General features: G+C 60.5%; 53 protein-coding genes (1 of these 53 running past the window's edge). 16 read left to right on the plus strand and 37 right to left on the minus strand.

The annotated features are described in order from the left end of the window. Positions 1-559: 559 nt before the first annotated feature. The 8 genes from ACIPL2_RS02790 to ACIPL2_RS02825 all read right to left on the minus strand — a co-directional run bounded on the left by ACIPL2_RS02790 (position 560) and on the right by ACIPL2_RS02825 (position 8,694). Complete coding sequence (locus tag ACIPL2_RS02790) at positions 560-1,702, minus strand: acyl-CoA dehydrogenase family protein (RefSeq protein WP_401352785.1); 1,143 nt, start codon at positions 1,700-1,702, stop codon at positions 560-562. Next, positions 1,699-2,904 (minus strand): acyl-CoA dehydrogenase family protein, encoded by a 1,206-nt coding sequence (locus ACIPL2_RS02795; protein WP_401352787.1) that lies wholly within the window; start codon positions 2,902-2,904, stop codon positions 1,699-1,701. The genes ACIPL2_RS02790 and ACIPL2_RS02795 overlap by 4 nt, the downstream gene beginning before the upstream one ends. 66 nt (positions 2,905-2,970) lie before the next feature. Then, complete coding sequence (locus tag ACIPL2_RS02800; RefSeq protein ID WP_401352789.1) at positions 2,971-4,140, minus strand: acyl-CoA dehydrogenase family protein; 1,170 nt, start codon at positions 4,138-4,140, stop codon at positions 2,971-2,973. Positions 4,141-4,150: 10 nt separating this feature from the next. Further along, positions 4,151-5,329, minus strand: a complete 1,179-nt coding sequence (locus ACIPL2_RS02805; protein ID WP_401352791.1) for a lipid-transfer protein — start codon at positions 5,327-5,329, stop codon at positions 4,151-4,153. Positions 5,330-5,346: 17 nt separating this feature from the next. Beyond that, complete coding sequence (locus ACIPL2_RS02810; RefSeq protein WP_401352792.1) at positions 5,347-5,766, minus strand: MaoC family dehydratase; 420 nt, start codon at positions 5,764-5,766, stop codon at positions 5,347-5,349. Beyond that, positions 5,738-6,871, minus strand: coding sequence for an acyl-CoA dehydrogenase family protein (locus ACIPL2_RS02815; RefSeq protein WP_401352794.1), 1,134 nt, complete (start codon positions 6,869-6,871; stop codon positions 5,738-5,740). Before ACIPL2_RS02815 ends, ACIPL2_RS02810 begins: the two co-directional genes overlap by 29 nt. 12 nt (positions 6,872-6,883) lie before the next feature. Further along, positions 6,884-7,852, minus strand: a complete 969-nt coding sequence (locus ACIPL2_RS02820) for a bifunctional MaoC family dehydratase N-terminal/OB-fold nucleic acid binding domain-containing protein (protein ID WP_401352795.1) — start codon at positions 7,850-7,852, stop codon at positions 6,884-6,886. A gap of 56 nt (positions 7,853-7,908) precedes the next feature. Beyond that, entirely contained in the window at positions 7,909-8,694 is a 786-nt protein-coding gene (locus tag ACIPL2_RS02825; protein WP_401352797.1) for an SDR family oxidoreductase, read from the minus strand. A gap of 141 nt (positions 8,695-8,835) precedes the next feature. On the opposite strand from ACIPL2_RS02825, the gene ACIPL2_RS02830 reads away from it, so the two are divergent. Further along, positions 8,836-9,621 carry an enoyl-CoA hydratase gene (locus ACIPL2_RS02830; RefSeq protein WP_401352799.1) on the plus strand — a complete coding sequence of 262 codons (786 nt, stop codon included), beginning with the start codon at positions 8,836-8,838 and terminating at the stop codon, positions 9,619-9,621. Between the two features lie 112 nt (positions 9,622-9,733). Here ACIPL2_RS02830 and ACIPL2_RS02835 read toward each other — a convergent pair whose 3' ends face one another. The 5 genes from ACIPL2_RS02835 to ACIPL2_RS02855 form a co-directional block, all read right to left on the minus strand. Then, a complete protein-coding gene (locus ACIPL2_RS02835; protein ID WP_401352800.1) occupies positions 9,734-10,516 on the minus strand; it encodes an SDR family oxidoreductase in 783 nt (260 codons plus the stop codon). Beyond that, complete coding sequence (locus tag ACIPL2_RS02840) at positions 10,513-12,210, minus strand: FAD-binding protein (RefSeq protein ID WP_401352802.1); 1,698 nt, start codon at positions 12,208-12,210, stop codon at positions 10,513-10,515. Before ACIPL2_RS02840 ends, ACIPL2_RS02835 begins: the two co-directional genes overlap by 4 nt. Before the next feature lie 8 nt (positions 12,211-12,218). Next, complete coding sequence (locus ACIPL2_RS02845) at positions 12,219-13,928, minus strand: FAD-dependent oxidoreductase (protein WP_401352803.1); 1,710 nt, start codon at positions 13,926-13,928, stop codon at positions 12,219-12,221. A 232-nt stretch (positions 13,929-14,160) separates the two neighbouring features. Continuing rightward, positions 14,161-15,729, minus strand: a complete 1,569-nt coding sequence (locus tag ACIPL2_RS02850; RefSeq protein WP_401352805.1) for an amidase — start codon at positions 15,727-15,729, stop codon at positions 14,161-14,163. Between the two features lie 132 nt (positions 15,730-15,861). Continuing rightward, entirely contained in the window at positions 15,862-17,325 is a 1,464-nt protein-coding gene (locus ACIPL2_RS02855; protein ID WP_401353350.1) for a coniferyl aldehyde dehydrogenase, read from the minus strand. Positions 17,326-17,495: 170 nt separating this feature from the next. Between ACIPL2_RS02855 and ACIPL2_RS02860 the strand changes: the two genes are divergently transcribed. The 6 genes from ACIPL2_RS02860 to alaE all read left to right on the plus strand — a co-directional run bounded on the left by ACIPL2_RS02860 (position 17,496) and on the right by alaE (position 25,197). Further along, positions 17,496-18,479, plus strand: a complete 984-nt coding sequence (locus tag ACIPL2_RS02860) for a flavin reductase (protein WP_401352807.1) — start codon at positions 17,496-17,498, stop codon at positions 18,477-18,479. Positions 18,480-18,496: 17 nt separating this feature from the next. Continuing rightward, complete coding sequence (locus ACIPL2_RS02865) at positions 18,497-19,804, plus strand: spinster family MFS transporter (RefSeq protein WP_401353352.1); 1,308 nt, start codon at positions 18,497-18,499, stop codon at positions 19,802-19,804. Positions 19,805-19,945: 141 nt separating this feature from the next. Further along, positions 19,946-20,548 (plus strand): TetR/AcrR family transcriptional regulator, encoded by a 603-nt coding sequence (locus tag ACIPL2_RS02870; protein WP_401352809.1) that lies wholly within the window; start codon positions 19,946-19,948, stop codon positions 20,546-20,548. Positions 20,549-20,679: 131 nt separating this feature from the next. Beyond that, positions 20,680-21,129 (plus strand): hypothetical protein, encoded by a 450-nt coding sequence (locus tag ACIPL2_RS02875; RefSeq protein WP_401352811.1) that lies wholly within the window; start codon positions 20,680-20,682, stop codon positions 21,127-21,129. A 328-nt stretch (positions 21,130-21,457) separates the two neighbouring features. Next, positions 21,458-24,658, plus strand: a complete 3,201-nt coding sequence (locus tag ACIPL2_RS02880; protein ID WP_401352813.1) for a glycogen debranching N-terminal domain-containing protein — start codon at positions 21,458-21,460, stop codon at positions 24,656-24,658. Positions 24,659-24,735: 77 nt separating this feature from the next. Further along, entirely contained in the window at positions 24,736-25,197 is a 462-nt protein-coding gene (alaE, locus tag ACIPL2_RS02885) for an L-alanine exporter AlaE (protein WP_401352814.1), read from the plus strand. 35 nt (positions 25,198-25,232) lie between these two features. Here the strand turns inward: alaE and ACIPL2_RS02890 are convergent, their stop codons facing one another. From ACIPL2_RS02890 to ACIPL2_RS02900, 3 genes are all read right to left on the minus strand, one after another. Continuing rightward, the gene (locus tag ACIPL2_RS02890; protein ID WP_401352816.1) at positions 25,233-25,631 is read right to left on the minus strand and encodes a DUF5329 domain-containing protein; all 399 of its coding nucleotides are present in this window, start codon (positions 25,629-25,631) and stop codon (positions 25,233-25,235) included. A 51-nt stretch (positions 25,632-25,682) separates the two neighbouring features. After that, entirely contained in the window at positions 25,683-27,251 is a 1,569-nt protein-coding gene (locus ACIPL2_RS02895; protein WP_401352817.1) for a phospholipase D family protein, read from the minus strand. A 303-nt stretch (positions 27,252-27,554) separates the two neighbouring features. Further along, on the minus strand, positions 27,555-28,454 hold the full coding sequence (locus ACIPL2_RS02900; protein ID WP_401353354.1) for a LysR substrate-binding domain-containing protein: 900 nt from the start codon (positions 28,452-28,454) through the stop codon (positions 27,555-27,557). Positions 28,455-28,580: 126 nt separating this feature from the next. On the opposite strand from ACIPL2_RS02900, the gene ACIPL2_RS02905 reads away from it, so the two are divergent. Then, entirely contained in the window at positions 28,581-29,528 is a 948-nt protein-coding gene (locus ACIPL2_RS02905; protein ID WP_401353356.1) for a DMT family transporter, read from the plus strand. A 40-nt stretch (positions 29,529-29,568) separates the two neighbouring features. Here the strand turns inward: ACIPL2_RS02905 and ACIPL2_RS02910 are convergent, their stop codons facing one another. Then, entirely contained in the window at positions 29,569-30,507 is a 939-nt protein-coding gene (locus tag ACIPL2_RS02910) for a LysR substrate-binding domain-containing protein (RefSeq protein ID WP_401352819.1), read from the minus strand. A 125-nt stretch (positions 30,508-30,632) separates the two neighbouring features. On the opposite strand from ACIPL2_RS02910, the gene ACIPL2_RS02915 reads away from it, so the two are divergent. Continuing rightward, the gene (locus ACIPL2_RS02915; RefSeq protein WP_401352821.1) at positions 30,633-31,022 is read left to right on the plus strand and encodes a tautomerase family protein; all 390 of its coding nucleotides are present in this window, start codon (positions 30,633-30,635) and stop codon (positions 31,020-31,022) included. A gap of 83 nt (positions 31,023-31,105) precedes the next feature. On the opposite strand, the gene ACIPL2_RS02920 is transcribed toward ACIPL2_RS02915, so the two are convergent. From ACIPL2_RS02920 to ACIPL2_RS02940, 5 genes are all read right to left on the minus strand, one after another. Further along, the gene (locus tag ACIPL2_RS02920) at positions 31,106-31,975 is read right to left on the minus strand and encodes an enoyl-CoA hydratase (RefSeq protein ID WP_401352822.1); all 870 of its coding nucleotides are present in this window, start codon (positions 31,973-31,975) and stop codon (positions 31,106-31,108) included. A 49-nt stretch (positions 31,976-32,024) separates the two neighbouring features. After that, positions 32,025-33,266, minus strand: a complete 1,242-nt coding sequence (locus ACIPL2_RS02925) for a CaiB/BaiF CoA transferase family protein (RefSeq protein ID WP_401352824.1) — start codon at positions 33,264-33,266, stop codon at positions 32,025-32,027. A gap of 24 nt (positions 33,267-33,290) precedes the next feature. Beyond that, entirely contained in the window at positions 33,291-34,958 is a 1,668-nt protein-coding gene (locus ACIPL2_RS02930) for a GMC family oxidoreductase (protein WP_401352826.1), read from the minus strand. An 81-nt stretch (positions 34,959-35,039) separates the two neighbouring features. After that, positions 35,040-35,675 carry a TetR/AcrR family transcriptional regulator gene (locus tag ACIPL2_RS02935; RefSeq protein ID WP_401353358.1) on the minus strand — a complete coding sequence of 212 codons (636 nt, stop codon included), beginning with the start codon at positions 35,673-35,675 and terminating at the stop codon, positions 35,040-35,042. A gap of 78 nt (positions 35,676-35,753) precedes the next feature. Next, on the minus strand, positions 35,754-37,277 hold the full coding sequence (locus ACIPL2_RS02940; RefSeq protein WP_401352827.1) for a CoA-acylating methylmalonate-semialdehyde dehydrogenase: 1,524 nt from the start codon (positions 37,275-37,277) through the stop codon (positions 35,754-35,756). A gap of 274 nt (positions 37,278-37,551) precedes the next feature. Here ACIPL2_RS02940 and ACIPL2_RS02945 point away from each other — a divergent pair, with 274 nt between their 5' ends. Then, positions 37,552-37,986, plus strand: a complete 435-nt coding sequence (locus tag ACIPL2_RS02945; RefSeq protein ID WP_401352829.1) for a cupin domain-containing protein — start codon at positions 37,552-37,554, stop codon at positions 37,984-37,986. Between the two features lie 111 nt (positions 37,987-38,097). After that, on the plus strand, positions 38,098-38,919 hold the full coding sequence (locus tag ACIPL2_RS02950; protein ID WP_401352831.1) for a DeoR/GlpR family DNA-binding transcription regulator: 822 nt from the start codon (positions 38,098-38,100) through the stop codon (positions 38,917-38,919). A gap of 118 nt (positions 38,920-39,037) precedes the next feature. Here the strand turns inward: ACIPL2_RS02950 and otnI are convergent, their stop codons facing one another. From otnI to ltnD, 5 genes are all read right to left on the minus strand, one after another. Continuing rightward, positions 39,038-39,820, minus strand: coding sequence for a 2-oxo-tetronate isomerase (gene otnI / locus ACIPL2_RS02955; protein ID WP_401352833.1), 783 nt, complete (start codon positions 39,818-39,820; stop codon positions 39,038-39,040). A 90-nt stretch (positions 39,821-39,910) separates the two neighbouring features. Next, positions 39,911-41,371 (minus strand): SLC13 family permease, encoded by a 1,461-nt coding sequence (locus ACIPL2_RS02960; protein ID WP_401352834.1) that lies wholly within the window; start codon positions 41,369-41,371, stop codon positions 39,911-39,913. 189 nt (positions 41,372-41,560) lie between these two features. Further along, entirely contained in the window at positions 41,561-42,199 is a 639-nt protein-coding gene (locus ACIPL2_RS02965) for an aldolase (protein ID WP_401352836.1), read from the minus strand. Further along, positions 42,196-43,488, minus strand: coding sequence for a 3-oxo-tetronate kinase (gene otnK / locus ACIPL2_RS02970; RefSeq protein ID WP_401352838.1), 1,293 nt, complete (start codon positions 43,486-43,488; stop codon positions 42,196-42,198). Before otnK ends, ACIPL2_RS02965 begins: the two co-directional genes overlap by 4 nt. A gap of 12 nt (positions 43,489-43,500) precedes the next feature. After that, positions 43,501-44,406: an L-threonate dehydrogenase gene (gene ltnD / locus ACIPL2_RS02975; protein ID WP_401352840.1), complete on the minus strand. Its 906-nt coding sequence runs from the start codon at positions 44,404-44,406 to the stop codon at positions 43,501-43,503. Between the two features lie 515 nt (positions 44,407-44,921). Here ltnD and ACIPL2_RS02980 point away from each other — a divergent pair. Beyond that, positions 44,922-45,581, plus strand: coding sequence for an MliC family protein (locus ACIPL2_RS02980; protein WP_401352842.1), 660 nt, complete (start codon positions 44,922-44,924; stop codon positions 45,579-45,581). 11 nt (positions 45,582-45,592) lie between these two features. Here ACIPL2_RS02980 and ACIPL2_RS02985 read toward each other — a convergent pair whose 3' ends face one another. Next, positions 45,593-46,648 (minus strand): alpha/beta fold hydrolase, encoded by a 1,056-nt coding sequence (locus ACIPL2_RS02985; protein WP_401352844.1) that lies wholly within the window; start codon positions 46,646-46,648, stop codon positions 45,593-45,595. A gap of 69 nt (positions 46,649-46,717) precedes the next feature. After that, positions 46,718-47,596, minus strand: a complete 879-nt coding sequence (locus ACIPL2_RS02990; protein ID WP_401352845.1) for a LysR substrate-binding domain-containing protein — start codon at positions 47,594-47,596, stop codon at positions 46,718-46,720. A 97-nt stretch (positions 47,597-47,693) separates the two neighbouring features. Here ACIPL2_RS02990 and ACIPL2_RS02995 point away from each other — a divergent pair, with 97 nt between their 5' ends. Beyond that, positions 47,694-48,107 (plus strand): ester cyclase, encoded by a 414-nt coding sequence (locus ACIPL2_RS02995; RefSeq protein WP_401352846.1) that lies wholly within the window; start codon positions 47,694-47,696, stop codon positions 48,105-48,107. Between the two features lie 164 nt (positions 48,108-48,271). On the opposite strand, the gene ACIPL2_RS03000 is transcribed toward ACIPL2_RS02995, so the two are convergent. Continuing rightward, positions 48,272-49,219 (minus strand): DMT family transporter, encoded by a 948-nt coding sequence (locus tag ACIPL2_RS03000; RefSeq protein WP_401352848.1) that lies wholly within the window; start codon positions 49,217-49,219, stop codon positions 48,272-48,274. A gap of 146 nt (positions 49,220-49,365) precedes the next feature. Between ACIPL2_RS03000 and ACIPL2_RS03005 the strand changes: the two genes are divergently transcribed. Continuing rightward, entirely contained in the window at positions 49,366-50,211 is an 846-nt protein-coding gene (locus tag ACIPL2_RS03005) for a LysR family transcriptional regulator (RefSeq protein WP_401352849.1), read from the plus strand. 12 nt (positions 50,212-50,223) lie between these two features. Here ACIPL2_RS03005 and ACIPL2_RS03010 read toward each other — a convergent pair whose 3' ends face one another. The 3 genes from ACIPL2_RS03010 to ACIPL2_RS03020 form a co-directional block, all read right to left on the minus strand. Beyond that, complete coding sequence (locus ACIPL2_RS03010; RefSeq protein ID WP_401352850.1) at positions 50,224-51,003, minus strand: creatininase; 780 nt, start codon at positions 51,001-51,003, stop codon at positions 50,224-50,226. A gap of 84 nt (positions 51,004-51,087) precedes the next feature. Further along, the gene (locus ACIPL2_RS03015) at positions 51,088-51,639 is read right to left on the minus strand and encodes a VOC family protein (RefSeq protein WP_401352852.1); all 552 of its coding nucleotides are present in this window, start codon (positions 51,637-51,639) and stop codon (positions 51,088-51,090) included. A 50-nt stretch (positions 51,640-51,689) separates the two neighbouring features. Then, complete coding sequence (locus ACIPL2_RS03020) at positions 51,690-53,120, minus strand: purine-cytosine permease family protein (RefSeq protein WP_401352854.1); 1,431 nt, start codon at positions 53,118-53,120, stop codon at positions 51,690-51,692. 332 nt (positions 53,121-53,452) lie between these two features. Here ACIPL2_RS03020 and ACIPL2_RS03025 point away from each other — a divergent pair, with 332 nt between their 5' ends. Beyond that, positions 53,453-54,121, plus strand: coding sequence for an FMN-dependent NADH-azoreductase (locus ACIPL2_RS03025; RefSeq protein ID WP_401352855.1), 669 nt, complete (start codon positions 53,453-53,455; stop codon positions 54,119-54,121). A 66-nt stretch (positions 54,122-54,187) separates the two neighbouring features. On the opposite strand, the gene ACIPL2_RS03030 is transcribed toward ACIPL2_RS03025, so the two are convergent. Both ACIPL2_RS03030 and ACIPL2_RS03035 read right to left on the minus strand, forming a co-directional pair. Beyond that, entirely contained in the window at positions 54,188-55,129 is a 942-nt protein-coding gene (locus ACIPL2_RS03030) for a LysR substrate-binding domain-containing protein (protein ID WP_401352856.1), read from the minus strand. 86 nt (positions 55,130-55,215) lie between these two features. Next, positions 55,216-55,830 carry a DUF1989 domain-containing protein gene (locus tag ACIPL2_RS03035; RefSeq protein ID WP_401352857.1) on the minus strand — a complete coding sequence of 205 codons (615 nt, stop codon included), beginning with the start codon at positions 55,828-55,830 and terminating at the stop codon, positions 55,216-55,218. Positions 55,831-55,962: 132 nt separating this feature from the next. On the opposite strand from ACIPL2_RS03035, the gene ACIPL2_RS03040 reads away from it, so the two are divergent. Beyond that, positions 55,963-56,832, plus strand: a complete 870-nt coding sequence (locus ACIPL2_RS03040; protein WP_401352859.1) for a LysR family transcriptional regulator — start codon at positions 55,963-55,965, stop codon at positions 56,830-56,832. Here the strand turns inward: ACIPL2_RS03040 and ACIPL2_RS03045 are convergent. After that, complete coding sequence (locus ACIPL2_RS03045) at positions 56,816-57,412, minus strand: flavin reductase family protein (RefSeq protein ID WP_401352861.1); 597 nt, start codon at positions 57,410-57,412, stop codon at positions 56,816-56,818. The two genes, ACIPL2_RS03040 and ACIPL2_RS03045, sit on opposite strands and share 17 nt — an antisense overlap. 123 nt (positions 57,413-57,535) lie before the next feature. Continuing rightward, positions 57,536-57,671, minus strand: partial view of a patatin-like phospholipase family protein gene (locus tag ACIPL2_RS03050; protein ID WP_401353360.1) — the final stretch only. It continues 1,007 nt past the right edge of the window; the window shows 136 of its 1,143 coding nt (coding positions 1,008-1,143); the start codon falls outside the window, past its right edge — the gene reads right to left on this strand; its stop codon occupies positions 57,536-57,538.

Raw genomic sequence — 57,671 nt, forward strand, 5'->3', positions numbered from 1 at the left:
TGGCAGGCCAGCTCCCACAAGGGATTGAGTCGTGCTCAGGTGTTGCGTCCCCGCCGAATAACCTGTGGGAGCGAGCCTGCTCGCGATGAGGCCGGCGCAGCCAACATCTGCATCGCCTGACACTCCGCCATCGCTGGCAGGCCAGCTCCCACAAGGGATTGAGTCGTGCTCAGGTGTTGCGTCCCCGCCGAATAACCTGTGGGAGCGAGCCTGCTCGCGATGAGGCCGGCACATCCAACATCTGCATCGCCTGACACTCCGCCGTCGCTGGCAGGCCAGCTCCCACAAGGGATTGAGTCGTGCTCAGGTGTTGCGTCCCCCCGCGATACCTTGTGGGAGCGGGCTTGCCCGCGAAGAGGCCGGCACTTCCAACATGTTCTTTGCCTGACACTCCGCCATCGCTGGCAGGCCAGCTCCCACATGGGATTGAGTCGTGCTCAGGTGTTGCGCCCCCGCCGAATAACCTGTGGGAGCGAGCCTGCTCGCGATGAGGCCTGCACTTTCAACATCTGCATCGCCTGACACTCCGCCATCGCTGGCAGGCCAGCTCCCACAGGGCCTACGCGTTTTCCAAATAACGCTGGCAATGGAAGTCCCGATCACCGAGGCAGCTCTGGGCGACGCGTACGCGCTTGAGGTACAGGCCAACATCCAGTTCGTCGGTCACGCCGATACCGCCGTGCATCTGCACCGCTTCGTTAGCCACCTTGATCGCGGTGTCGCCAGCCTTCCATTTCGCCAGGCTGACCAGCCCTGCTCGCGTGCGGGCATCGACGCTGGCGTCATCCAGGGTTGCCAGCGCGGCCATCAGGGCGCTGCGACTCAGCGCCAGGTCGACGTACATTTGCGCGGCACGGTGTTGCAGCACCTGGAACGTGCCGATCGGCGTGTCGAACTGCACGCGGGTCTTGAGGTATTCCAGCGTGGTGTCGAACAACTGCTCGGCCATCCCCAGCAACTCCGCCGCGAGGCAAGCGCGGCCACGGTCCAGCGCGGTTTCCAGCGCGGTCCAGCCGTCATCCAACGTACCCAGCAGTGCTTCACTGCCCAACTGCACCTGTTCCAGTCGCAGACGTGCACTGTTGCGCGAATCGATCAACGGCAAGGCGCTGACAGTCAAACCCTGCGTATCGGCCGGTACCAAAAACAGGCTGACGCCCTGCGTGTCGCCCGGCTGTCCGGACGTGCGCGCCGCCACCACATAAGCTTCGGCGCCAAGACCATCGACCACCCAGTACTTGTCGCCGTGCAGGCGATAGCCCTGCCCCTCGGCCTTCGCCTCAAGGGCAATGTGGCTCGGGTCGTGACGCGAGCGTTCATCCACTGCCAGCGCCAGGCGTTGCTCGCCGGCGATCACCGCCTGCAGCCAGTGCTTCTGTTGCGCCGCACTGCCCGCCAGATGCACCAGCGAACCACCGAGCACAACGCTGGACAACAGAGGCGTTGCCGACAGATTGCGGCCCATGGATTCGAAGATCGGCCCAAGGCCCTTGCAGCCGAAATCCAGACCACCGAAGTCTTCGGGAAAAGGAATCGCGCTCCAGCCCAACTCCACCGCGTCACGCCACAGGTGTGACTCGAAACCCAGCGTCACTGCGTCATCGCGTAAACGCCGCTGGGCACTGACCGGGCTGCGGGCGGCGAGAAAATCCCGGGCGCTGTCAGCCAGCAAACGCTGTTCATCGCTATAACGCAGGCTCATGGGGTGACTCCTTTTTTAGCGTCGGGCAAGCCCAGCACGCGCTTGGCAATGACGTTGAGTTGGATCTCCGACGCGCCTCCGGAAATGGTCAGCGCGTAGCTGTTCAACCAGGCGCGGGTGATCGCCAGTTGCTGCTCGCTGAACACCGTGCTCTGCCAGCCGAAGGCATGCCCGCCCATGGCATCGAGCAGCACTTCGAACTTGTCCCGTTCCTGCTCGGTGTGCACCAGTTTCATGATCGACATCAGGCCACCGATGTCATCGCCGGCCCGCGCCTCTTCACCCATGCGCTGCACGGTCAGGTTGTAGGCATGCTCGTTCATCGCACAGGCCGTGGCCCGCGCCTGCAACGCGTGTTCGCTCTGGCTCTGGGGCGCCGGTACGTACTCGCGCATCAGCGCCAGCAGGTCGAAATGCGACGGCAGGCTGAACTCGCCGAATTTCGACATCGCCTTGCGCTCGTGCTGCAACAGGTACTTGGCCAGGTTCCAGCCGCCGTTCAGCGGGCCGATCAATTGGCTCTTGGGTACTTTCACGCCATCGAAGAACACCTGGCAGAACGCCGATTTGCCGCTGATCAAATCGATCGGCTGCGGCGCAACACCGGGGCTGCGCATGTCGAGCACGATCAGGCTGATGCCCTCGTGTTTCGGTGCGCTGAAATCGGTGCGAACCAGGGCATACATCCAGTCGGACTTGTCGCCGTAGGAGGTCCAGATTTTGCTGCCATCCACCACGAAATGATCGCCGGCATCACGGGCCGCCATCTTCAGGCTGGCCAGGTCAGACCCGGCGTTCGGCTCGGAAAAACCCTGGCACCAGCGCACTTCACCGCGGGCGATGGGCGGCAGCAGATCGCGCTTCTGTTGCTCGCTGCCGAAGGCCAGCAACACCGGCCCGAGCATCCAGATACCGAGGTTGATTTGCGGTGGCCGGCACTTGATGCGGCGCATCTCGCTTTCCAGCACCGCCAGTTGCTCGTCGCTCAAACCGGCGCCGCCGTATTCCTCAGGCCACTCAGGGCAGAACCAGCGTTTGTCGCGCATGCGCTCGAACCACAGGCGTGCGTCTTCGCAAGGAAATTGCGGGTTCTGGCTGCCCCACACCACATCACCTTCAGCCATGCCGGTGCGCATCGACGCCGGACAGTTGGCCTCCAGCCAGGCACGGGTGTCATGCCGGAATTGCTCGATAGTGCTCATGAAAGTCACCTTCGACCCGCCCCGCAAACGGGGGCGAGTACGGTTTTTGTTGTTGATGGACGAGCGTCAGCGTTGCGTGCGCGGCATGCCGAGGCCGAACTGGGCGATCAACTCGCGCTGGATTTCATTGGTGCCGCCGCCAAAGGTCAGGGTCGTTGCCGAGCGCAATTCGTACTCCAGATCACCCTGCAACAGCGTCGCCGCCGAACCGCTGCGCATCGAACCATTGGCACCGACGATTGCTGCCAGTTTGCGCAGGATCTCGATGGCCGATTCCGAGCCGAAGACCTTGGTGGTCGAGCTCAGCGCGACGCTCATGCGGTCGAGCTCGAGGTCGGCGGCAATGCGCATGTTGATCAGGCGCATCGCTTCCAGGCGGGCATAACACTCGGCCAGCGAGCTACGCACCCAGGCTTTATCCATCGCCCGCCGGCCCTGTTCATCGCTTGCTCGGGCCCATAGGTAAACCCGACGAAACAGCGCCACGACTTTGTCCGACCAGGTGCCCAGGCCCAGACGCTCGTGGTTCAGTTGCGAGGTGATCAGCTTCCAGCCGCCGTGCAATTCGCCCACCAGCATCTCGTTGGGCACCCGAACGTTGTCGTAGTAGGTGGCCGCCGTCGGGTTGCCTACGGTGCGAATCAGGGTGTGCGAGAAGCCCGGTGTCTGGGTGTCGACGATCAGCAGCGAAATACCTTTGTGTCGCGCCTGGGTTGGGTCGGTGCGGGCCGCCAGCCAGACGAAGTCGGCGGATTCGGCGCCCGAGGTCCACAGCTTGTTGCCATTGACCACAAAGCCTTCATCGTCCTGGCGGGCGCTGGTTTTCAGCACCGCCAGATCGCTGCCGGCATCGGGCTCGGAATAACCGATGGCGAACATGATCTCGCCCGCGGCGATCCCGGGCAGGAAACGCTCTTTCTGCAGTTCGCTGCCATGGGCCATCAAGGCCGGGCCGACGGTGCTGATGGTCACAAACGGCAACGGCGCGCCGGCGATGTTGGCCTCTTCGAAGAAGATCAACTGCTCGGTGGCGGCATAACCCTGGCCGCCATGGGCCTTGGGCCAGCCGACCGCGAGCCAGCCGTCGCGACCCATCTGGCGGATGGTCTGGCGATACAGCTCGCCGCCTTCCTTGCCGCGCAGTTCGTCGCGCATGGCGGGGGTCATCAGGGCCTGGAAATAGTCCCGCACCTTGTGGCGCAGGGCATGTTGTTCGGGAGTGAGGTCGACGAACATCTGCTGCTCCTTAGGCTGCGCCGAGAATCAGGCCGCTGGTGGGTACGCCGGTGCCGGCGGTGACCAACACGTTCTGCACATCCGCGACTTGGTTGACTGCCGTACCACGCACCTGGCGCACCGCTTCGGCGATGCCGTTCATGCCGTGGATATAGGCTTCGCCCAGTTGCCCGCCGTGGGTGTTGATCGGCAATTTGCCGCCGCGAGCGTGGTGCCCGGCGCGGATGAATTCCTTGGCCTCGCCGCGCTTGACGAAACCGAACTCCTCCAGCTGCGGCAATACGAACGGAGTGAAGTGGTCGTAGATAATCGCCGTCTGGAAGGCGTCCGGGCCCAGGCCCGACTGGCGATACAGCTCACGGGCGACCACGCCCATTTCCGGCAGCCCGGTGATGTCCTCGCGGTAGAACGAGGTCATGCTCTGCTGGCCATGGCTGATGCCCTGGGAGCCGGCCTTGATGGTCACCGGTTTCTGCCGCAAGTCGCGGGCGCGCTCGGCCGAGGTGATGACCATCGCCACCGCACCATCGGATTCCTGGCAGCAGTCGAGCAAGTGCAGCGGTTCACAGATCCAGCGCGAAGCCTGGTGTTCTTCCAGGGTGATCGGCTTGCCGTGGAAAAACGCCTGGGGGTTGGTGGCGGCGAAATCCCGTGCCGCCACCGCCACCCGGCCGAAGTCTTCACTGGTCGCGCCATAGGTGTGCATGTAGCGCTGGGCAAACATGCCGACCCAGGCTGCCGGCGTATGGAAACCGTGGGGCATGTACCAGCCGTAGTTGACGTTGTCGAAAGTCGGCGTCGAGGCGAAGCCGTAGCTGCCGGTACCGAAGCGATACCACGACCGCTCGTTCATGGCGCGATACACCACCACCACTTTCGCCACCCCGGTGGCCACCGCCATTGCCGCGTGCATCACCGGTCCGCAGGCCGCGCCGCCGCCATGGGGCACCTGGGAGAAGAACTTGACGTCCTTGCACCCCAGTAGACGCGCAATTTCGTATTCCGGGACCTTGTCCACCGAGTAAGAGCTGAAGCCCTCGACCTCGCTCGGGTCGATGCCGGCGTCCTTTAGAGCACTCAAGGTGGCTTCCATGGCCAGGCGCAGTTCGGTGCGTCCGGAGTTCTTGGAAAATTCGGTTGCGCCCAGGCCAACGATCGCGGCGCGCCCGGAAATCGATGAATCAGTCATCTGTGTCTCTCCGGCTGTCAGGGCAGGACCAGCGCGACCGTGCCGGTCACGTGGTTGCCCATGGAATTTTTGCCGCTCAAAGTGATTTCCACCGAGCGGGTGTCCGCCTCAACGCCGGTGACGCTGCCGCTGAAGGTCATGCAGTCACCGGGATAATTCGGTGCGCCGAGCTTGATTTTCAGCGCGGTGAACTGCGCCAGCGGCCCGGCCCATTGCTCGATGAATCGCTGCACCAACCCGTTGGTGGTGAGGATGTTCATGAACACATTGGGCGAACCCAAGGCACGGGCCGCGTCCGCGTCGTGGTGACCGGGGAAGTAATCACGGGTCGCAATCGCGCCACCGTTGATCAGGGTCACTGTGATCGGTACGGCAAGCTCCGGCAGTGCTTCGCCGGGGCGCACGTCTTCAAAGCGCTTGGTGTTCTTCGAGGTCATATTTCCATCCCAGCTTGTCGTTATCGTTGAGCCAGTCGCCCAGGCGTTCCAGGTTTGCCGCCGAGCCACCCAAGGCAAGGCTCAAGCCACGGCTCCAGTAGAGAAAACGGTGGATCGGGTACGTCAGGTCGACGCCGATGCCGCCATGCACGTGTTGTGCGACATGGCCGATGCGGTGCCCCGCTTCGCAGGCCAGCCACGCGGTGGCCAAGGCCTCGCTCGGCGCAGGCAGGTTGGCGTCGATGCGATAGGCCAACTGCCACAGCGCGGTGCGCAAGGCTTCGACGGCGATGTGGGTGTCGGCCATGCTCATTTGCACGGCCTGGAAGCTGCCGATGCTGCGTTCGAACTGCCGGCGTTCACTGACATAGGCCACGGTGCGGCGGATCTGCTCTTCGCTGACGCCCAGTTGCAGCGCGGCCAATGCCGCTACGCTGCGAAGCTCCAGCCAGTCGACGGCCTCGGCGGGCAACAGCGCTGTGGTATTCACGATCAAGTTCTGGATATGCAGATCGGCCACGGCTTCGCCGTGGGTCAGCACCGCAGAAACCCGTCGGATTTCCGCGGCTGCCAGGTCCAGCACGAGCAGGCGCGGCTGGCCCTCGACCTGCACCAGCACCAGTGCGGCTTGAGCCTGATCGCCCTGGGACAGCGCCGCGACCCGGCCATTGATCGACCAGCCTCCGGCAGTCGCCAGCGCATGCAGCTCGATGCCCAGCGCACTGTTCAAGCCATCGACAGACAGGCTCAACAGCGCCTCACCGGACGCGGCCAGGGCGATCCATTGCGTATGTTCGATGGCGCCGAAACGCGCCAATGTCGCGGCGGCCAGTTGATGGCGCCACAACGGCACTTGCGCCAGGGCTTTGCCCTGGGCCTGCAGCACCAGCATCAGTTCGGTCATGCCCAGGCCGCTGCCGCCGTGTGCTTCGGGAATGGCCAGGGCTTGCAGCCCGGTCTCGATGCACAGCGTCCAGAGGGGCGCCATCATCGGCTCGCCGCTGGTGTCCCACTGACGCATGTAATCGTCATGGCAATGGTCGACAAAAATGCCGTCGGCCATCTGCGCAATGGCGCGCTGGTCTTCGCTCAATTCGAAATCCATAGTGACTGGCTCCTACGCGTCTACCGGCCGAAACAAAGGCAGGGTCTGCTGGTCGTCGAAGGTCTGGAACTCGACCTGCAGGCGCTGGCCGATCTGTATGTGCTCGCGCTCGATCCCGACCAGTCCGGCGATCAGGCGCACGCCCTCCTCCAGCTCGATCAGGCCGATGGGGTTGGGGTAATCGAACGGCGGCACCTCGGGGTAATGCATCACCACGAAGGAATACAATGTGGCGCGGCCGCTGGCCTCAAGGGTGTCCCAGTCGAAGCTGTGACACTGGATGCACACCGGGGCTGGCGGATGGCGCAGGGTTTGGCAAGCGCTGCAACGCTGGATCAGCAACTGGCCCTTGGCGCAGCCTTCCCAGAAGAACCGCGTGTCATCGCTGACGCCCGGCAATGGACGCTTGGGCGCTGCCGGCGTGGTGTCGACCTTGGCCGGCGCCTGGGCATTGGCCGCGCGGAACTTGAACACGCGAAACAGCAACTGCCCCACCGGCTCGTCACCCCCGGCTTTTTCGACAAAATGGCTCATCACCAGGGTGACGAAAAAACCCGTCCCCAGGGCGGTGGTTTTCTCATCGCCGACCGAATCTAGGCGTGTGGTGTAGTAAAGCTTTTCCCCCAGACGCACCGGGCGGGTAAAACTCAGCTCGGAGTTCACCGCCACGGTGGAGGCATAGCCGTAGGCTTCCATTTCCTTGAGCACCTCGTAAGGGTTCTCGTCGGTGGAGCCCGGCGGATAGTTGTTGGCGTGCAGGCCTTCCATGGTCCAGACCTGCAACATCGCAGGCGGAGCAATCAGGCCCTCATGTTGGGTACCCAGGGCAAAAGCACTATCGGTGTACAGCGGGTTGTCCACGCCCATGACTTCGCACCACTGGCGAATCATCGGGGCATTGACCTCGTCCCAGGCATACACGCGGCCGTACTCGCGCCCCACCGGGGCGCGCACATTGGATAGCAATTGTGGATCAGCCAAAGTCGTCTCCTTCACATTGAAGGCGGCCACCGAACCCGGTCGCCGCAATAGGTCGATCAGGTGGGCAGAACCTGCGCAGCACCGAGGAACGCCGGGCGTTCACCACCGCCATGCAGCAACAGGTTGCAACCGCTGGCGTAACTGGCCAGCGGTGAGGCGATGTAAAGACAGGCGTTGGCAATGTCTTCGGCCACCGCCATTCGTGCAGCGGGAATGCCGGCAGATACGGCGGCGATACCCGCCTCCGTGCCGTAGTGCAGATGCGCCTGCTCGGTCAGCACCAGCCCCGGACTGACCGTGACCACCCGCACCTTGGGGCCCCACTCCACCGCCAGCGATTGCACCAGCGCCAGCACCCCGGCCTTAGCCGCGCCGTACGCGGCGGTGCCAGGCGAGGAACGCAGCGCACTGATGCTGCCGATGAAGACGATGCATCCGCCCTGCACCTGTGCCTGCATCAGCCGGTTGGCGTGCTGGGCGACGTTGAGCGGTGCGATCAGGTTCAGGCCGATGATGCTTTCATGAAACCTTGGCGAGGCCGTGGCGGCATCGGCGGCGGGGCTGCCCCCGGCGTTGTTGATCACCACGTCGAGGCGCCCGAAATCACGCTCGATGGTGGCGAACAGTCGTTGCAGGGAATCGTGGTCACGCACATCGGCGGCAATGAAAGTGGCACTCTTGCTACCCAGTATCGGCACCCGTTCAGGTTCGCGCCGAGCACAGACGATCACACGTGCGTTGGCGGCCAGAAAACCCAGCGCAATACCCGCGCCGATGCCCCTGGTGCCACCGGTGACCAGCACCACCTTGCCGCTGTAATCAAGACCTGAATGCAGCTCCATCATGTGCTCCTTTTCTACTGACAAGGGTCACTCTAGGGACGAACCGCAGGCCAAACTACGTCTGAACGGACGATGAAAATTCAACCGCGCGAACAGGACACTGGCGGCCACTCACACGTTTTCCGGTCTTTGAGAATGCCCATGTCCGACTCATCCGCTGCATCGGTTCTGCTCGAACATCCACTGCCGGGGGTGGCCCTGCTGCGGCTCAACCGCCCACAGGCGACCAATGCCCTGAGCCTGGAATTGCAGGCGCTGCTGTCGCGGTATTTCACTGAACTGGGCGTTGATCCCGAAGTGCGTTGCATCGTGCTGACGGGCGGTGACAAGGTTTTCGCCGCCGGGGGCGACATCAACAGCATGGCTGGAGTCGGTGCCATCGATATCTACAAGCGCCACACCGAGCGGGTCTGGGGGCCGATCCAGCATTGTCCGAAACCGGTCATCGCTGCGGTCTGCGGCTACGCCTACGGCGGCGGCTGCGAACTGGCGATGCACGCCGACTTGATCGTCGCCGGCCGCAGCGCGCGCTTCTGCCAACCGGAAATCCGCATCGGCATCATGCCCGGCATCGGCGGCACCCAACGGCTGGTGCGGGCCGTGGGCAAGGTCAAGGCGATGCGCATGGCACTCACCGGCCAACCGATCAGCGCCGAGGAAGCCTGGGTGGCCGGGTTGGTCAGCGACCTGGTGGACGATGATCAAGTGCAATCCCATGCGCTGGAGCTGGCACGCGTCATCGCCGCGATGCCGGCCCTGGCCGCCGAGCAGATCAAGGAAGTGATCCTGGCCGGCATGGACGCCCCGCTGGAAACCGGCCTGGCCCTGGAGCGCAAGGCCAATGCCCTGTTGTTCGCCTCGCGGGATCAGAAGGAAGGCATGCAGGCGTTTATCGAGAAGCGCCCGGCGCGGTTTGAGGGGAACTAGGCAAGGTAACCCTGTGGGAGCGAGCCTGCTCGCGATGGCGCCGGCACATTCAACATCGTTGCTGGCTGGCCCCAATCGCTAGCAGGCTAGCTCCCACAGGGGTTTTGTGACCTCAGATACTCATCACCATCTGCCCACTATCGATGCGCAACTCGACGCCATTGATCGCCCGTGACTCATCGCTGGCCAGGAACAGTACGCTGGCGGCGACGTCTTCCGGCAGGCACATGCGGTTCATCGGGTCGCTGTCGATCGTCAGCCGGTTCGGGTCGACGCCTTCCGGAAAACCACCGCGCGTCATGTCGGTGAGCACGCCATCGGGGTGCAGGGTGTTGCAACGGATGCGGTATTTGCGTCGCCTGCAAAACGCCGCCACCGAACGTGACAACGCCGCCACCGCACCCTTGGAGGCGCTGTAGGCCAGGTAGTCGTCGCGCGCGGCAAGCGCAGCGATGGACGACAGGTTAATGATCGAACCGCCGCGCTCCTTCATCAACCCGAGGCTTTCGCGACAGCCGAGGAACACGCTGTCGGCATTCACCCGCATCATTTTGTGCCAGTCCGCCAGCGTGGTCTGTTCAATCGAGCCGCCGATCAGAATGCCGGCGTTGTTGACCAGAATATCCAGGCGAGCGTAGCGCTCACGCACCTGATCGATGACCTGGCGCCATTGCTCTTCACTGCTGACATCGTGGCGAATAAAACTCGCAGACGGGCCAATTTGCGCCGCCAGCGCCTGGCCTGCCTCGACGTCCAGGTCGCTGATCAGCACCTGGGCCCCTTCGGCCGCCAGCATCCGCACACTGGCAGCGCCGATACCCTTGGCGCCGCCGGTGACCAGCGCGACCTTGCCGCAAACACGCCCGTTCGGGTTGTGGTGATTCTGGGTCATCATGTCATCTCGTGAGTGTGGGTCGGTTGCGGTTGCAAGTGTTGTGGACGGGCGACGGCGGCGCCAGCACGACGACCGGAGAACACGCAGTCGGCCAGGGACAAACCACTGATGTACAAGTGCGAAGGAATCCCCAGGGCAGTGCGTCCGGCGGCGTACAGGCCACTGATGGCCCGGCCCTGTTGGTCCAGCACCGCGCCGCTGCGTTCATCCACGCGCAAGCCGCCCAGGGTCAGCGCCCCGAGGGGAAACACGGGGTTGGTGACGGAAATGTCGCAGGCATAAAACGGCCCGTTCTCCAGCACCTGGCGTCCGCCCGCGGATTTGCCGAACGGCTCCGGTGCCTCGCCACGGGCGGCGGCATTGGCTGCCAGCACCGAGGCGCGCAGCACGGCGGGATCCATCCCGGTCGCAGCGGCCAACTCGCTGAGGCCCTTGCCTTTGCGCACCTTAAACAGCATCAGTGCCAACGCCGGAAAACTCTGGAACCACCAATAGCCGCCGAACAACGCCTCGCCAATGGCCTTCTTGCGCAACGGCGCATCCAGCACCAGCCAGGCCTTGCCGCCCTGCTCTTCCATCAACGGTTGGCCGAGGGTGGCGCCGTAGACTTCTTCATTGCAAAAGCGCCGGCCCTCGCGATTGACCACGATGCCCTTGTGCCAACTGTACGGCGGGTTGATGAAGCGCCATGCCGACACCCGTTCCAGTCCGCCACCCTGTCCGCCGACGCTGGTCCCCAGACGCAGGCCGCTGCCATCGCAACCCGTAGCACCGACCTTGAAGTTGCGGCGGAATTTCGGTGCGTGCTGTTCGATCAGTTGGCGATTGAAGATGAAACCGCCGGTGCTGAGGATCACGCCATTGCGCGCACGAACCAACCGTGGCCGGGCGAAGTCCAGCTCGAGCTGGCTGACTTTCTGCCGAAGTTTCTTGCAGTAGCCGGCCGCAAAGTTTTGCAAGCGTTCGGCGCGGGCGGCCAGACGGGCATGCAGTCGAGCCTCTTTGCTGCCGTCGCTGAGGCACCACAATTCGACGCCCAGCACCTGGCCCTGAGCATCGACCACCAGCCGTCGCGCCGCCGCCTGCAACAGCGGTCGCACTCCGGCCTTCAAGCACGCCGCCTTGAGATGGGTATACAGCACTGCGCCGCACTGGCCCTTGCCCACGGTGCGATGGCCTCGTGGTGCCGGGGCCAATGGGCCGCCGTGATCGGGCACCAGTTCGTTGCCCGAGTAATAGAGGAAATAGCCATCGGGCGGGTACGAGGTCTTGCCACCCGGTGGCATCTGATGCGCGTAGGGCGCACCGTGGCTTTCCAGCCACTCGAGATTGCTCACGCTGTCGGCACAAAAACGCCGCAGGGTGTCGTCGCTGACCACCCCCTGGGTTTCATGCTTGAGGTAATCGAACATGGCTTCGGGACTGTCGTTGAAACCCGCCGCTTGTTGATGACGGGTACCGCCACCGGCGTACACCACCCCGCCGCTCTTGGCACTGGCGCCGCCACCGGTAAACCGATCGGCAATCAGCACATCGGCGCCCTGGGCACTTGCCTCCAGCGCAGCGCACGAACCGGCTGCGCCCCAGCCGACGACCAGCACGTCACAGTGTTCGTCCCAGACCATGCTGTTAGCGTCGAACACTTGCAGCGGCGGCAGCACTTCGGTGCTGGGGATGTTATCGGGCATGGACATGCAACCTCCTATCGCTGACTGGCGAGATGGTTGGCGGCGACATAGCCGAAAGTCATTGCAGGCCCGAGGGTGCCGCCAGCGCCTGGATAGCTGGTGCCCATTACCGAAGCCGAGCAATTGCCGATGGCGTACAGCCCGGCGATCGCAGTGCCGTCGTCGCGCACCACCTGGGCGTGCTCGTTGGTCAGCAGGCCGCCCTTGGTGCCGATGTCCCCGGCGTCCAGGCGCAGGGCATAGAACGGGCCTTTGCGCAGTGGCGCCAGGCAAGGGTTGGGCTTGACGTTGCAATCGCCGTAATAACGGTCGAAGACGTTGCCGCCACGGGCGAAGTCAAGGTCCACGCCCGTGCGTGCGTAGTCGTTGACCTTGGTCACGGTAGCCTCCAGGCCGACGCTGTCGATGCCGATCTGCCGGGCCAGGTCGGCCAGGGTGTCGGCCTTCCAGTACAGGTTGTTGAGCCACTCCTTGCGCAGGCGGCTGTCGGGCATGACCTGGCCCGGCATCAATGGCCCCATGGCGTAGTTGAAGCGGAAATGCGCATCGAAGATGCACCAGGCCGGCACCGACTTGCCGGCGGAGAACTGGTTGTCGCGGTGCATGGCATCGACGAATTCCAGATAGGGGGCGGCTTCATTGACGAAGCGCTGGCCTTGACCGTTGACCACGATGGCACCGGGGAACGCCCGTTCAGCGAAGATTCCACGGGGTTTGTCTTCGCCCGGAACGGCGATGGTCGGCGCCCACCAGGCCCAATCCAACAGCGCGGTGGCCGCGCCCTGGGCCATGCCGGCTTCGAGTGCCGCGCCGGTGTTGTTGCCCGGCGGTGTCGCGCTCCAGGTCTTGCGGGTCGGCTTGGGCAGGTAACGGTCACGCAGCGCCTGGTTTTGTTCGAAGCCACCGGAGGCAAGGATCACCCCATGGCGTGCATGCAGTTGCAACTCCGTGCCGTCGCGCTGAACGATGATGCCGCTGACCCGCCCGTTGTCGGTGATCAGCCCGGAAAAATCGGTGTTGAGCCAAAGCGGCACGTTGCGATCCATCAGCGAGCGGCGCAAGGAAGCGACCAACGAACTGCCCAGGGATGCTCGGCGATCCATTTTGCTTTTACGCCGCCATTTAAAATCCAGCTTGTAGCGCAGCATCAGTTTCATGATGAGCAGGCGCCAGCCAAAGCTTCGCGCCATGGCCTTGTGCGCGTCGCGCGCAGTCCAGGCGATGCACCCCATCAGCAGCGTCGAAGGCGACGGCTTGCGCAAGTTCACCAGTTCATCGCCCAACAGGCTGGTGTCGAATAATTCCGGATCGAGCGTCCGGCCACCGGCCAGGGCACCCGGCAGGTGCGGATAGTAATCGGGGTATTTGGCCGCCACCGCATAGCGCACCCGGCTGATGCGGGTGAGCGCCTCGATCATCTTCGGTGCGTTGTCCAGATAGGCACGCAGGCGCGTCTCGGCGACATGCTCCCCCGCCGCCGCTTGCAGGTAGGTCAGGGCCGTGGCGTAGCTGTCGTTGCCGCTCATGCGAGCGAAGTAGTGGTTGTTGGGGATCCAGATACCGCCGCCGGAAATCGCCGAGGTGCCGCCGTACTGATTGCTTTTCTCCACCACCAGCACGCTGAAACCCTGATCGGCGAGGAACACCGCCGAAGTCATCGCACCTGCGCCCGAACCGACGACGATCACGTCGTATTGGGTCTGAGACTGAACTTGAGCCGTCATTGTTGTTATGCCATTAGCTGAGGTCAGGAAAAACCGCCGACTACGCAGGGTGCGCTGGCGGAGTGCAGCCCATGATCAGGGCTGCGCGGGGATGGGTTCATCGTCAAAGTGGACTAGGGGAAAGGATGTCTTGCAGGAGCGAGGCTTGCCCGCGAAGAACGATGCTGCGGCACAGCAGGTGCACCGTGGCGCATCGTTCGCGGGCAAGCCTCGCTCCTACGGCGCAGTGACGTTACAGGGTGGCGTGCCGTGCGGCCCAGGGGTGGGCCTGTTCCAACTGGCTGGCCAGGCGCACCAGCACGTCTTCGCCTCCCAGGCGAGCGGTGAACATCATGCCCACCGGCAAACCCTCATCGCTCTGGCCCAGCGGTAGAGAGATGGCCGGTTGGCCGCTGACATTGGCGATCACGGTGAAGCCGGCGCTGCCCATCGCATGGTGGGCGTAGCTGTCCCAAGGCTGGTCCAGGGACAACAGACCCAGTTTCGGCGTCAAGCTGCCAGTGACCGGAGACAGGATCACGTCGAAGCGTTCGAAATACTGCTCCATCGTCGCGCCGATATTCTCGAAAGACTGGCGCGCGCGGTACAGGTCCTCGCCGCTGGTGCCCTTCGAACGCTCCAGGTTGACCAGGGTGATTTTCTCCAGATCCTGTGCCGTCGCAGCCCGTCCGAGTAACTGCTCGCGGTCGTGAATCTGCGCCCGCAGTGCGGTGCCGAGCACCAGGCCATGGGCACCGAACAACTGCCGCGGATCGACGTTCAGCGTCAGTTCCTCGAGCTCGTGCCCAAGGGCTAGAAGTTGCTTGATGGTTTGCTCGAGGGTGGCGGCAATCGCCGGCTCTAGCGGGGCACCGGTCAGCGACTGGCGCACCACGGCCACGCGCAATTTGCCCGGCTCGCGCTGCAACTCTTCCACGTAGGGGCGCACCACCGGCGCGCACCAATACGCGCTGCCCGCTTCATGGCCTTGCCCGGCATCGAGGAACAACGCGGTATCGCGCACCGTACGCGACACCACGTTGGCTACGCTGGCACCAAAGGAACCTTCGAAATGCAGGGGGCCGCTCGGGGTGCGATAGCGGCTGGGCTTGAGCCCCACCACGCCACAGTACGACGCCGGAATACGGATCGAACCGCCGCCATCGGTGGCATGCGCCACAGGCACGATCCCTGCCGCCACGGCAGCGGCCGAGCCACCGGAGGAACCACCGGCGCTCATGGCCAGGTTCCACGGGTTACGCGTCTGGCCCCAGGCCAGGGATTCAGTGGTGGTGGTCAAGCCAAACTCGGGGCTGGCGGTCTTGCCGAACGGTACCGCACCGGCCTGCTCGTAGCGACTGATCAGGGTGCTGGTGCGGGCGGCGGGCGGCGAGTCCTTGAACATTCGGCTACCGTTGCTGGTGATGGTGCCTTGCAACGAGGTGTTGAGGTCCTTGAACAGCAATGGCACACCCGCCAAGGCACCCTGACGATGGCTACCGCTGGCGCGACGCTGGGCCAGCAATTTGCGCGCATAATCTTCATGCAGCATGTTCACGGCATTGACCTTGGGATTAACCTCGTTGTAGCGGGCCAGCGCCGCCGCCAGCAGGTCTTCGGCAATCAAATCGCCGCTGCGGATCGCCTGGCTCATGGCCCAGGCATCCATGGCCAGGTAGTCGCTGGTTGAAAGTCCCGCGGCACGCGCGTCGGCAAAACGTCCCAGAAGGCCGACGCCAAAAGCCACGGCACCGGCCTTGAGCACGCTGCGGCGCGGCCAGCCGGTGGTGGAGTTCAGAGGTACGTTTTCGTGGTTATCCATGGTAGTGATCGCGCCGTTTTTGTGGGTGATTAGAGTATTCAGGTCCTGCATCCTGCGGGCGATTCTATGTTGCCCTGCTCGGTAACGACCCTGGCGATGGTGGGACGCAGAGCACCGCCGCCATCGCTGGAATCAGTCGCAAGTGACCCCGGCCAGCATGGCCGCCAGGTAGTGCTCGCCATAGGGCGGCAGCAAGCCCCACTCGCGGCGCGGGTCGTGGGCCGGGGCCTTGAACACCGTGCGCATGTGGCTGAATTCGAGAAACCCTTCGCGGCCATGGTAATGCCCCATGCCGGACGCGCCGACACCACCAAACGGCGCATCATGGAGCGCTGCGTGCATCATCACGTCATTAAGGGTGACGCCACCGGACAAGGTATGTTCCAGCACGTGACGCTGTTCGCTGACATCTTCGCCGAAGTAATAAAGGGCCAGTGGACGTGGCCGGGCATTGATGTCAGCGATCACCTGGTCGAGGTCGTCATAGCTCAGCACGACCATGGCCGGACCGAAGATCTCCTCGTCCATGATCAGGCTGTCCGGGGCCGGATCCACCACCACCCGTAGCGGACGGCGACGGTCCCGCGTCTCTACAGCCAGAGGCTCCGGCACGCACTCGATGCGCGCCCCGCGCACCTTGGCATCCACGATCAGGTCCTCGACCCGCTCAAGGTGGCGCTGGTTGACCACCGCCACCACGTCCGGGTTGCCGGCCACTGTCGGATTAAGATCGCGATAGGCGTTGCGCAACGCAGCAAGGAACGGTTCGAGCGCTGCCCTGGGCACGTACACCAGGTCCGGGTTGATACAAATCTGCCCACCATTGCTGGCTTTGCCTGCGGCTATGCTGAACGCGGCCTTGTTCAGGTCTGCACCGCGCGAAACAATCACCGGCGACTTGCCGCCGAGTTCCAGGGTCACCGGCACCAGGTTTTGCGCCGCGTTGCTCATCACTCGCCGGCCTATCGCCGTGCTGCCGGTAAAGACCAGGTGGTCGAAGGGCTGGCTGCTGAAGGCTTCGCCGAGCTGCGGCCCACCGTTGACCACCGCCACCACCGTTGGATCAAGGTGTTCAGCGCACAGACGCGCTATCAGCTGCGCGGTGCGCGGTACGACTTCGGAAGGTTTGAGAATGGCCCGGTTACCGGCCGCCAGGGCCGACGCCAGCGGACTGAACAGGGTGTACAGCGGCGCGTTCCAGGTGCCGAGAATGCCCACCGTGCCTTTTGGCTGGTACATGACCCAGGCCGTGGCACCAAGTTGATCGTAGGGAGCGAACACCTGCCGCGGCTCATCCTGCATCCACGCCTGCAAATGGTCACGGGCATGCTTGAGCGAAGCGAGGGAACCGAGCACGTCATTCATCAATGAAAACCCGGCTGGCCGCCCGCCAAAGTCCTGGTCGATGGCCGTGGTCAATGCCTCATGGTGATGGACCAACAGGTCGATCACCTGCTGGAGTCGCTGTCGGCGGGTGTCGGCACTGACACTACCGGCGCCGGCAAAGGCGCTTTTTTGGCGCGCCAGCAGGCTGGAAAGATCCTCGACGCTAGACGTGGCTGAACTCATTGTTATCCCCTTGCAGGTTGGCTCGATGGCCGTTGAGCGCCCGATGCGCCTGCCGCCACCCTAGCCTCGGCGACCGTTGCGGCGCCTCGTCCAATCGGACGAGGCGCCGCATTGGCGTTAGTCCGTTGAGACGATGTTCAGGGTCTGCAAACGCCCAATACTGGCCATACGAAAATCCCCACTCCATGAGGCCAGTCATGGCAATGCAAAACTTAAGTTTCGATCCCCAGGCATTTCGTGCCGCACTCGGCACGTTCACCACTGGGGTCACGATTATCACCACCCAGACCGAAGACGGTTCTCCGGTGGGCATCACCGCCAACAGTTTCAACTCGGTGTCGCTCAACCCGCCGCTGGTGCTCTGGAGTCTCTCCAAGCAAGCACGCAGTCTGCCGATCTTCAGCAGCGGCAAGCATTGGAACGTTCATGTGCTGTCCACGGAGCAGGAGACCCTGTCGGGACGTTTCGCCACTCAGGGTGAGGACAAGTTCGCCGAAATCGAATTGGACAATGGCATCAGCGAGGCACCGCTACTGCAAGATTGCACGGCACGTTTCCAGTGCCGCACGGCATTCCAGTACGAAGGCGGTGACCACGTGATCTTTGTCGGTGAGGTACTCGCCTTCGATCACAGCGACCGCGCGCCGCTGGCGTTCCAGAGTGGCCAATACGCCCTTGCCACTCGCAAGCCACGCAGCGAACTGCGACTGGCTACCACCCCGCCGCCACCGGAGTGCAGCTACACCGAGGACTTGCTCGGTTACCTGCTGGGGCGTGGGCACTATCAGGTCTTGAACGTCCTGCGGCAGCTACTGAGCAGCCAGCAACTGGACGAACAGACGTTTTTTGTTCTATCGATTTTGTGCATCCGCGACAACCTGAGCCTTGAGGAAATCAACACCTTCGTTAACTACACCGGCCGCGAAGTCACGCTGGCCAGCATGCGTTTTCTCGAACGCCAGCGCTTGGTCGCGTTCGAGGGCCCGGCAGACTCGTTACGGTTTGTCCTCACGGCTCAAGGCCGCGAGGTTTCACTGCATCAATTGGCATTGGCCAAGGCCGTGGAGGAAGACCTCTCGGTCAAGCTCGGCGCGGCCGACGCGCAGGCTTTGAAGGTCTTGCTCAAGCGCCTGATCGTCGTGAGTGACCCCGGCCTGCCTGATCTGTGGGCGCCGCGGTGACTGCCCGCGCAGATTTATTGTCACCGGCCAGGGTCGGCTGGGGCAGCCACGGCTTGCTAATGCTGCTGGCCTTGGTGTTTGCCGACAACTTCGTCGGGCGACAAATACTGGCTGTCATGGTCGAACCGATCAAATCCGAATTCGCGGTCAGCGACACCGCCATCGGGTTGATCTCGGGATTGGCGTTCGCGGCGGTCTATGCCCTCATGGGGTTGCCAGCAGGCCGGCTGGTGGACCGCATGCCGCGGATACGCCTGTTGGCCATGTCGTGCCTGCTCTGGGCGGTGGCAACAATGGCTTGCGGATTGGCCGGCAGTTTCCTTGCGCTGGCCATTGCGCGCATGCTGGTTGCAGTCAGTGAGTCGCCGACAACGTCGGCTTCGCTGTCATTGATCGCAGACCTGTATCCACCACAACGACGCTCATTCGCCATCAGTTGTTTTACCGCCGCACCGACCTTTTCCTCGATCATCGGTTTAAGTATCGGGGCCTGGGTGGTGGAGCACTATGGCTGGCGCAGTGCGTTCGTTGCCCTCGGCGTGCCGACGCTCGTGTTCAGCGCCATCCTGGCCTTTGTCGTGCGCGATCCGCAGCGTGGTCGTTGGGACCTTTCGCCACACACCCATACGCCGCCCGCGCTGCTGGGCATGGGCGCTGAAGCGCGCAAGCTCTGGGCGTTGCCGGCCTATCGGTGCCTGATCCTCGCGGGCGGCCTGACCACGCTCAGCGCCTATGCCATCGGCATGTGGAACACCAGCTTCCTGGTGCGCTCCCACGGCTTGTCATTGCAACACGCGGGATTGCTGGCCGGGGTGATCTGCGGCACTTCGGCCGGAATCGGTGGTTTGTTCAGTGGCTGGTTGAGTGACCGCCTGTGCCGTCGCAATCCACACTGGCAAGTTTCGATTCCGATCTTCGGACACGTAGCAGCCCTCTGTGCGCTGATCCCCTATCTGCTCTGGTCCGACGCCTTGTTGGTACGCCTGGCCGATGTGACGATTCCAACCGCCATGCTCTGGTGCGCGCTTTATTCGTTCTTTGCCGTCTGGTGGGTCGCCCCCTCTTACAACCTCGTCACCCAACTGGTGCCCGCAGGTCGACGCGGTACCGCTATGGCTTTACAAACCATTGTCAGCACATTGCTCGGGGTCGGTATTGGGCCACTCATAACCGGCTTGTTCAGCGATATGTTGTTTCCAATGTTTGGCCAGGAATCACTGAGGTATGCCCTGCTCCTGGTAAACCTGCCGGTCATTTGCGCAGTGCTATTACTGATGCGCACTGCGAACCATGCGTCCCGAACGGATTATCGCCACGCGCCTTAAGTTGAGCTTAGTGCAAGCGTAAAAAGACTTTTGTTCTGCGCTTTGCGGCACACGCGTGTTCGGTCATGTAGGCATGAACGAACCCGCTTCCACTCATAACGCGAGCAAGCCCTCTCTGCTCTTCCCTGTGGATGACACGACATGCCCATTTCCACCTTATCGACCCATACACTACAGAGCGCTCGCGATCGAATTCTCGATAATGCGGCGGAACTCTTTGCCACTCGCGGCTTTCAAGCAGTCGGCCTGCGAGATCTGGCAAGCTACCTGGGGTTGCATGCCGGATCGCTATACCATCACTTCGAAAACAAACAGGCCTTGTTGTTCGAACTGATAGAGTCTGGCTTATTGAATCTATTACAGGAGACGAAGCAGCAAATTAAGAACAAACGGAAGCCTTGCGAGCGACTCCATTTATTCATTCGAGCTTTCGTCGCATTTAACGCTAATGAAAAACATACGCTGACGTTGATTACCCGTGAGTTTGCGAACCTTAATGAAGAACAGCAGGCTCGGATTATTCAGCTGAAAAACAGATACTCAGCGCTTTTAAGTGCTGTTCTTGTTTATGGGCGCAATGGCGAAGAAAAAATCAATGGCGACCTCTGCCCGCTCACACAGACCGCCGTCATCATTCTGTTTGGACAATCGCATTGGTATACCTCTGAAACCACCGAGCAACAACTCGCTACAACACTGACGACTCTTTTTACGTGCCTGATTGACGCCCACAACAGCGTCTAAATAAAAGTTCATATTCGCCGTGCATTCCGTGAGCTACTCAACCACCCATCAGTTCAATCCCGCAGACGGGACAAGCCACTAAACTTCACAAGGGGGACGCAATCAACGCACCTCAATGCAGGAGATCTGTGATGAACAGAACATCTTGGCTGGCGTTGGTAGTAGCGGCAGGAGCGATTTCAGGTTGCGCGAGCAACACCGGGATCGTGGATGTCCCCTTGCAGGCTACCCCACAAAACGCCGAGCATATCGCTCGAGCCAACCTTAGCCCGGTGGGCAATCAAACCAGCATCAGGTTCACCATCGGTGGCCTGCCCCCTGACTTGGCCGTACCTGGCCGCCTTGACACGGCCATCTATGCTGGCTCGTGCCAGCACTTAAGCGCACAACCGGTGTACAAAACCCACCAGGCCAACAGTGTCGATTATCCATCGTTAGCGCCGCGAACCCGGTATTGGGCTCAGGCACCGGTGCCGCTCAACGAGCTGATTCACGGTGAATATGCCTTGCTCGTTCGCACCAGCCCGGCGGACGGCAACCGCCCTGTTTTCTGTGGAAACATCAGCGCTGGCCAGGGATGAATCCGGTCGATGCCGGTCTCAAGCGGATCGTCAAAACCGTGGACTGAGTGGCGCAAGCTCAGAGCACCTACGCGCTAACAGATCAACAGTGAAGCCTTTTAAAAACCAACGTGTTGGCAAACTTGCCGACCGCTGTCAGGCTCGCCCAGGTCTGCACCGCTTCGCGCCACCCACTTACTAAGCGACCAGTGAACGCTGAAGGCGTCATATCGAATTGAACTGTCACGGTGGGCGTACCATCAATCGTGGATAAAGCGAGCAAAGGGATGTGCAAGAAGCTACGGCACAGGAGGCTTATTCATTCGACTCAATAACGGAGATTATCTCCATGAGGATCGCTCAGATTGCGCCGCTTACCGAATGCTGTCCGCCACGCCTTTACGGCGGCATTGAGCGGATTGTTTCCTACCTGACTGAAGAACTGGTTCGGCAAGGGCACGATGTAACGCTCTTTGCCAGCGGTGATTCACAAACTGCGGGACGCCTGGAGCCAGGGTCGCAGCGAGCCTTGCGCCTGGATCCGGGGGTCAAGGATCCGGTTCCGCATCACATCCTGATGCTGGATCAAGTGATCAGACAGGCCGATCAATTCGACGTAATGCACTTTCATGTCGACATCTATCATTTTCCGTTAATTCGTCGCTTGGCCGGCCGCAGTGTCACCACGCTGCACGGACGTCTGGATATCGCAGACTACCAATCGTTTTACAGCCATTTCCCTGAAGTACCGCTGGTCTCGGTTTCAACAGCCCAGCGCGAGCCATTGATAGGTAACGTCAACTGGACGGGCAATGTTCATCACGGGATTCCAGCCGGTCTTTTGGCGTTCACCCCTGAGCCCAAAGGCGACTATCTGGCTTTCCTGGGCCGTATTTCCCCCGAAAAACGTCCGGACCGCGCCATCGAAATTGCCACCAGGGCGGGTCTGCCGTTGAAGATCGCGGCCAAGGTAGACAAGGCGGATCAGGCTTACTGGGACAATGTCATTGCCCCGTTGATCGCTAAGCATCCGAACGTCGAATTTATCGGCGAGATCGATGATCATCAAAAAGCCGATTTTCTTGGCAATGCCCGCGCGTTGATTTTCCCCATCGATTGGCCTGAGCCGTTTGGTCTTGCGATGATCGAAGCCATGGCATGTGGGACGCCGGTCATTGCTTTTCGTCATGGCGCAGTGCCGGAAGTGATTGATGACGGGGTGTCCGGTTACATAGTTGACGACATCGAGGGCGCGGTTGCGGCTATCCAGCGGCTGGAAGCCGTTGATCGTCGCAAGGTTCGGGCCGCGTTCGAGCAACGGTTCACGGTCGAGTGCATGACCAACCATTACCTGGAGCTTTATCGTCATTTGACGACCGGCCACACGACGGGTCAACCCAACACACCTTTCGATGTTCCCGCCTCCGCGTCGTTGCAAGAGCTGCGCTTACGCACCCTTAAACATAACGATACTTTTGCGATATTCGACCCTAATGGGGATGTACTCGTTACAGAAGAAAGCCCGCAGGGGCTTTTCCATACCGATACCCGGCATCTGTCGGGGTTCTATCTGACGCTTAACGGTACGCGACCCCTGTTGCTCAGCTCCACGCTGCGTGACGACAACGCGATGCTCACTTGCGATCTTACCAACGCCGATCTGTTCAACGCCCAGGGCCAAAAAGTCCTGCACCATGATTTGATCCATCTGCGCCGCTCACGTTTTTTGTGGGAAGGATCATGTTACGAACGGCTAACTTTGCGCAATTTCGACGAATACCCACATCGCCTGCAACTCAGAATCCAATTCGTGGCCGACTTCAAGGATTTGTTCGAGGTTCGCGGTGCTCGGCGTCCGCAGCGCGGAGAGTCTCATCGGGCGGAAATCACGGGTGAGCAAGTCGTTCTCTCCTACACCGGGCTGGACCTCAAACGGCGCACCACCCGATTACGTTTTGACCCATTGCCAGCCAGTCTTTCGTGCGACCAGGCGCTGTTCGACATCGAATTGGCCCCCGGCCAAATCCAGTCATTGTTCATGGATATCAATTGCGGCGTGCAAAACCCACCCTATTCAGTGCGGCACGGGTTTTTCGTTTCATTGCGCGATGCCCGGCGCCAGTCACGCTCGTTTTCTTCGCGTGCAGCCTCGGTCGTGACGTCCCATGACGTGTTCAACGAGGCGGTGAGTCGAAGTGTTTCCGACCTTTATATGCTCATGACCGAAACCCCTCAGGGCCTGTATCCGTACGCCGGTATCCCTTGGTTCAGCACAGTCTTTGGGCGCGATGCTTTGATCACTGCGTGGCAGATGCTCTGGCTCGACCCTGGTATCGCCCGCGGCGTGCTAGGGCATCTGGCGGCTAATCAGGCGACGACCGTCGACCCTGGCGCCGATGCCGAACCCGGGAAAATCCTGCATGAGGTCAGGCTCGGGGAAATGGCAGAGTTGGGTGAGGTGCCTTTCCGGCGTTACTACGGCAGCATCGACTCCACGCCGTTGTTTGTAATGCTGGCCGCGGCCTACCTGGAAAGGACCAATGACCTGGATACACTCCGCCAACTCTGGCCCAACATCGAGGCAGCGCTGACCTGGATTGAGGAATACGGCGACCGCGACGGAGATGGTTTTGTCGAATATGGTCGGCAGTCCGCCGAGGGCCTGATCAACCAGGGATGGAAGGACAGCCACGACTCGGTGTTTCATGCGGACGGTCGATTGGCCGTCGGCCCGATTGCGATCGTTGAAGTGCAGGCATACGTCTATGGCGCCTTGAATGGTGCCGCGCAAATTGCACGACGCCTTGGCGAGCCGGATCGGGCTCTACATTTGAAAGAAAAGGCCCGACGTTTGCGCCAGCAGTTCGATGCGCACTTTTTCGACGAGGAACTGGGCACGTATGTCCTGGCACTGGACGGCAACAAGATGCCTTGTCGAGTGCGCACCTCCAATGCGGGCCATGCGCTGTTCGCCGGCATCGCGTACCGCAAACGTGCGCCATCGGTCGTGGCGGCGTTGATGGACCGCTCCTCTTTTTCAGGCTGGGGTGTGCGAACCGTCGCGTCCTCGCAGCCACGCTATAACCCGATGAGTTATCACAATGGATCCGTCTGGCCCCATGACAATGCCTTGATCGCGGCAGGGTTTGCCCGTTACGGTTTCCGTCAGGAAGCCGCGCGGATTTTCGAAGGGATTTTTGCCGCGTCCACGTACATTGATCTTCGACGGCTTCCGGAACTCTTTTGCGGCTTTCCCCGGCAGCGCACCCAAGGGCCGACATTTTATCCAGTCGCCTGCATGCCGCAGGCGTGGGCTGCTGCGGCACCGATTTCGATGATTCAGTCGTGCCTGGGACTTGGCTTCAATCCGGCGAAACGCAACATCATGTTTGACGAGCCGATACTTCCGGCATTTCTGGACACCCTCGCCATTCAGCATATGGCCGTGGGAGGGGAATCGGCTGATGTGATGCTGAGGCGTTCGGGGAAGACCGTTACGATCGAAGTCCTTAACCGTCATGGCCCCGTTCGGATCATGAGTACCAGTTAGAACGTTGAGGCGATGAGCGCAGTGCTTCCCCGCAGTCAGACTAAAACGGGCAGAGCCGCCATGACAGGAGGTGTGATGTGCTTCAACGCCTGCAACAGCCCACGCATCGGACTGCGTTTTTTGCAGACACCACTGCGCTGATCCTGTTTTTCACGACCACCGGCATCGTCAATGAACGTTTCATTGCTGGCATGACGTGGGATCAGGTCCTTCATGCTCGCCTTCTGGGAGCGGCCTTGATGGTTCCAGTCGCGAGACCTTACGGCCTATGGCGGGATTGGTTAATGAAGCGAGCCAGTCAGCGTCGGCTTTCCCTGTTGCTATGGGACAGTATTGCCCTCATCAGCTTCCAGGTGCCCCTCTATGCCGCGATCATTGCCTTCACGGGTGCATCGGCAGGCGGCCTGGTGCGCGGCACACTCGGCGCGGCCTTGATGATGCTCTTTCTGGGACGACCTTATGGAGCATTTCTTAATGGGGTACGGAAGCTGTTTGGCTTGCCGCCGGGGGGAGATAAGCCCATGTCGCTGAACAGCTGAATGGCCAACAACGGAAATCAGGAGTCTCTTCAAAGTCAATGAAGTTGCCGCTGCCTCTGTAGCTCCCTCTTCAACCAGGTGCTTGCCGGTTCTACGCCTTCTGAACATCGCACCTCGTAGGCGCGGCCACTCATACTACTTTTAGTGGCAGCAAGATCGATGAAATCTTCTGCGCTGTTCACCCTGTTCTTGCCTTTGAGATAATGCAGCTTCTTCTCCAGATGGGCTCGAGCGCGGGGACCTGGGTATTCGCTGCCATTGCGCACAAACTGACACTCACTGTGTTCGACAAAGTCCAGCAAGCCCTTTATCTCTTGAGTGGCTTGAGGTGTCGCTAAAACCTGCCCATGAGTGACGATTGCGACAAGGCTAATACCCGCAGCCATCGTCAATTGGCTGATAAACCGCGCTGTGCCACTTATCCCTATCAGCATGATTAATCCTGGCTCCGAACCTGAAATGAATGGTGTAGCCGCATTTTTTAGCTATAACATCCTCTCCAGCCCAATGGTGCTGCTAAGCCATGAATTGAAGCGTCGCCACCAACTCCCCGGTTCCTTGGTCAACGTATGCTGTTTACCGTCGTCCTCGGTGACCCAGACCAGTTGATTATTTTCCAGCAGCGCATGATAACTGAGGGTGGGTGCCATACCCTCCAGGGCCAGTTCGCGCACCCGTCCGGCGAGTTCCGGATTATCGACCAACACCCCGACTTCGGTGTTCCACAATAACGAGCGCGAGTCGAAATTGAACGAGCCGATAAACGCTTTCTGCTGGTCGAAAATCATCGCCTTGCTATGCAGGCTGGAGTCGGAACTATCGGCCGATCCGCCGTGAAACAGCCGCGGTCCACTGTCACCATTGTCGCCAGACTGGCGGCGTAATTCGTACAACTGCACACCGTGCTCCAACAAGGTTTTGCGATAAGGGGCGTAAGCACCGTGCGCGGCGGGCACATCGGTGGCTTCCAGTGAGTTGGTCAGCAAGCGGATCGACACGCCGGTGTCGGCACGATGGGTCAAGTACACCACCCCCGGCTGACCGGGCACCATGTAGGCCGAGACCATGATCAGCTCCTTGGTAACCCCGTTAAGCTCGGGTGCCAACTGGGTGGTCAAAAGCAAGTGCGCGGGTGGTTCGCCCTTCGACAAGACCTTGCTTGGAGCATCCCACAGCGCTTTGTTCCAGGCCCAGATCAGCTCCCGGCGCCACACATGCAGGCGTGGGTGAGTGGTGTACGTCATCAATTGTTGGTAGAGCGCATGATTCTGTAGGCGCGTTTCTTCCAGGGATTCGTCCAGTCGGGTCCGGGTATTTTTCAGATCCCTGGGTGTCGGCCTGGTCGAGAGAAACTGTTCGATCGGCGTGCTCAGAGCACTGTTCCAGTACTGGTCGAAACTATGCCCCAACTGCTCTGCAACCGGGCCGACACTGAGCATGTCGATGTCGGTGAAATTTTTGTTGGGTTCGGCATCGAAATACTCGTCCCCCAAATTGCGCCCTCCGACGATTGCCACGCTGTTGTCCACCACCCACAATTTGTTGTGCATGCGCCGGTGTTGTTGCGACAGGTTGAACAGCCGGCCCATCGTTCGCGTCACCACGGTGCTGCGCCCTAAATGCAACGGATTGAACACGCGAATCTGAATCTGTGGATGCGCAGCCAGCGTCGCGATAATTCGGTCCAGGTCATCGCTGGTGGTGTCATCGAGCAGAATCCGCACGCGGACTCCGCGGTCAGCGGCGTCGAGCAGTTCGCTCACCAATATCCGCGTACTGATGCCGTCGTGAACAATGTAGTACTGCAAGTCGAGGCTGCTTTGGGCGTTGCGAATCAGCTCGGCGCGGGCGTTGAAAGCTTCAGCACTATCGGATAGCAAGCGAAAACCCGATTGGCCCTGATGCGGGGCAACCTGAGCCTGGATGGAACGACCGAACGCCGAATTGCTCGCAGGCAAGGCCTGACTGGGTTCGTGAGGGACATCGAGTGTCGTACAGCCACCAAACAGCAAGGCGAGCAACAACAGAGGAAGCAGGGGCTGTTTGATTCTCACGGAGCGTACTCCGAGGGTGGCGATCAGGGATGCCGGATCCCGAAGAATGACCAGTTGGTTCCACCCGCGTTCTGGTCGTATCGACCTTGCGCACTGTTTCTTCGATCTGCGGAGTTGTTTTTGGAGCGTAGTTCATCCGCTGGCATCAACGGTATTTGCACCAGGCGGAAAAAACAGCAATCGGCAAGGAAAAAAACCAACTGCCAAAGCTTATGAAAATGACACCGCGACTCATTTTCATAGCAACGCGGCTCAGTCGACAAAACGGATGATGCCGCGACGATCCGTCTACCGTCCTAATAATCACGTTCTTGCTGAAGTCAAAATCCACTGCCGAAAAACCTCGGCACAGGGCGATAGCTTGCGGTGTTTCGCTGACACCAGAAACTCTCCATTCCCCGTCACGCACTCAAAAGTGGTGACCCGCTGCAATTCCCCTTTGGCGACGGCCTCGTCTCCCATGAAAGTCCAGGCCAAGCCAATCCCCATGCCTTGTTGTACCGCGCGGAACGCCAACGTGAGCTGGTTGAACACCGGGGCCTTGTCGGGAGCCGTGTAGTCAATTCCGAAATGGTCGAACCACTGATGCCAATCCAGGCAATGCCAGGCCGAGGTATCGATCTGTACCAGGTTGGCACCAACCAACTGTTCGAGGGTTTCAATTGCACTGACGTCCAGCGATGGATGAGCGACCGGATAGACGATTTCAGGCAGCAGGAAATCGCTGTTCAACGACCCCCACTCTCCTTCGCCATACAGAACCCCCAAGTCGAAATCATTGAGGCTCGCCTCGTCAAACTCATTGATCGCATGCACATGGACGGCGATGTCGGGATAAGCCTTGTTGAACTCGATCAGTTTGGGGAACAGCCAGAACTGTGCGAGCGCATGGGTCGCCAGTATCGAGACAGCGTTGGCCTGATGGACATTTCGAATCCGCGTGACGCTCTGGTACATCGTCGTGAGGAGCACGTTGACCGTGATCAGTAATTCCTTCGCGGCCGGCGTGAGCATCACCCCGCGCGGCTTTCTCTCGAACAGCGGCACGCCGATGCATGCCTCGAGCTGGCGCATCTGTTTGCTCACTGCGCTTTGGGTCAGATACAACTCCCCGGCAGCGCCCGTAAAGCTGGAGTGACGGCCAACCGCCTCGAACGTAATCAGGGTCTCCAGAGGCGGCAACGTGCGCAGATAGCGATTGATGAGACTGCTCCTTATGGCGAAGCGCCGTTAACGCCATTCCGGAGCGGAATGGGTGACCGATTTTTTATCGCATGTGGCGGATAAATTCCACCGATAGAATTTCTCCAAAGAAATTATCGAGCCGAGCTGATGAAAAACGGGATTGTGTTTGCATTGCTGGCGGGAGCGATCTGGGGAGGCGTGATTCTTGGCCCCTCACTGCTGCCGGAATTCAATGCCGTTTTGATCAGCAGCGTCAGGTTTGCCCTGTACGGGCTTATTTCTCTGGCCGTTGCCCTGCCCATGGCCTCTCACTTGTGTTCTCAATTGACCCGCAGCGATGTAGGGATGTTGTTGCGTCTTTCCCTGACCGGCAACGTTCTTAACTATGCGTTGCTCGGGGCGTCTGTTCAGCTCAGCGGCGTGACCGCGGCCTCGTTGATCAACGGCATCATGCCGGTGGCCATCACGTTTTTGGGGCGCGCTGACGTTGGATCGCTGGCAATAGGCAAGCTCAAGCTGCCGCTGCTGATGGTATTCCTCGGGATCGTATCGATCAGCCTGGAACACGCGGGCAGCCATTCATCGAACGTCGCCCTGTCTTCGCAGCTGCTGGGCCTCGCCTGTGGATTCTGTGGCGTGGTCAGTTGGTCGTGGTACGCCACGCACAATGCCCGCTACCTCAAGCAAAGCCGGTTTAACAGCAGTGAATGGTCAACCCTGTTAGGCATCGCCACCGGAACAGTCGCTGTAGCGTTTGGCCTCGGTGCCTGGTTGCTGTTTCCGAACCTGATCCCTGCCAACATTGAAAGCAGTCGGTGGGCGGATTTTCTCTGGGTCTGTTTGTTCCTGGCGCTGTTCGGCTCGTGGGTCGCCAATGGGCTATGGAATGCATGCTCACGGCGAATGGCGGCATCCCTCAGCGGACAGATGATCGTCTTCGAAACGCTTTTCGCTTGTGTCTATGGCTTCTTGTACGCACAACGACTGCCGAGCGTTCTGGAGCTGGTGTCCATCGCCCTGCTGGTGGGCGGAGTCGTTTGGGCAGCGAGGCGCCATCGCGTACCCAACGTGAACCTGGAAAGACCTGCCTGATCTCGCGAGCGACGTGCCACTGGTGGGGCACCTACGCGCATCAGCTAAAACCAGCTACAAATCGCCCACGCAGGTAGTCGACAAAAACGCTGACGGCTCTTGGCACATGGGTGGAATAAGGACGCACCAGATAGATGTGCTCAGGGAAGGCGCCGACTAATCTCCACGTGGGCAACACCGGCACCAGGCTTCCGTTCTTCAGCCCGGCTTGCGCGCTGAAGTCGGGCAAGAGCGCGATGCCCAAATCAGTCAGCGCCGCGTCACGCAACGCTTCGCTGTTGTTGGTGGCGAAGGTGCCTTTGATCGGAACCGTCAGCCGCTTCCCCGTCACTTCGGCGCTGTCAGGGGCTTCGAAAGCCCAGGCCGGCATGTCGTTGCCTCGCGGGTAAAAGAGACAGTTGTGTTCCACGAGATCCTCTGGACGTTGGGGTTCACCGAATTTTTCCAGGTAGCTGCGGGTTGCAACCAGCACGGAATGCGTCGCGCATAATTTCCAGGCGACATGGGTGTCCGGGATCTGATTGCTGTGCCGAACCGCCAGGTCAAACCCCTCAGAGGCGATGGCGGAAATCTGATCGGAAACGTCAAGCTGCACCCGGACTTCGGGATAGTCGTTGAAGAAACCGGCCAGCACCGGAACCAGTTGCTGACGGGCAAATGCGACCGGCGCCGTCAGCCGTAGCAGGCCCCGTGCGACGCCTGCAGAGTCTCGAACATCGGAAAAACTCCGGGAGATTTGCTCATAGGCACTGCGCACGTCACGCACCAGAGCGTTGCCCGCATCGGTCAGTCGCACGCTGCGAGTCGTGCGCTGCACCAGGCTCAGGCCCGTGGCCTTTTCCAGTTCGACAATGCGCTGGCTTACCGCTGACTTGCTCACCCCGAGTCTGATCGCTGCCGCGGTGTACGTGCCCTGCTCTGCAAGGATCGCCAGCCAGTGCACATGGGTCCAGAGTCGTTCGACTTCCACTTTAGGCATGATCTGATTGTTCTCGTAGGGAAACAATGAATTCGATTTTTGCACCTCGTCATGAACAAAGCAAAGGCTTAGTGTGGGCCCCAAGACCTGCGATGCAGGCAGCCCATTCTCTGGAGATTACCCACATGCCCCTGATGAAATTCGATGTCGTAGAAGGTCGTGACGACGCGCAGCTCAAAATCTTACTGGATGCGGCGCACCGTGCGATGGTCGTTGCGTTTGAAGTGCCCGAACGTGATCGTTATCAGATCGTCAACGAACACCGCCCGAGCCGCATGATCGTCGAAGATACCGGTCTGGATATTCCACGAACCAAAGACGTGATCATTATCAGCGTCACCAGCAGACCACGCAGTGAAGCCTCGAAGATCAAGTTCTACGAGCTGCTCACTCAAGAGCTGCAGGCCCATTGCAATATCCAGCCCAGCGATGTGATGGTTTCCATTGTGATCAATGACGATGCCGACTGGAGCTTCGGCAACGGACGCGCGCAGTTCCTGACGGGCGAACTCTAAGCTTCACCCGCCACGGCCTCCTCTCGGTGTAGCGGGCTTGGCAGCCCGCTCCCCGCCTCCAAAAATCCCTGTCTCAATCCCCTTCAACGATGCCGAAAAACCGGCGCCCGTTTGGCGAGAAACGCCTGCATACCTTCCTTTTGTCCATCCGTTGCAAATGCCGCCTGGAACAATCTGCGCTCGTGCAGCATGCCTTCCGCCAGGCTCACTTCCTGGGCGCGATTGACCGCTTCTTTGGCCATTCGCACGGCCGGGGCGTTGTAGCCGGCGATGGTGTGTGCCGCCTCTAGCGCGGTTTGCAGCAAGTCAGCGGCAGGCACCACTCGGGCAACCAGTCCGGCCGATTTGGCTTCGGTGGCGTTGATGGTGCGACCGGTGAGGATCATGTCCATCGCCAGTGCCTTGCCAACCGATCGGGTGAGGCGTTGCGAGCCGCCGATCCCGGGCAGGATGCCCAACTTGATTTCCGGTTGGCCGAACTGCGCGTCTTCTGAAGCGATGATGAAGTCGCACATCATCGCCAGTTCGCAACCGCCACCCAGCGCATAGCCACTGACGGCCGCAATGATCGGTTTGCTGACGGTGAGCAATTGCGACCAGGCAGCGAACACGTCGTGTTGTTGCAGATCGACGAAGGTCTTGTCCGCCATTTCTTCGATGTCCGCACCGGCGGCAAACGCTCGTGGGCTGCCGGCGATGACGATGGCGCCGATGTTGTCATCGGTATCGAAGCTGTGCAGCGCTGCGACGACTTCGCGGGACATGGCCACGCTCAGCGCATTGAGGCTCTTGGGTCTGTGCAGCGTGATCAACCCGACGCGTTCGCGCCGTTCGACCAGGATCGACTCGTAACGCGGCGCCGCTGCGCTTCGGGTGTCTGTTTCGGTGCTGGTTTTGACGCTGGTGATGGCCGATTTCTTGTCGTGGATGGCTGGAGCTGTTGCAGCTGTCATGGAGAATTCTCCTGGGGAATTGGGCAGGATTGAAAAATCGGATGGTGTTTTAGATGGCTTCTTGCAGCAGCGATTCGTCGAACGGGCCCGTGGCGGGCGCGTAGTCGCCGGTGTTCGACATCAGCTGCGAAAGGATGCGCTCACGGTGCTGATCAAGACCGGGCGCGCGCAGCGGCGTGGTGACATCGATGTCGGCATAGGCATTGAGCTTGATCGGGTTGCCGGCGGTACGGAAAGCACGCCCGCCCTCGCCCTGCACCTGGATGATCATGTTGCGGGCGGCCAGTTGCGGATGCTCGAACAGCTTGTCGATGGTGTTGATCGGTGAGCACGGCACGCCTGCTTCGTTGAGTCGGTCAATCCAGTGCGCGGCGGGAGCGGTCAACGTGATTGCCTGGATCGCCTCGATCAACGCCGGGCGATTGCGGCAACGCTGGGCATTGCTGAGGAACTGCGGCTCCAGCGCCATTTGCGGGTTGCCCAGCGCGTCGGCCATGAGCATGAACAACTGGTCATTACCCGCGGCAATGATGAAGCGCCCGTCTTGCGCGTCATACGCTTCAAACGGCGAAAGCGAGGGATGCGCGTCGCCGGTACGGGTGGGCACCTTGCCTTCCACGTCGTACGTCGCCAAGGCGGTTTCCATCAGCGCCGCCTGGCAGTCGAGCATCGCGATATCCACGCGAGAACCCTGTGCATCGCGGGTCCGTTTATACAGCGACGAGACGATGCCGATCACGGCAAACAGCCCGGCGCTGAGATCGCCGAAGCTGGTGCCGACGCGGGCTGGCGGTGCATCGGGCCAGCCGGTCAGGCTCATGATGCCGCCCATGGCCTGGACCACCATGTCGTAGCCCGGCAGGTCACTCATGGGGCCGGTATGGCCGAAGCCGGAAATGGAGGCATACACCAAATGCGGATGAGTCTGCGCAAGCCGTTCGGCGCCGTAGCCCAGGCGATCCATCACGCCGGGGCGAAAGTTTTCGACCAGGACGTCAGCCTCGCCCAGCATGCGCTCGACCAGCTCGCGGTCGCGCGGGCTTTTGAGGTCCAGCGCAATGCTTTCCTTGCCTCGGTTGAAACAGGTGAAATACGCCGAGTCATCCTCGACGAAGGGGCCGAAGGCTCGCGTGTCGTCGCCGGTGGCCAGTCGTTCGACCTTGATCACGCGGGCGCCGAGGTCGGCGAGCACCATCGTGCAATACGGGCCTGACAGCACGCGTGAGAAATCGAGGACGGTGATGCCGTCCAAAGGCCCCTTCTTGGCAGGCGAGCCTTGCGAGTTATCCATGTGATTATTTCCTCTTTGGATGGATTAGTGACCGGCAATGATCCAGCGCGCGGCTTTCTCCGCGATCATCAGCGTCGGGCTGTTGGTGTTGCCGCCGGTGATGGTCGGCATGATGCTGGCGTCGACGACCCGCAAGCCCTGGATGCCGTGGACACGCAGATGGCTGTCGACGACGGCCATCGGATCGGACGCCTTGCCCATTTTGGCCGTGCCCACCGGATGAAAAATCGTCGAGCCAATGTCGCCAGCCAGGCGCGCCAATTGCTCATCGGTCTGGTACTGAACGCCCGGTTTGTATTCCTCCGGGACGAAGTGCGCCATCGCCGGTTGTGACGCGATGCGACGGGTCATGCGCAGCGAATCCGCCGCCACGCGACGGTCTTCGACGGTGCTCAGGTAGTCGGGGGCAATGATCGGGGCGTCGCGGAAATCGGCGCTGCGAATCGACACCGTGCCGCGACTGGTCGGGTGGATGTTGCAGACGCTGGCGGTGATCGCGGGGAATGTATGCAGCGGTTGGCCGAACGCTTCCAGGCTCAACGGTTGGACGTGGTACTGCAGATTGGGCTGGACATAGGATTCATCGCTGCTGGTGAAAATGCCCAACTGCGAAGGCGCCATACTCATCGGTCCACTGCGTTTGAGCGCGTACTCAAGCGCAATCGCAGCCTTGCCCAGGAGCGTGTTCGCCTGGGTGTTCAAGGTCGGCGCACCGTGCACCTTATAGACCGAACGGATCTGCAAATGGTCCTGCAGGTTGGCCCCCACGCCCGGCAAATGCCGCACCACCGGAATCTGGTGATCATTCAGCAAGGCGGCATCGCCAATGCCAGAAAGCTGCAGTAATTGCGGGCTGCCGATCGCGCCGGCGCTGAGCACCACTTCACGCTGGGCCCGAACGATACGGGCCTGGCCTTGTTGAATCAGCTCGACGCCGCAACACACTTGCTGCCCGTCTGCACGCGGTTCAAAGCGCAGGCGAGAGACTTGCGCGCCGGTCCAGACCGTCAGGTTCGGGCGTTGTTTGAGGATTGGCCGGAGAAACGCTTTGGAGGCGTTCCAGCGCCAGCCGTTGCGCTGATTGACGTCAAAGTAACCGACCCCGCGATTGTCTCCGCCGTTGAAGTCATCGGTCGCGGCAATGCCGGCCTCTTCTGCTGCCTTGGCAAAGGCATCGAGGATGTCCCAGCGCAGGCGTTGTTTTTCAACGCGCCACTCGCCGCCGTTGCTGTGCAAGGTTCTGAAGCGCGCGGCCTGGCTGTTTTCACCCTCGGTTATCGCGGCGTCGAGGCGATAGTGATCCTCGTGGGCACGGAAATCCTTCAGGCAGGTTTCCCAGTTCCACTCCTCATCGCCGGTGACGGCTGCCCAGTGCTCGTAGTCCTGAGCCTGGCCGCGCATGTAGATCATGCCGTTGATACTTGAGCTGCCGCCCAATGTCTTGCCGCGTGGATAGAGCAATTCACGGCCGTTGAGTCCGGCGGATGGCGCGGTTCGGAAACGCCAGTCGGTACGCGGGTTATCGATGCAATACAGATAACCCACGGGGATGTGAATCCACGGGTAGTTGTCCGGGCCGCCGGCCTCGAGGAGCAATACGCGATGGTTGGGATCGGCGCTGAGCCGGTTGGCCAGCAGGCAGCCAGCCGTGCCGGCACCGATGATGATGTAGTCGAAACTTGGCTCACTCACTAGGACGCCTCACTTCTTACGAACGGTGCATAGGCTTGAAATAAATTAGACCGATCGTATATTAAAGGTGAAAAAAAGAGCCTAAGACCCTAGGCTCATCAAAAACATGTCTGCGAATACCCGTAACGGCTCACCGTTGCGTTCAAGCTTGGCGCGCAGAACCGCACCTTCCCAGCCAATCCAGAAAAACGCCGCCCAGCGCGCGCAATCCGCATTGCTGGCGATTTCGCCGGCCGCTTTGGCCTCCTCCAGGCAACGCTCGAACCGGGCCTGCCAATCCAGTAGTACATCGGTCAGCTGTGCCTGGAAGGATTCCGGCAGAGCCCCCATCTCCTGTCCCAAATTACCGACGAGGCAACCTCGGCGGAACTCGAAGCGCTGCATGCCCCGCTCTGCTTCCTCGCAAAAGGCTTCGATGCGCTTGAGCGGGGTCAGGCTTTCGTCGAGCAGAAACCGGTCAAGCTTGCGCACGAAATAACGGGCGTACAGCGTGATCAGTTCACTGCCGTACGCTTCCTTGCTGGCAAAGAAGTGGTAGAAAGAGCCTTTGGGCACGCCGACTGACTTAAGTATTTCGTCAATGCCGGTGGCCGAAAACCCCTTCTCCGTCAAGGCGGCAACGCCGGCTCGGCACAGGGTTTCACGTGTCTCTCGGTAGTCGCCGACGGCTTTTGCCGGGCGACCACGCTTGCGAGGGATAGCAGTCATGTTCGTCATGTGCTGATTAATAGACTGGTCGTCTTTATAAATCAACTGATTTCTCACGCTTGCCTCCCTCTTATTGAAACGGTGGTCTTATTTCGCGGTCGGCATCGCGAACTCGGCGCCTTTGCCGATGCTTTCCGGCCAGCGCTGCATGATCGATTTTTGCTTGGTGTAGAACCGCACGCCTTCTTCTCCGTAAGCATGCATGTCACCAAACAGGCTCTTTTTCCAGCCGCCAAAGCCCTGCCAGGCCATAGGCACCGGAATCGGCACGTTGATGCCGACCATGCCGACCTGGATGCGGCGGCTGAATTCGCGTGCGACGTTGCCGTCGCGGGTGAAGCAGGCCACGCCATTACCGAATTCGTGGTCGTTGACCAATTGCACCGCGGTGGCGAAATCAGGCACGCGTACGCACGCCAGTACCGGGCCGAAGATTTCTTCTTTATAGATGCGCATGTCCGGGGTGACGTGGTCGAACAGCGTGCCGCCCATCCAGAAACCTTCCTCGCAACCTTCGCCAGCGTCCGCGGCATTGAAGTGACGGCCATCCACCAGCAATTGCGCGCCTTCCTTGATGCCTTGTTCGATGTAGCCCGTGATGCGGGCATGGGCGGCCGGGGTGACGATCGGGCCCATTTCGGCCGCCAGGTTGGTGCCGTTGAGCACCTTCAATGTCTTGGTGCGTTCCAGCAGTTTGGGTATGACTTTGTCAGCCACATCGCCGACCAGTACGGCAACCGAGATCGCCATGCAGCGTTCGCCTGCCGAGCCATAGCCCGCGCCGATCAGGGCGTCGACCACCTGATCGATGTCCGCGTCAGGCATGACCACCATGTGGTTCTTCGCGCCGCCCAGGGCCTGCACGCGTTTGCCGTGGTGGGCACCGGTCTCGTAGATGTAGTTGGCGATTGGCGTGGAGCCGACGAAGGACACCGCTTTTACATCCGGGTGAACCAGCAGCGCATCAACCGCTTCTTTGTCGCCTTGCACCACGTTGAACACGCCGTCCGGCAGGCCGGCCTTCTTCAGCAGATCAGCCATGAACAAGCTGGCGCTAGGATCGGTTGGGCTTGGCTTGAGAATGAAGGTGTTGCCCGCCGCGATGGCGACCGGGAACATCCACATCGGGACCATCACCGGAAAGTTGAACGGCGTGATGCCGGCGACGACACCCAAGGGTTGGCGCAGTGTCCAGTTGTCCATGTTGGTGGACACCTGATCGGAGAAGTCGCCCTTGAGCAACTGCGGAATGCCACAAGAGAACTCAACGATGTCGATCCCACGGGCCACTTCGCCCTGGGCATCGGTGAAGACCTTGCCATGCTCGGCGGTGATCAGGTGCGCCAGTTCGTCTTTGTGCTGGTTCAACAGCTCCAGAAACTTGAACAATACCCGGGCGCGGCGAATCGGCGGGGTGTTCGACCAGGCGGGAAAGGCAGCTTCGGCGGAGGCCACTGCGGCGTCTACGTCCTGCGAGTTGCCAAGGCGCACATGGCGAGTGACGGCACCGGTGGCCGGGTTGTAAATCGGTTGGGTGCGCACACCACTGCCGGCGACATGGGCGCCGTGGATGTACTGGGCAATCTCTTTATTGTCGCTGGCAATGGTCATGACAGGTCTCGCTGCGGTGAAGGAAAGTAAATTTCACCCCCAGAGTAGGCAGCGGTCATCGCCCTGACTACGGCAAAAACCTGAATTGATTGTTCGCTATGGCGAACAATCACTGAGAAGGATTTAACGGAAAATGCGCCAGGTCGCCCACCCCCTGGTTGCCCGGCTACTTGAACCAGGCAACGGATCAAGCGCAACCTTGAAAACCCCTTTGGATCGTCATGATCGAACCCGGGGCGCCCCTATCCCTGTTCATTTATCAATAGGACTGACCATGATCCTCAAGCGCGTAGGCTCGCAGGCATCGATAAAAGGCCCTGAAGCATTCTTCACCGGCACCGTGCGCATGGACCCACTCAACTCGCCACCGTTACCGGCTCGGGTTTCTGTCGTCAGCGTTACCTTTGAGCCTGGTGCACGTAGCGCTTGGCATACCCATCCGCTCGGTCAGACGCTGATCGTCACCGCAGGCTGCGGCTGGACGCAGTGTGAAGGCGAACCGATCGTGGAAATCCGTGCCGGTGATGTCATCTGGTGCCCGCCTGGTCCCAAACACTGGCACGGTGCATCGGCCACCACCTCGATGACCCACATCGGGGTCCAGGAAGCGCTGGACGGTGTCAGCGTCGTCTGGCTGGAAAAGGTCACCGACGAGGAATACAACGTCGGCCCGCCCGCTCTTGAGTCGAACGCCATCAAGCCTGAGTGACGGTCGTGGCGTGAGCGTACGAGGCATCGTCGCGCTACTGATCCCGCCACGGATTCGCTACTATGTTTGACCGTTACCCTTACCGTCAGCTTTCCTTTATTTGGAGCCCGAATGCCTAATCCCAAGGACATCGCCGCCGACAGCGGCGCACCGATGATTCCTGAGCAGCGCCGTGAATTGATGCTGCGCCAATTGCGCAAGCATCAGGTGCTGAGCGTTCATCAATTGATGGAGATGTTCGACTGTTCGCACATGACCATCCGCCGCGACATTGCGTTGCTGGAGCAGGAAGGTCGGGCTTATTCGGTAACAGGTGGGGTGCGGATCGCCAGCCAGCTGCACAGCGAGCCGAGTCATCAGCTCAAGGCGGTGGTCGAGTTGCCGCAGAAGCAGGCCATGGCCAAGCTTGCCGCGAAACTTCTGCATGCCGACATGACGATTTACCTGGATGCAGGAACCAGCACGCTGGAAATCGTCCCCTACATCAAGGCGTTGTCCGGCATGACCGTGGTGACGAACGACTTCAGTATTGTCCAGGCACTGATCGACGCGCCCCATGTCACGGTGATTCACACCGGCGGGCAGCTGGATCATTCCAATCAATCGTGCGTGGGCGGCCTGGCGGTGGCCACCTTGCGCCAGGTCGTCACCGATATCGCGTTCATATCGACCAGTTCCTGGGATTTGCGTCGCGGCCTGACCACGCCTTCGTCGCTGAAGGTGGAGGTCAAACAAGCGGCGATGCAATCGGCTTCGCAAGTGGTGCTGGTGGCGAGCAGTTCGAAGTACGGCACCTTCAGCATGTACAGGATCGCCGGGCTGGAGCAGTTCGACATCATCCTCAGCGACGACGCGTTGACCCCTGCCGCGGCCGATGGCATCCGCAAGCAGGGTGTCGAATTGATGCTGCCGTCCGACACCGCTTCGGCCTGAAACAACAGGCTTGTAGGCGCTTGCTTGCTCGCGATGGACGTTAAACGATAACGCGTGCTGCCTGGATGCACGCGCAGCCCTCAGGTTCTTCGCGAGCGAGCTCGCTCCTACAGGTTGCTTAGCGCGTCTTCCAGTCGCGCAACCACTGTAAGCCCGCCGAGGTGTTGCCGCGCGGCCGGTACTCGCAGCCTACCCAGCCGTCATAGCCCAACTGGTCGATCAGGTCGAACAGATAGGAATAGTTCACTTCGCCCAGGTCCGGTTCATGCCGATCCGGCACGCCGGCGATCTGGATATGGCCGATGCCATCGAAGTCCCGACGCAGTTTGGTCGCCAGGTCGCCCTCGACGATTTGGCAGTGGTAGCAGTCGAACTGCACCTTCAGGTTACTGGCGCCGACTTCTTTGCAGATGGCCTGGGCCTGATCCTGACGGTTGAGGAAAAACCCCGGCATGTCCCGCGTGTTGATCGGTTCGAGCAACACCGTGATCCCGACCTTGGCCGCCTGAGCAGTGGCGTAGGCGAGGTTTTCCAGGTAAACGCCGTGATGCCGCACCCGATCGTTTTCGGAGGGCAACAGGCCGGCCATGACATGGAGGCGTGAGTTGCCCAACACGCCGGCATATTCCAGGGCGCGATCGAAACCGCTGCGAAATTCACTCTCCCGGCCCGGCAACGATACGGTGCCCCGCTCGCCCGCCGTCCAATCTCCGGGCGGCGCGTTAAACAGGGCCTGCACCAGGCCGTTGTCGTTCAAGCGTTGCTTGAGTGCTTCAGCGCTGTAGTCATAAGGGAACAGAAATTCCACCGCTTCAAAACCATCGGCCGCCGCGGCGGCGAAACGGTCCAGAAACTCATGTTCCGGGTAAAGCATGCTGAGGTTGGCAGCAAAACGAGGCATGGTAGCTCCTATCAGATGGCTTTTTTGTTTGTAGGAGCAGAGCTTGCTCGCGAAGGCGATCTCGCTAGAAAGCCATGCGCCTACAGTTCGTTAGACAAAGGGCCAGATCAGCAGGGTAATACAGAAACCCAACGTACCGAGCAACGTGGTCAATACCGTCCAGGTCCGCAAGCCGTCAGCCACGTTCAACCCGGCCAGCTTGGTGAAAATCCAGTAGCCGGCGTCGTTGATATGCGACATCGCCAACCCGCCACCACCCATGGCCAGGCACAGCAGCGCCATGTGGTTCGGGGTGAGATTGAGGGTCACGATCAGCGGGCTGATGATGCCGGCCGTGGTCACCAGCGCCACCGTGGTCGAACCCTGCACCGCGCGCAACAGCATGGTCAACAGAAAGCCCAGCGCGAGCACCGGCAGACCGGTGGTGCGCAGCATATCGGAGACCACGGCGCCGATGCCGGTATCCACCAGTACCTTGCCGAATACGCCGCCGGCACCGGCAATCAGGATCACCATGGCCACGCCGGGCAACGCCGAACCGATCACATCAGACACCTGCGTGCGGCTCCAGCCCCGACGTGAACCCAGCAGCCAGGCGCACAGCAAGGTGTCGATCAGCAGCGCCACCAGCGGCGCGCCGAGCACGGTCATGATGCCGCGCAGGACCGATTCGGCAGGCAACAACGAGGTCGACAGCGTGCCCAGCAGAATCAGAATGATCGGCAGCAGGATCAGGCTGACGATCAAGCCGAACCCCGGTGCGGGTGCCGGCGGCAGCTTGGAAACGATGCTGCTGGTGGATTCTTCCAGGCCCATGTGCGAGACGGCCACGGCCGCTTGCACGGTGTTGGTGTCGTTGCCGTTGGACCAGGCGGCCAGATCTTCATTGGTGACATGCGGGCCATAGACTTCGGCACGAATATCGTCGGTCATCGGGTACACCCGACGGGTCATGCGCCCGGCCACACGGTAGCCGACATAGCAGAGGAACGCGGTGATCGGCAGACCGAACATCAGCACGCGACCCAGGTCCGCACCCAACTGACTGGCAGCGGCGACCGCGCCCGGGTGTGGCGGCAGAAAGGCGTGAACGGTCAGCAAGGCCGCACACATCGGCAGCGCAAACACCAACAGCGGCTTGCGCGCACTGCGAGCGACGCTATAAGCCAGCGGCATCAGGATGATCACACCGACCTCGAAGAACACCGGCACCCCGACCATGAACCCGGCAATGGTCAACGCCAGAGGCGTACGCCGATTACCGAAACGGCTGATCAGCGTCTTCGCCAGCGCCTCGGCGCCGCCGGAGAGCTCGATGATCCGCCCGATCATCGCGCCCAGGGCAATGATGATCGCGATATGGCCCAAGGTCTTGCCCATGCCGCCTTCGATGGTCGCGACCAGATCCGCCGGTTTCACGCCGGCGACCAGCGCCACCAGAATGCTCACCAGCATCAAGGCGACGAAGGGTTGAAATTTGTACTTGAGCACCAGGAACAACAACAGCGCGATGCCCACCCCGGCGGTAATCATCAGGATTAAGGGGCTCATTTCAGCAGCCCTCCACGCCGAGCAAACGAAAGGGTTGTGCCACTGGATCTGAGAATGCCGCCGTGGAGGAGAATCATGTTGGAATGTCCTGTTGTTATTGTTTTTTCAGGCAAGCCGGGGCCGACGAGAGTCGTTGCGCGGCTCCCGGGTAATGCCTGAGTGATCAATGTGTCGTGTGACGCCTGCGCGTTACCAGTGCGCGCCGAAGGTCTCTCGCAACTCGTCCAGTGCCGCTTGATCGAGCGGCTCGGGCTTGGGGTTGCTCATCAGCCACAGTCGAGCGGTTTCTTCGAGTTCTTCCAAGGCATAACTGGCCCGGGACACCGAGCTTTCCCAGACCACCGGCCCCAGCCGCTCAAGCATCACGCCGCGCACGCTGTTGGCCAGTTGGGCGACCTGTTCAGCCACCTTCGGCGAACCGGGTCGCTGGTAGCTGATCAACGGGATATGCCCGACTTTCATGACCTGATACGGCGTCAGTGGCGGCAAAATGTCGTCCTGCCTCCAGACACCGGCCAGGGTCAACGCCACCAGATGAGTGGAATGGGTATGCACCACGCCGCCGACACTCGGGTTACGGTCGTAGACCTGGCGATGCAACGCCAGGGTCTTCGAAGGCTTGTCTCCGGACACCCATTCACCGGCCAGGTTGACCTTGGCGATGGTCGCCGGATCGAGTCGCCCGAGGCAGACGTCAGTCGGTGTAATCAGCCAACCGTCGTCAAGGCGCGCACTGATATTGCCGGCGCTGCCGACGGTGTAGCCGCGCTGATACAGGCTGCGGCCGGCCTCACAGATTTCTTCGCGCAGGGCGTTTTCGTCACTCATTGCACACCTCCGGCGAGTTGATTCAAGGCCTTGCTGAAGAAATCCCGGCCACCGAAGTTGCCCGATTTGAGTGCCAGCGCCAACGGTTCGTCAGTGCTGCTGACGGTCGCGGGCACACCCGGATCGATCTGCGCGCCGATTTGCAGCAGCTGTACGCCGAGCGCCTTGACCACCGCGCCCGAGGTTTCGCCGCCAGCAATCACGAAGCGGCGCACGCCGCTGTCGCGCAGACCTTGGGCAATGTCGCCAAAGGCGTTTTCCACCAGACTGCCGGCCTGCTCGACACCCAGTTGCTGTTGCACCGACTTGACCTCATCCGGTGAGCTGGTGGCGTAGATCAATACGGTGTGTGGGTTATCTCGGGCGAAGGTCAAGGCTTGCGCCACCACCGGTTCACCTGCCGCCAAGGCCAGCGGATCAATGCGCAAGGCCGGTCGACCGGCTTCGAGCCAGGCCGCCACTTGCCCATTGGTGGCGATCGAAGCGCTGCCAGCCAACACCACTTCCCCACCGGACACGGCCGGGAGTTTCGAGGCATCGAGGTCGCGCAACTTGCCGGCGCGGCGGAAATTTTCCGGCAGGCCCAAGGCCAGCCCCGAACCACCGGTCAACAACGGCAGGTCGGCACAAGCGGCGCCGAGGGTGTACAGATCGCTGTCCGACAAGGCATCCGCGATGGCCATGCCGACACCTTGAGATTTCAACTCAGCGATTCGCGCACGGACCTGCTCGGTACCGAGGGCAATGGTGTCGTAGCGCAACAGGCCGACATTCAATTGAGTCTGCGATTGCAGCACGCGCACCAGATTGGCATCGGTCATCGGCGTCAGCGGGTGATGTTGCATGCCCGATTCGCTGAGCAGTTGATCCTGCACAAACAGGTGACCGCGGAAAATCGTCCGGCCGTTCTCCGGGAATGCCGGACACGCCAGCGTGAAATCGCTGTCCAAAGCCTTCAATAGCGCTTCGCTGACCTGGCCGATGTTGCCGGCCGCGGTGGAGTCGAACGTCGAGCAATACTTGAAAAAGATCTGCTCGCAGCCTTGTTCGCGCAGCCAGGCCAGCGCCGCGAGGGATTCTTCGACCGCCTCGGCGACCGGCGTAGTACGCGACTTCAGGGCAACGACGATGGCATCGGCATCAAGCCCGGCGGCCACTTCGGCGCTCGGGATGCCGATGCTTTGCACGGTGCGCATACCGCCGCGCACCAGCATGTTGGCGAGGTCCGTGGCACCAGTGAAATCATCGGCAATGCAGCCCAGCAACGGGCGTGCGGTGGAGATAGTCATTAGGGGGATTCCTTAAACGGATTCAGGCTTGGCCGTCGGCAATTCGATGCCCGGGAAAATCTTGATCACCGCCGAGTCGTCTTCACGACCGAAGCCGGCGCTCGACGCCTGCATGAACATCTGGTGCGCGGTGGCGGACAGCGGCAGCGGGAATTTGCTGGCCCGGGCAGTATCCAGCACCAGGCCGAGGTCCTTGACGAAAATATCCACGGCGGACAACGGCGTGTAATCAGCCTTGAGAATGTGCGGCACGCGGTTTTCGAACATCCAGGAATTGCCGGCGCTGTGGGTGATCACCTCATACAGCGCATCAGCATCGACCCCTTCACGCAGGCCCAACGCCATGGCTTCGGCGGACGCGGCAATGTGCACCCCGGCCAGCAGCTGGTTGATGATCTTGACCTTCGAACCGAGGCCATGCACGTCACCCAGGCGATACACCTTGCCGGCCATGCCCGCGAGGATCGACTCAGCCTTGGCATAGGCGTCGGCCGGGCCCGAGGTCATCATGGTCATCTCGCCCGCGGCAGCCTTGGCGGCGCCACCGGAAATCGGTGCATCGAGGTACAGCAGGCCCAGCGCGGCCAGGCGCTGGCCCAGGTCCACGGCGTAGGTCGGGGCCACGGTGGCACAGCCAATCACCAGGCTGCCCGGGCGCAATGCGGCGACGGCACCGCCCTCACCAAACAAGACGGTCTCGGTCTGCTCGGCGTTGACCACCACGGTGATGATCACCTCACATTCAGCGGCCATGTGCGACGGCGAAGGACACGCCACGCCGCCCTCCCCGGCGAACTGTTCGGTGACGGCAGCGCGCACATCACAGGCATGCACGTTAAAACCGCTGCGCAACAACGAGCGGGCAATGCCCAGGCCCATCGCGCCCAGACCGACAACACCGACATTCTTGTTATTCATGGGGTACTCCAGAGGAAAGCCGCGACTAGACGGCGGTCGCGTTGTAAATAGAGGGGCGGCAAGCAGGATCAGCACCCAGCGCAATAGTCCGCTGAGGGGCGCTGTGGTTCAGCACGTGAGTGGCGATCTCATCGAACATCAAGGCAATCCTGTTGTTGACGTGTTTTCAGGTTGTCATACCGGCCGAGGAAGATCATCTACCAATGATCAGATTATGTGAAGTATTTTTTCGACTTAACATTTGTTAACACTATATCGCGAGCTCTGTAGCAGCTGTCGAGCTGGCGAGGCTGCGTTCGGCTGCGCAGCAGTCGTGAAATCAGGCTGTGCGGTGTATCAGGAAAACCGCGCGCTCAGGGTTTGCGACTGCTGCGCAGCCGAACGCAGCCTCGCCAGCTCGACAGCTGCTACAGAACCGGACGCCAGCCGCTAGCAGGCATGCGTTTCTGCGCCCGGCGGTGTGGCAAGTTTTGCGCACTGACTTACACTGCGATACACCCCATGCGGAAGCCGACATGAAATCGGTCACGACCCGTTACGCCTGTCTGCTCGCTGCCAGCGTGTGCGCGGCGATGAGCCTCTGCGCCAATGCGGCGAAGCCTGCCCCCCTCTTCAAGACCAGCTTCGACTGCGCCACCGCCAGTGCTGCCGTCGAAAAGCTGATCTGTCGCGACGCGCAACTGGCGCAGATGGATCGCGAGCTGACGCGTCTTTATCTCCTCGCGCTCACGGATGAACGTTCAGTTCCCAGTCCAGACAAAGTCACGATCGACCAACAGTTCTGGATCGCTGCCCGCAATCAATGCGCCTCCGAGCGCGAGCCCAAGGCGTGCACGATCCGCAGTTATGCCGAGCGCGCGCACCAGCTGCGCCAAGGCTCGGCCATTGTGCGCACGAAGGATCCCGACCGACTCACCGAAGGCCCTTTGGCCTTTAGGTGCACCGGGATTAATACGCCGATTGCCGCGACCTTCTTTACCACGCAGCCGGGTGTGGTGTACCTGAAATGGGCGAACACCTCGATCACCCTGATCCAGGTGCCGAGTGATATGGGAACCCGATACGCTGGCAAGGACAACCAGGGCAATTACAGCTTCTGGCAAGACGGCAACGTGGTCCTTTTTCAGAAACCAGGCTCAGGGCAAATGAGCTGTACCGCCGAGCCGGTCAGCTGATGGTTCAAATGTCACAGGTGATCTGCATCAATCACCGCTTTGGCAAAAGCCCGCGGGTCTTCCTGTGGCAGGTTGTGGCCGATGCCGCCGCTGATCAGTCGGAATTCATATTTGCCGGTGAAGCGCTTGGCGTAATCCTCGGGAGCCGGGTGCGGTGCGCCGTTGGCGTCGCCTTCAAGGGTGATGGTCGGCACGCTGATGGACGGGGCTTTGGCTAATCGCTGCTCTAGCGCTTCGTATTGGGGTTCGCCCGGAATCAGCGCCAACCGCCAGCGGTAGTTGAAGACGGTGATGGCGACGTGGTCGGGGTTGTCCAGGGCGGCGGCACTGCGGTCGAAGGTGGCGTCGTCCAACGCCCATTTCGGCGACGCCGTTTGCCAGATCAATTTGGCGAAGTCATGCCGGTATTTTTCGTAGCCGGCACGGCCGCGTTCGGTGGCGAAGTAATACTGATACCACCACTGCAATTCGGCCTTGGGCGGCAACGGGTTCTTGCCCGCTTCCTGGTTGCCGATCAGGTATCCGCTGACGGCGACCAGCGCCTTCACCCGCTCCGGCCAGAGCGCCGCGACGATGTCCGCCGAGCGCGCGCCCCAATCGTAACCGCCGAGAACAGCCTGCTTGATCTTCAGTGCGTCCATGAAAGCGACCACATCGCTGGCCAGCGCTGAGGGTTGGCCGTTGCGCAGCGTCTTCGCGGAGAGGAAATGCGTGTCGCCGTAGCCCCGCGCATACGGGATCAGCACCCGATAACCCTTCGCTGCCAGCAAGGGCGCCACATCGATGTAGCTGTGAATGTCGTAGGGCCAACCGTGCAGAAGAATGACCACCGGCCCATCGGCAGGACCGACCTCGGCGTAAGCCACATTGAGCAAACCGGCGTCGATATGCTTCAGCGGGCCAAACGAGGTCTGTGTCGCCGCTGCTGGGGTCGCCGCCGAGAAGTTGCCGGTTTGCGCCTCGGCAGCACCGAGGACGCCGAACGGCATCAGTGCGAGCGCGAGCATAGACGAGCCGACCAAGCGGCGTCGGGTGGCGGTTTTGGTGTTCAACAGTGGCATCTTCATCGTTCGGTCTCCCTCGTTGGCGTGATCAATGAGGTTAGTCGGGCATCGACGGACTGTTGGCAAAACCGTTCAAGTCAGGCTGTTGCCCGACATCAAACCCTCGGTGAGTAATGACACTAACGGCTGGACCAGGTGCTGAGTACGGGCTTCGTCGCCAATCACGACCACTTCGGTGGACGGTAAGGTCGGCAGTTTTTCCGACGGTTCGACAATGCGCATACCTTCTTGCAGGAACGATGCACCCAGGGCCGTAATCCCCAACCCTGCGGCGACTGCCGCCTGCACGCCCATCACGTTGCTGGCCAAGCACGCGCACGTCCACTCGCGCCGAACCGACGCCATGCCTTCGATCATGATTGCCCGGTACGCGCAGGGTGGCCGCATCATCACCAGGCGGACGGGCCTTGCCGTGTCGATTTCATAATCCTTCGCGGCGATCCACACCAAAGGCTCGCGCCAGATGATTCGCCCCCGCTGCGCATTGGGGCTGATCTTGCGCTTGGCAATGACCACGTCCAGTAGCCCGGCTTCGTGGTCGGCCAGCAGATCGTTGCTCAAGCCCGTGGTGAGCTCCAACTGGATATCGGGGTACAGCTTGCTGAAGCGCGACAACAGCTTGGGCAACTGAGTCGGCACCAGGTTTTCAGAAATGCCCAGGCGCAGAAGGTTGAGGGTGGCCGGTTGCTTGATCTCGCGGATGAAGGTGTCGAAATGCACCATCAACTTGCGTGCACCCACCAGCAGCCGCTCGCCGTCGGGAGTCAGGTTCAATGCCCGGCTGGTGCGCTCGAAAACCCGTAAACCAAGGATGTCCTCCAGGCGGATGATTTTCTGGCTCACCGCCGATTGCGAGCGCGCAATCACCTCAGCCGCCGCGGTGAAACTGCCGGTCTCTGCGACCGCGATAAACGCCCGCAGCAGGTCGATTTCCAGGTCACTGGCTTGCATGATGAATTCGCCTTTCAACTGGATGCCATTAAATTTATGCGTTTGAGCTCTGGATCGCAAACTCCGATGATCAAGCCATCACTACGAGGATTTCCACATGACAGGCAATAAAGCGGTAGAACTAGTTGAAAGCTTTTGGCGTGAGGTTTGGCAGGCAAAAGACCCGCAGGCCGCCGCACGCTTCGTCGCCGAAGACTTCGTTATTACGTCGGGCGGCGTCGACATTGTCGGCCGGGAGGCCTTCATTGAATGGATTGGCGTGTTCCTGTCGAAAATCGAAGATTTCGAATTCGGCAGTATCGAGACGTTCCAGAATGCCGAAGGCACTCGCGTCGCCTCGCGCTGGAAACTGGCCGGAAAAAACAACGGGTTTATCGGCGGACGCTCGTGCAACAGTCCATTTGAAATGCTCGGTACGGCGGTGTGGGAAGTTCGTCCTGACGGTCGGCTGGCGCACAACTGGGTGGAGCGCAATTCCCTGGAAGTCCATCGGGACATGATCGGTCTTTGATCCAGAGCTCCAGGCGTTTCAACGCACCATGAACCCGACGGTTTTTTTCATCCTCCTCCTGCACCTGATAACCCCGCCTCACAGTGCGCGACCACCTGAAATCGTGATGGATAGCCGATATCGATTGCAGGAGTCCGCACTGAGTTTCAATCCGACCTGAGCGATCAGGCGGCTGTCTCTTTCAAGTCCTTGCGGTCTTTCACCACGGCGGGTCGGGCCGCGCCGAACACCAGCCCCGAGGCGAACACCACACCAAGAATCACGCCCGCCGCGCCCAGCAATTGCCAGATATTGGGCACCACGCCCAGTAGCGAGGACACCAGCATGGTGAACACAGGAGCCAGGTTGAAGAAGATCGAGGTCCGCGCCGCGCCAATCGCGTGGATGCCCTTGAACCACAGCAAGTACGCGATCAACGAACCAAACACGGCCAGGTAGATGACGGCGCCATGAACCGACAGTGAGGCGCTACGGATGCTGGCGATCGGGTCTTCAAAGATGAAGCCCAGTACGATCAGGCCAATCACTCCGAACAACATCGAGAAGCTGGTGGTTTCCAGCGGTGTCGCGTCTTTGACGAAACGCCGGGTGCCAACCATGTTCGCCGCCCAGGCCATGCTGCCGGCCAGAATCATCGCGTCGCCGGTGGCCACTTTCAGTCCGAGCAATACGTGAATATCGCCACGGGTAATCACCAGGCCAACCCCCAGCAAACCAAGGATCAGACCGATGGCTCGGCCGCGATCAATCCGTTCGCCTTCCAGCAGCACCGCAAAGATCATCGTCCACAGCGGCGTGGTCGCCAGGATCAATGCGCCGTTGATCGGCGTAGTGGTTTGCAGACCGAAGAAGGTCGCGAGGTTGAAGGCGGTAAAACCCAGCAGGCCCAGGCCGATAAACGCCGGCAGATTGTTCTTCAGCGTAGCGAGACGCAATTTGCCGGCCAGGCCGAAAATCAACAGCAGCAACAGGGTAGACATTGAAAAGCGCTCAATGGACGCGCTGATCGGTGCCATGCTCTTGATGATGTAGGCACCGGCGTTGAAGTTGGTGCCCCAGAAAAACGTGGCACCGACAATCCCGGCATAGGCGAGAGGCGTTGATTTTGACATGGCTGTTTCCTCGTCAAGTCGTGCGATGAACACTCGGCAAACCGCTGAATGCTTGAAACCTGCTTGTCAGGTCTTGCAGGATTCTTGCAGGCTTGCCGTTGGGGCAAAATTCCCCATTTATTCACCCTTCATGTGAGAAAACGCCCATGTTCGATTGGGAGGATCTGCGCTACTTCATCGTCTTCGCCCACGAACAATCGTTATCGGCGGCGGCACGCAAGCTCAAGGTCGACCATGCCACCGTGGCGCGACGCATCAGCGCGTTGGAGAGCTCGCTGAACCTCAAGTTGGTGGACAGACGCCCGCGCGCCTACCTCCTCACCGAGGACGGAGAACGCATTGCGGCGTTGGGCCGGCGCATGGAAAGCGAGTCCTTCGCCGTGCAACGCACCGCGCTCGCCGGGCAGGACAGCTACGCCGGTGATGTCACCGTCAGTGCCCCGCCAGCGCTGGCCTGCGCGTTGATCGCGCCGCGGATCAATGAATTGCGCGCGCACTATCCGCAGTTGTCCCTGCACCTGATCGGCAGCCTGGGCAGTGCCTCATTGTCGCGACGGGAAGCCGACATTGCCGTGCGCCTCAGTCGCCCCAAGGAACCGGATCTGGTGACACGCAAGGTCGCCACCGTGCCGTTCCACCTGTACGGCTCGGCGGATTATTTGGCCAATACCGCGCCGCAAGATCGGGTGTTCATCGCCTACGACGAAACCATGGAGCAATCCCCGCAGCAGGCGTGGCTGAAGAAACAAGCGGGTGATCGACCGATCCTGCTGCGCAGCAATGATCTGAATATCCAGGCCACCGTCGCGCAAGCAGGCGCCGGTGTCGCTGCGCTGCCCTATTTTCTGGGTGACCGTTACGGCCTGCAAACGATGCCGTCGGTTGGCGCAGACCTGGCGCGGGACGTGTGGCTGGTGGTCCACAGCGACATCCGCCACACCCCGGCCGTGCAGGCGGTGATGAGCTTCCTGGTGTCCTGCTTCGAAAGCTGACTCGGTCGTGGATTACCTCACGGTGTGATCGAGCCTGAACTCGAACCGCACGGCCTGGACGATCCCGCTGATCACATCATTCACCAGCCATTTTCCCTTTTCGGCGCTGGAGCCACGTGCAGAGGACAGCACGCCACTCTCTGGCACCCATTCGGTACGGGTCGGATACATATCGTAGACCGGAAACTCAGCGGGCCCGTGATCCGGAATCTGCTCCAGAGCAACCATCTGCGGGTGATAGTGCAGCATCATCGACGTTTCGATGACTGCAGCGTGTTCCAGGGCAATCCCCGGAAAACCGTCCGGAAAGATCTTGTCGAGCGTTGCTGATTGAACGAACTCCCAGTGCTCCAGACGCATGACCTCCAAACCGGCCTGCGCGCCAATATCACGCATCGCCAACTCGATGCCTTCGGTGACGAACCACTGATTTTCGTAGTGACCGATCACCAGCACCAGGCGCTTCACGCCATGACGATGAAACTCGCGGACGGCGTCCCGGACCATCGCGATCAGGGTCGCCCCATCCACACTGGTTGTGCCGCAAAAGTGCTGCCCTCCTCCACACTTCGGCTGGGATTTGTACCCATAGGACAGCGCTGGCGCGACGACCCCGTCGATTTCCCTGGCCACGTCTTCACTGATTGCACTGGCCAGCAAGGCGTCGGTTCCCAGAGGCAAGTGCGGGCCGTGTTGCTCAGTCGCGCCAATCGGCAGAAAAACCACCGCGCCCGACTTCACGCGACGCTCGTAGTCGACCCAACTGATGTTATCCATGCGAACGGTGTTCATGATGCCGTACTCCAGGCGTTGTGCTGTGTTTTGAAAGCCTCAGCGCCGGGCTTGACCACACGCTGAGGCGTTGCCGCCGTAGCTTTATGCCCGTGGTGGATACCATTGCTCCGGTTCCGGGTAATCCCAATCCGCGGGGAATGCATAGGTTTCAAATACGGTGGTGGTATCCGCCTCGGTGCCGAAAAAGGCGAAATGATTCACGCCCATCCAGGAGCCCGACTGCACGCACTTGAAGCCCCGCCGTTCGAGCTCGGTGATGCGCTCTTCGAACGGGATGTTGTTGCAGTCATAAGCGACGTGCTGGATACCTTCGCCATGCGCGTCGAGGAAGTCCGCGAAAATCGTCGGTCCGGATACCGGTTCCATCAGCTCCCAGACCATGTTTCCCGACTGGGCGAAGCAGACTTTCAGGACAAACTCGGCGGGCTCGCCACGATAGGTCTGGTTTTGGGTGTTTTCCGGGCTGAAGGTGTAGACGCGCCAGGGACCGATACCCAGCTTGAGCAAGCCATCCATGGTTCGCTGGTGATCCCGCGTCACGATCGCAATTTCGACGACGTTACCGAGAAACGCATCGACTTCAGCGCCAGCATTCAACGCCGTCAGTACATTGAATTGTTCAAGATGAGACATTTACACTTACCTCTTTTACCAATGAAAAGTTATCCGGAGTTGATGAACGCTTACTTCACAAGGAGCGACGACTGGATAACTTCCGTTCGCCGTGAACGGTGCAACACGTAATAAACGCCACCCCCCACGACAAATCCCGCCAACCATGACAAATCAATTCCGCCCAATGCCATTGCCATCGGCCCTTGCAACGACTTAATGGTTCCGACTTGAAATAACCACGCCGCCAATACACCGATTGCAAGCGCAAACACACCTCGCCAGTTCACATCACGGCATGCACTTTCAGAGTGATGGCAATAAAGCGATTTCAGATCGACTTGCCCGCGGCGCAGCAAAAAGAAATCCACCAGGGTGATACCGGCCCACGGACTGATCCACACCACGAAAAACACCATCAGGTTTTCGAAGGCATGGACAAACTCACCGGATTGCAGAAACAGATAGAGCATGAACAGTGCGACCACCCCGGACACCGTCGAGACCACCCAGCGCGGAACGCGAATATCCAGCGACAGCGTGGCCAGTGCCGCCGAATAAATAACCACGATGTTGGTGGCGACCGGGCCATGTAGCAGCACCAGCAGGACCGGCAACGCCATCGTGCCAAACACGGCAATGATCAGTTGCGCGGGGTCCGAGCCGCCACCGGCTGACGCGATGGCTGCCCCCAGAAACGCCAACCAAACAGTGGGCAGGAACATGCCAAGAAAGGTCGAGCGGAACACCTGGCCGTCAGACAGTTGGCTTTGGGTGAAACGGGTGTAATCCGAGGCGTAGACCAGCCACGAAATGCCCCAGCCGATGCCTATCGCGGTCATGAGGCTGCTCATGGCCGAGAGTTTGCCGATGCCCTCGGTGGTCGAGGCGTGCCATTGGACGTCCACGTGGGTGAACGCCAGCACGGTCATCACCACCATGATCAGCAGGATCACCGGCATGGTGTAGCGCTCGAAGCACTTGATGGCGTTGAAGCCCCAGGCAGCAATGCCGACCTGGATCACCATCACGATCAACGCGATGCCGTACTTGAGTTCCATGCCACCGCTGATCCCGATCTTTTCCAGGGCGGCCACCGCAAGATCAAGGACGATCCAGGTGTTGGTGGCCACCCAGCCCATGGGCATCAACACTTGCATGATGGTGGGCAGGTAGGCGCCGCGCCGACCGAACGCCAAGCGCGAGAGCACCATCTGCGGCACCCCCGTGCGGTGGCCCATGATGCAGATACCGCCGAACAATGCGGCGCCCAGCAGATTGCCGACCGCAATCACCAGCAGGGTTTCAATCAGGCTCAAGCCCAACTGAATACCGATGGCACCCAGCACCCAGTTGATGGGCGCTACGTTCGCACCGGCCCAAATCCAGAACTGGTCCAACGGACTGGAAGTACGATGGCTATCGGGCACAGGTTCAATGCCCAGCGCATCATAGTTGGCCTCGCTAATTAAGCTATTTTCAGTTTGACGACGGGTAGACATTATTATTTTCCTCGCTGAACGGCGACCACTTGAATCGCCCGGAGCCATTAAAGCGAGGTGCAGGCTTTTATGTAATTGATAATAACTAAACGCGACTTTAGAAAAATTGCGCCCTTGAGAAAACATCAACTGCGCAGGTTGCCAACGCCTGAAAACACTCCCTCTAACATCAAACAGGCCAGTGCTTTAATCCCGCTAACAAATAAAACTCGCTGGTTGAGTTTTATTTGACACGCTTCAAATAAATATCAATAGCTGGATGATCGACAGTCGTGGCCCACTTGTTTCCATCGCCGAGGCAATTCCGCCTCTGGCTTAACAGGAAGTCCTCCATGACCACTCTTCTTCACATCGACGCCAGCGCCCGAACTGATCGATCCCTGAGTCGCAAACTGTCGAAGGCATTTGTCGACACCTGGATCGAGCACGATGACCAGACGCACGTCATTACCCGTGACGTCGGCCACAACCCTCCGCCTTTCGTGACGGAGGACTGGATTGGCGCAGTGTTTACCCCCGAGGCGCACCTGACGCCGGAAAAACGCGAGGAGATCCGGCTCTCGGACACGTTGATCGACGAAATCGATCGAGCCGACGTCATTGTCATGGGCACCCCGATGTACAACTACGGTATGCCCGCCGCCCTCAAGTCGTGGTTCGATAAAGTGATTCGTATCGGCAAGACCTTCACCTTTGATCTGGCCCGTGGCGATTACCCGCTGGAACCGATCATGAGCGGCAAGAAGCTGGTGATTTTGTCTTCCCGTGGCGAGTTTGGATTTGGCCCGGGCGGCGTGCGCGAAAAGATGAACCACCTCGACACGCATATCCAGACCTGCGCGCACTATTTAGGGGTGAATGAAACCCACGTCCTCTCCATCGACTATCAGGAGTTTGGGGACGCTCGCCACGAAGCGTCCATCGCCGATGCGTTCGATGCTGTCCCAGTGCTGGTCAAGCAAATGATTGAAGAACGTCAACGCGAACTGTCGCCCGCCTGATTGCTCGTCACTTTCGCTAACCTCATCGGAGCAACCATGATCTGGCGATCGAGACGGCCCTTGGCATCAGGACGAAAGCGCGAGCCGACCGGCTGACACCTCGTTCAGGGCGTTGTCCCTGAACGCTTTCGCCTCGCTCAACAGCCAGTCGCGAAACAATGACACGCTGCGACGCGAATCGGTCCTTGGGTCTTCGATCAGGTGGTAGGTGAAACCTGGCAACGCCGGTCCCGTCACTCGACGCATACGCCCCGAGCGCAGCTCATCGTCAATCAATACCGTGCTGCACAGCAGCGGCCCCAACCCCCGCTCTACCGCATGCAGGGCCAGTGTTTCTTCGCTGTACCAGGAAATGCGGAAATCCCGGTTGGTATCGTGCTCGACCCGGGCCAGCCACGCGGACCAGGAAGGCGCCTGCAGCGCCTGATTCTTCCATTTGAACGCCAGCAGTGAACGGTGGTGAAAGTCGTTGATCGTGGGAGCGCGGTCGACAGGGCAAATGCTTGGGTCCGCGACAGCGATGTACTGATCGTCGAACAGAACGGGGCCTTGCCTGCCGGCATCGGTCGGGCCGTACCGAATCGCCAGATCGACCGTTTCGGAACGCAGGTCCACGACCTTCTCCGAGGCATGGATGTGCACCCGGATCGCTGGATAAATGTCGTTGAAATTGGCCAGGCGAGGCATCAGCCAGCGCTCGGCAAATGCGCGCGTGGTGGAGACCTGAATGGCATCCCCCTCCTTGGGGGCATCAATCAGGGCAAATGCCTGGGCAATCTGGTCGAAGCCGTCGCGCAAGAGCGGATAAATGGTTTTACCCACCGGGGTCAGCGTCACCGTCCGGCCTCGCTCCAGGAGCTTTTGCCCCAGCCCGTCTTCCAGTTGGCGGACTTGATGGCTGACCGCAGCGACTGTCACGGAGAGTTCGTTGGCTGCCGCGGAAAAACTCTGGTGACGTGCGACCGCCTCAAACGCGCGCACGGAATTCAATGGGGGTATTTTGCGCATGGCTTACTCCGGACACCTGTCTTTGTTGGGCGACGAATTCAATGCCCTGCCGGCAGACAGCGTCCACCGGCAGGCGTTGTCTGGCGTCAGGTGACGCTGTAGTGAACGTCCCGGGGCCGCATTCCATTGACGGCGGTAATGTCCTGCGGGCAGGCAGAAAAAACCACGATCGCATCCATTTCCGCCTGCAGCGCTACGTATTGCCCAGGCTCACTGACCGGCGCCGCAAACTCGATACGCCCGTCCTGATGCACCGGCACATTCATAAACAGGTTCAACGGACTCGGCGTTTCCGGCGCCACCAGGCCGAGGGCATCCAAAGCCAGAAAGAGGTTTTCGTTGCAGCTGTCATGATGCCCGATCACCCCCAGCTGCTCATAGCGCGTCGGGTCGCAAGCAGCGACCAGCGTGTCGTGGATGCCCGGCGAGGTGTCCTCGATGAGCGTCAGGATTTTCCGGCGTTTGTTGGTGACGAGGCTGTCACCTTGCCGTGGGTTGAGCTTCAACCAGAAGGGACGGCTGTGCTCCATCGACATGGCCTCGCTGAGGTCGTCGGGGTTGAACGCCCACGTGTCTACGACCTGCTGTCCATGGGTGTTGATCAGCTTGATGGTCTGCCCCCGTTTCAAGCGGATCGCTACCCCACGCCGGGCAGGCAAGCGGACCAGTTCGCCGGGGTAAATCGTCGTGATTGCAGTCATGTTGTGTGGTTCTCCTCGTGCACGGCTAATGGCCTGAAGGCCGGGTACCTGACGTCAAGGAAAACACAGAGGAAAACCGCAAACCAATAATATAAAGTCGTCGCTGTATAAGTGAAATCTATAGGGTGAGCCATGCGAATCCGGCAACTTGAGTGCTTCAGAACGTTGATGATCCACGGCACCATGACCCGTGCTGCCGAGCTTTTGGGCATCTCTCAACCTGCTATCAGCAGCACCATTGCCAATCTGGAGCATGAAACCGGCCTGACGCTTTTCGTGCGCAAGGGCGGTCGCCTGCAACCCACCCCCGAAGCGCGACTGTTTTTTGTCGAGGCCGAACGCGCGCTGGAGGCGGTCGAGAAAACCCATCGCATCGCCAAGGAGATTCGCACCGGAAAACGCGGCCACCTGGCCATTGCCGCGTACGCCAGTATCTCGATCAACCTGTTGCCACGATTGATGGCCGAGTTCGCGAAGGAGCGTCCGGGGCTGCAACTGAAGATCATCACCCGCAACTCCCAGTCAGTTCGCGAACTGATGTCGACGCAGCAATTTGACCTGGCTATCGCCGAACTGCCCCTCGACTACCCGACCTCGAACATGGAGGTGATTTCGTACGAATGCCAGTGCATGGTGCCGCTCGGCCACCCGCTGGCGGCACTGGACGTGATCACGCCGGCGGACCTGGATGGCGTGCCGTTCGTTTCACTGTTCAAGGGTGATCCGATCTACCAGCAGTCGGCCATGGCCTTTTCCGCGTACGGGGCATCCTGGAACGTGGTGGCCGAGACAGAATTCTTCTCCACCGCCTGCGAACTGGTGTGTGCCGGCATGGGCGTCGGGATCATCGACCCGGTCGTCAGCCTGCCATTCACCGGACATTTGGTGCTCAAGCCATTCTCACCGCCGATCAAATATGAAATTGCACTCCTGCTTCCCACCCAGGAAGAGCCGTCGCAACTGGCGCGAGAATTTGTCCGGTTCCTCAGGCAGCACCTTTGAAGATTTCGGCAATCGTTGCGAACTGGCCGTATCCAAGCCGGGCCAGTGGCCGGACGCTGGAAAGATCGATACGCCCTTCGGTGAGGCAGGCGTCATTGATGTGCAAGCCGACCACCTGCCCGATAATCAGCAGGTTTTCTTCAATCTCCGAGGGGAGTTCGACGACCTTCAGCAGCACGCACTCAATGTGGAGGGGCGACGCTTTAACGCGCGGCGGCATCACCAGCGCTGACGCCTCACATTCGAGTCCCGCCCGATCAAACTCATTGACCTCAGGCCGGGCCGCTTCGCTGGAAGCCCGCACTTCAGCGCGCAGGTCATAGGTGGCCATGTAGACCACGAACTCACCGGTTTCGAGGATGTTTCCAGCCGTATCTTTTGCACCGTGAGCATGGCGGCCGTTGGAGCCAAACATCACCATCGGCGGTTTCTCTGACAGCGCATTGAAGAAACTGTAGGGCGTCAGGTTCGGCACGCCGTCCTTGCTCAGTGTGGAAATCCAGCCGATCGGTCTCGGGACCACACAACTCATCCAGTGCCGGTTGATGTCCGCATCGTCCTGACCTGTCACTAGCAACATGAAGCACCCTCCCGCGTGGATTGATAGCGGGAGTGGAACAGCTTCGTGGGCGAAACAATAATACTGAATCTTGCTGCGGCTATAAGTGAAATCTATACGGGGTGGGCGGGACCTGCGCCGTACTCAGGAGCTCGGCGATTTATGCCACGGGTAGCCTTTCGCGGCGAGTTGAAAGGCGTAATCGAACAAGCGCTTCATGTATTCGCCATCGAATTTCTGATTGCGCGGGAAGTGGAAATCAGCGCCGATGTACGCCAGG

This window comes from Pseudomonas sp. NPDC086251 (assembly GCF_044746405.1).
Taxonomy (GTDB): Bacteria; Pseudomonadota; Gammaproteobacteria; order Pseudomonadales; family Pseudomonadaceae; genus Aquipseudomonas.

Bases quoted from the DNA above. Each gene is read 5' to 3' on its own strand.
- ACIPL2_RS02945 (WP_401352829.1), top strand. From the start codon at position 37,552: ATGATCCTCAAGCGCGTAGGCTCGCAGGCATCGATAAAAGGCCCTGAA.
- ACIPL2_RS03040 (WP_401352859.1), top strand. From the start codon at position 55,963: ATGCGAATCCGGCAACTTGAGTGCTTCAGAACGTTGATGATCCACGGC.
- ACIPL2_RS03025 (WP_401352855.1), top strand. From the start codon at position 53,453: ATGACCACTCTTCTTCACATCGACGCCAGCGCCCGAACTGATCGATCC.
- ACIPL2_RS02805 (WP_401352791.1), bottom strand. From the start codon at position 5,329: ATGACTGATTCATCGATTTCCGGGCGCGCCGCGATCGTTGGCCTGGGC.
- ACIPL2_RS03045 (WP_401352861.1), bottom strand. From the start codon at position 57,412: ATGTTGCTAGTGACAGGTCAGGACGATGCGGACATCAACCGGCACTGG.
- ACIPL2_RS02830 (WP_401352799.1), top strand. From the start codon at position 8,836: ATGTCCGACTCATCCGCTGCATCGGTTCTGCTCGAACATCCACTGCCG.
- ACIPL2_RS02840 (WP_401352802.1), bottom strand. From the start codon at position 12,210: ATGTCCATGCCCGATAACATCCCCAGCACCGAAGTGCTGCCGCCGCTG.
- ltnD (WP_401352840.1), bottom strand. From the start codon at position 44,406: ATGAATAACAAGAATGTCGGTGTTGTCGGTCTGGGCGCGATGGGCCTG.
- ACIPL2_RS02790 (WP_401352785.1), bottom strand. From the start codon at position 1,702: ATGAGCCTGCGTTATAGCGATGAACAGCGTTTGCTGGCTGACAGCGCC.
- ACIPL2_RS02980 (WP_401352842.1), top strand. From the start codon at position 44,922: ATGAAATCGGTCACGACCCGTTACGCCTGTCTGCTCGCTGCCAGCGTG.
- ACIPL2_RS03010 (WP_401352850.1), bottom strand. From the start codon at position 51,003: ATGAACACCGTTCGCATGGATAACATCAGTTGGGTCGACTACGAGCGT.
- ACIPL2_RS03030 (WP_401352856.1), bottom strand. From the start codon at position 55,129: ATGCGCAAAATACCCCCATTGAATTCCGTGCGCGCGTTTGAGGCGGTC.
- ACIPL2_RS02940 (WP_401352827.1), bottom strand. From the start codon at position 37,277: ATGACCATTGCCAGCGACAATAAAGAGATTGCCCAGTACATCCACGGC.
- ACIPL2_RS02890 (WP_401352816.1), bottom strand. From the start codon at position 25,631: ATGCTGATAGGGATAAGTGGCACAGCGCGGTTTATCAGCCAATTGACG.
- ACIPL2_RS02800 (WP_401352789.1), bottom strand. From the start codon at position 4,140: ATGTTCGTCGACCTCACTCCCGAACAACATGCCCTGCGCCACAAGGTG.
- ACIPL2_RS02850 (WP_401352805.1), bottom strand. From the start codon at position 15,729: ATGGATAACCACGAAAACGTACCTCTGAACTCCACCACCGGCTGGCCG.
- ACIPL2_RS02925 (WP_401352824.1), bottom strand. From the start codon at position 33,266: ATGGATAACTCGCAAGGCTCGCCTGCCAAGAAGGGGCCTTTGGACGGC.
- ACIPL2_RS02915 (WP_401352821.1), top strand. From the start codon at position 30,633: ATGCCCCTGATGAAATTCGATGTCGTAGAAGGTCGTGACGACGCGCAG.
- ACIPL2_RS02910 (WP_401352819.1), bottom strand. From the start codon at position 30,507: ATGCCTAAAGTGGAAGTCGAACGACTCTGGACCCATGTGCACTGGCTG.
- otnK (WP_401352838.1), bottom strand. From the start codon at position 43,488: ATGACTATCTCCACCGCACGCCCGTTGCTGGGCTGCATTGCCGATGAT.
- ACIPL2_RS03005 (WP_401352849.1), top strand. From the start codon at position 49,366: ATGTTCGATTGGGAGGATCTGCGCTACTTCATCGTCTTCGCCCACGAA.
- ACIPL2_RS02845 (WP_401352803.1), bottom strand. From the start codon at position 13,928: ATGACGGCTCAAGTTCAGTCTCAGACCCAATACGACGTGATCGTCGTC.
- otnI (WP_401352833.1), bottom strand. From the start codon at position 39,820: ATGCCTCGTTTTGCTGCCAACCTCAGCATGCTTTACCCGGAACATGAG.
- ACIPL2_RS02875 (WP_401352811.1), top strand. From the start codon at position 20,680: ATGAACAGAACATCTTGGCTGGCGTTGGTAGTAGCGGCAGGAGCGATT.
- ACIPL2_RS03000 (WP_401352848.1), bottom strand. From the start codon at position 49,219: ATGTCAAAATCAACGCCTCTCGCCTATGCCGGGATTGTCGGTGCCACG.
- ACIPL2_RS02965 (WP_401352836.1), bottom strand. From the start codon at position 42,199: ATGAGTGACGAAAACGCCCTGCGCGAAGAAATCTGTGAGGCCGGCCGC.
- ACIPL2_RS02985 (WP_401352844.1), bottom strand. From the start codon at position 46,648: ATGAAGATGCCACTGTTGAACACCAAAACCGCCACCCGACGCCGCTTG.
- ACIPL2_RS02990 (WP_401352845.1), bottom strand. From the start codon at position 47,596: ATGCAAGCCAGTGACCTGGAAATCGACCTGCTGCGGGCGTTTATCGCG.
- ACIPL2_RS03015 (WP_401352852.1), bottom strand. From the start codon at position 51,639: ATGTCTCATCTTGAACAATTCAATGTACTGACGGCGTTGAATGCTGGC.
- ACIPL2_RS02795 (WP_401352787.1), bottom strand. From the start codon at position 2,904: ATGAGCACTATCGAGCAATTCCGGCATGACACCCGTGCCTGGCTGGAG.
- ACIPL2_RS02810 (WP_401352792.1), bottom strand. From the start codon at position 5,766: ATGACCTCGAAGAACACCAAGCGCTTTGAAGACGTGCGCCCCGGCGAA.
- ACIPL2_RS03035 (WP_401352857.1), bottom strand. From the start codon at position 55,830: ATGACTGCAATCACGACGATTTACCCCGGCGAACTGGTCCGCTTGCCT.
- ACIPL2_RS02935 (WP_401353358.1), bottom strand. From the start codon at position 35,675: ATGACGAACATGACTGCTATCCCTCGCAAGCGTGGTCGCCCGGCAAAA.
- ACIPL2_RS02880 (WP_401352813.1), top strand. From the start codon at position 21,458: ATGAGGATCGCTCAGATTGCGCCGCTTACCGAATGCTGTCCGCCACGC.
- ACIPL2_RS02960 (WP_401352834.1), bottom strand. From the start codon at position 41,371: ATGAGCCCCTTAATCCTGATGATTACCGCCGGGGTGGGCATCGCGCTG.
- ACIPL2_RS02920 (WP_401352822.1), bottom strand. From the start codon at position 31,975: ATGACAGCTGCAACAGCTCCAGCCATCCACGACAAGAAATCGGCCATC.
- ACIPL2_RS02825 (WP_401352797.1), bottom strand. From the start codon at position 8,694: ATGGAGCTGCATTCAGGTCTTGATTACAGCGGCAAGGTGGTGCTGGTC.
- ACIPL2_RS02860 (WP_401352807.1), top strand. From the start codon at position 17,496: ATGGCAATGCAAAACTTAAGTTTCGATCCCCAGGCATTTCGTGCCGCA.
- ACIPL2_RS02835 (WP_401352800.1), bottom strand. From the start codon at position 10,516: ATGATGACCCAGAATCACCACAACCCGAACGGGCGTGTTTGCGGCAAG.
- ACIPL2_RS02815 (WP_401352794.1), bottom strand. From the start codon at position 6,871: ATGGATTTCGAATTGAGCGAAGACCAGCGCGCCATTGCGCAGATGGCC.
- ACIPL2_RS02870 (WP_401352809.1), top strand. From the start codon at position 19,946: ATGCCCATTTCCACCTTATCGACCCATACACTACAGAGCGCTCGCGAT.
- ACIPL2_RS02950 (WP_401352831.1), top strand. From the start codon at position 38,098: ATGCCTAATCCCAAGGACATCGCCGCCGACAGCGGCGCACCGATGATT.
- ACIPL2_RS03020 (WP_401352854.1), bottom strand. From the start codon at position 53,120: ATGTCTACCCGTCGTCAAACTGAAAATAGCTTAATTAGCGAGGCCAAC.
- ACIPL2_RS02995 (WP_401352846.1), top strand. From the start codon at position 47,694: ATGACAGGCAATAAAGCGGTAGAACTAGTTGAAAGCTTTTGGCGTGAG.